The 57,671-nt window shown below is 50.1% G+C and carries 44 protein-coding genes and 8 pseudogenes (2 of these 52 running past the window's edge); 19 read left to right on the plus strand and 33 right to left on the minus strand.

Features of this window, described 5'->3' with window-relative positions; translation table 11 throughout:
• From murJ to HPC37_RS01760, 6 genes are all read left to right on the plus strand, one after another.
• A protein-coding gene (gene murJ, locus HPC37_RS01735) for a murein biosynthesis integral membrane protein MurJ (protein ID WP_208121525.1) crosses the window boundary here: on the plus strand, nucleotides 1-1,493 show its 3' portion. It extends 79 nt beyond the left edge of the window; 1,493 of the gene's 1,572 nt are visible here — the last part of the coding sequence; its start codon lies beyond the left edge, outside the window; its stop codon occupies nucleotides 1,491-1,493.
• Nucleotides 1,494-1,565: 72 nt separating this feature from the next.
• Nucleotides 1,566-2,546, plus strand: a complete 981-nt coding sequence (gene ribF, locus HPC37_RS01740; RefSeq protein ID WP_208121526.1) for a bifunctional riboflavin kinase/FAD synthetase — start codon at nucleotides 1,566-1,568, stop codon at nucleotides 2,544-2,546.
• A gap of 50 nt (nucleotides 2,547-2,596) precedes the next feature.
• Complete coding sequence (gene ileS, locus HPC37_RS01745) at nucleotides 2,597-5,401, plus strand: isoleucine--tRNA ligase (RefSeq protein ID WP_208121527.1); 2,805 nt, start codon at nucleotides 2,597-2,599, stop codon at nucleotides 5,399-5,401.
• Nucleotides 5,402-5,444: 43 nt separating this feature from the next.
• Nucleotides 5,445-5,945: a signal peptidase II gene (gene lspA / locus HPC37_RS01750; protein ID WP_208121528.1), complete on the plus strand. Its 501-nt coding sequence runs from the start codon at nucleotides 5,445-5,447 to the stop codon at nucleotides 5,943-5,945.
• Nucleotides 5,942-6,886, plus strand: coding sequence for a 4-hydroxy-3-methylbut-2-enyl diphosphate reductase (gene ispH, locus HPC37_RS01755; RefSeq protein ID WP_208121529.1), 945 nt, complete (start codon nucleotides 5,942-5,944; stop codon nucleotides 6,884-6,886). The genes lspA and ispH overlap by 4 nt, the downstream gene beginning before the upstream one ends.
• 118 nt (nucleotides 6,887-7,004) lie before the next feature.
• Nucleotides 7,005-7,358, plus strand: a complete 354-nt coding sequence (locus HPC37_RS01760) for a ComEA family DNA-binding protein (RefSeq protein ID WP_208121530.1) — start codon at nucleotides 7,005-7,007, stop codon at nucleotides 7,356-7,358.
• A gap of 29 nt (nucleotides 7,359-7,387) precedes the next feature.
• Here the strand turns inward: HPC37_RS01760 and HPC37_RS01765 are convergent, their stop codons facing one another.
• The 7 genes and pseudogenes from HPC37_RS01765 to lsrA all read right to left on the minus strand — a co-directional run bounded on the left by HPC37_RS01765 (nucleotide 7,388) and on the right by lsrA (nucleotide 13,900).
• Nucleotides 7,388-8,089, minus strand: coding sequence for a beta/alpha barrel domain-containing protein (locus HPC37_RS01765; protein WP_208121531.1), 702 nt, complete (start codon nucleotides 8,087-8,089; stop codon nucleotides 7,388-7,390).
• Nucleotides 8,086-8,391, minus strand: coding sequence for a (4S)-4-hydroxy-5-phosphonooxypentane-2,3-dione isomerase (gene lsrG / locus HPC37_RS01770; RefSeq protein WP_208121532.1), 306 nt, complete (start codon nucleotides 8,389-8,391; stop codon nucleotides 8,086-8,088). The genes HPC37_RS01765 and lsrG overlap by 4 nt, the downstream gene beginning before the upstream one ends.
• A gap of 56 nt (nucleotides 8,392-8,447) precedes the next feature.
• Complete coding sequence (gene lsrF / locus HPC37_RS01775; RefSeq protein WP_208121533.1) at nucleotides 8,448-9,326, minus strand: 3-hydroxy-5-phosphonooxypentane-2,4-dione thiolase; 879 nt, start codon at nucleotides 9,324-9,326, stop codon at nucleotides 8,448-8,450.
• A gap of 18 nt (nucleotides 9,327-9,344) precedes the next feature.
• Nucleotides 9,345-10,370 carry an autoinducer 2 ABC transporter substrate-binding protein LsrB gene (lsrB, locus tag HPC37_RS01780; protein WP_208121534.1) on the minus strand — a complete coding sequence of 342 codons (1,026 nt, stop codon included), beginning with the start codon at nucleotides 10,368-10,370 and terminating at the stop codon, nucleotides 9,345-9,347.
• Nucleotides 10,371-10,395: 25 nt separating this feature from the next.
• Nucleotides 10,396-11,386, minus strand: a pseudogene (gene lsrD / locus HPC37_RS01785) (autoinducer 2 ABC transporter permease LsrD).
• 21 nt (nucleotides 11,387-11,407) lie between these two features.
• Nucleotides 11,408-12,388 (minus strand): autoinducer 2 ABC transporter permease LsrC, encoded by a 981-nt coding sequence (lsrC, locus tag HPC37_RS01790; protein WP_208121535.1) that lies wholly within the window; start codon nucleotides 12,386-12,388, stop codon nucleotides 11,408-11,410.
• A 5-nt stretch (nucleotides 12,389-12,393) separates the two neighbouring features.
• A pseudogene (lsrA, locus tag HPC37_RS01795) lies at nucleotides 12,394-13,900 on the minus strand (autoinducer 2 ABC transporter ATP-binding protein LsrA).
• 229 nt (nucleotides 13,901-14,129) lie between these two features.
• On the opposite strand from lsrA, the gene HPC37_RS01800 reads away from it, so the two are divergent.
• On the plus strand, nucleotides 14,130-15,089 hold the full coding sequence (locus HPC37_RS01800; protein ID WP_208121536.1) for a sugar-binding domain-containing protein: 960 nt from the start codon (nucleotides 14,130-14,132) through the stop codon (nucleotides 15,087-15,089).
• A gap of 29 nt (nucleotides 15,090-15,118) precedes the next feature.
• Nucleotides 15,119-16,692 (plus strand): annotated as a pseudogene (gene lsrK / locus HPC37_RS01805) (autoinducer-2 kinase).
• On the opposite strand, the pseudogene HPC37_RS01810 reads toward lsrK, so the two are convergent.
• The 11 genes and pseudogenes from HPC37_RS01810 to rppH all read right to left on the minus strand — a co-directional run bounded on the left by HPC37_RS01810 (nucleotide 16,687) and on the right by rppH (nucleotide 28,153).
• Nucleotides 16,687-17,897, minus strand: a pseudogene (locus tag HPC37_RS01810) (acetylornithine/succinyldiaminopimelate transaminase). The pseudogenes lsrK and HPC37_RS01810 overlap by 6 nt on opposite strands.
• An 87-nt stretch (nucleotides 17,898-17,984) precedes the next feature.
• Complete coding sequence (gene tldD / locus HPC37_RS01815) at nucleotides 17,985-19,430, minus strand: metalloprotease TldD (RefSeq protein ID WP_208121537.1); 1,446 nt, start codon at nucleotides 19,428-19,430, stop codon at nucleotides 17,985-17,987.
• Nucleotides 19,431-19,450: 20 nt separating this feature from the next.
• The gene (gene rng, locus HPC37_RS01820; protein ID WP_208121538.1) at nucleotides 19,451-20,929 is read right to left on the minus strand and encodes a ribonuclease G; all 1,479 of its coding nucleotides are present in this window, start codon (nucleotides 20,927-20,929) and stop codon (nucleotides 19,451-19,453) included.
• Nucleotides 20,930-21,034: 105 nt separating this feature from the next.
• A complete protein-coding gene (clpX, locus tag HPC37_RS01825; protein WP_208121539.1) occupies nucleotides 21,035-22,306 on the minus strand; it encodes an ATP-dependent protease ATP-binding subunit ClpX in 1,272 nt (423 codons plus the stop codon).
• Between the two features lie 2 nt (nucleotides 22,307-22,308).
• Nucleotides 22,309-22,908: an ATP-dependent Clp endopeptidase proteolytic subunit ClpP gene (gene clpP / locus HPC37_RS01830; protein ID WP_208121540.1), complete on the minus strand. Its 600-nt coding sequence runs from the start codon at nucleotides 22,906-22,908 to the stop codon at nucleotides 22,309-22,311.
• Between the two features lie 135 nt (nucleotides 22,909-23,043).
• Nucleotides 23,044-24,342: a trigger factor gene (gene tig, locus HPC37_RS01835; protein WP_208121541.1), complete on the minus strand. Its 1,299-nt coding sequence runs from the start codon at nucleotides 24,340-24,342 to the stop codon at nucleotides 23,044-23,046.
• Nucleotides 24,343-24,551: 209 nt separating this feature from the next.
• Entirely contained in the window at nucleotides 24,552-24,998 is a 447-nt protein-coding gene (gene lysM / locus HPC37_RS01840) for a peptidoglycan-binding protein LysM (protein WP_208121542.1), read from the minus strand.
• Between the two features lie 71 nt (nucleotides 24,999-25,069).
• The gene (locus HPC37_RS01845; protein WP_208121543.1) at nucleotides 25,070-25,921 is read right to left on the minus strand and encodes a thymidylate synthase; all 852 of its coding nucleotides are present in this window, start codon (nucleotides 25,919-25,921) and stop codon (nucleotides 25,070-25,072) included.
• Between the two features lie 8 nt (nucleotides 25,922-25,929).
• Nucleotides 25,930-26,732: pseudogene (gene lgt / locus HPC37_RS11210) on the minus strand (prolipoprotein diacylglyceryl transferase).
• Nucleotides 26,733-26,744: 12 nt separating this feature from the next.
• A complete protein-coding gene (locus tag HPC37_RS01855) occupies nucleotides 26,745-27,536 on the minus strand; it encodes a sulfite exporter TauE/SafE family protein (RefSeq protein WP_208121544.1) in 792 nt (263 codons plus the stop codon).
• Nucleotides 27,533-28,153, minus strand: a complete 621-nt coding sequence (rppH, locus tag HPC37_RS01860) for an RNA pyrophosphohydrolase (RefSeq protein WP_208121545.1) — start codon at nucleotides 28,151-28,153, stop codon at nucleotides 27,533-27,535. The genes HPC37_RS01855 and rppH overlap by 4 nt, the downstream gene beginning before the upstream one ends.
• Nucleotides 28,154-28,722: 569 nt before the next feature.
• Here rppH and mutH point away from each other — a divergent pair.
• The 3 genes from mutH to cpxA all read left to right on the plus strand — a co-directional run bounded on the left by mutH (nucleotide 28,723) and on the right by cpxA (nucleotide 31,628).
• Nucleotides 28,723-29,394, plus strand: a complete 672-nt coding sequence (gene mutH, locus HPC37_RS01865; RefSeq protein ID WP_208121546.1) for a DNA mismatch repair endonuclease MutH — start codon at nucleotides 28,723-28,725, stop codon at nucleotides 29,392-29,394.
• A gap of 62 nt (nucleotides 29,395-29,456) precedes the next feature.
• Entirely contained in the window at nucleotides 29,457-30,173 is a 717-nt protein-coding gene (locus HPC37_RS01870; RefSeq protein ID WP_208121547.1) for a response regulator, read from the plus strand.
• A 21-nt stretch (nucleotides 30,174-30,194) separates the two neighbouring features.
• Nucleotides 30,195-31,628, plus strand: a complete 1,434-nt coding sequence (gene cpxA / locus HPC37_RS01875) for an envelope stress sensor histidine kinase CpxA (protein ID WP_208121548.1) — start codon at nucleotides 30,195-30,197, stop codon at nucleotides 31,626-31,628.
• Between the two features lie 55 nt (nucleotides 31,629-31,683).
• Here cpxA and fbaA read toward each other — a convergent pair whose 3' ends face one another.
• The 3 genes from fbaA to HPC37_RS01890 form a co-directional block, all read right to left on the minus strand.
• Nucleotides 31,684-32,766 carry a class II fructose-bisphosphate aldolase gene (gene fbaA / locus HPC37_RS01880; RefSeq protein ID WP_208121549.1) on the minus strand — a complete coding sequence of 361 codons (1,083 nt, stop codon included), beginning with the start codon at nucleotides 32,764-32,766 and terminating at the stop codon, nucleotides 31,684-31,686.
• 47 nt (nucleotides 32,767-32,813) lie between these two features.
• Entirely contained in the window at nucleotides 32,814-33,983 is a 1,170-nt protein-coding gene (pgk, locus tag HPC37_RS01885; protein WP_208121550.1) for a phosphoglycerate kinase, read from the minus strand.
• A 143-nt stretch (nucleotides 33,984-34,126) separates the two neighbouring features.
• Nucleotides 34,127-34,864: a ribonuclease T2 family protein gene (locus tag HPC37_RS01890; RefSeq protein ID WP_208121551.1), complete on the minus strand. Its 738-nt coding sequence runs from the start codon at nucleotides 34,862-34,864 to the stop codon at nucleotides 34,127-34,129.
• A gap of 86 nt (nucleotides 34,865-34,950) precedes the next feature.
• Between HPC37_RS01890 and HPC37_RS01895 the strand changes: the two genes are divergently transcribed.
• Nucleotides 34,951-35,211: a YfhL family 4Fe-4S dicluster ferredoxin gene (locus tag HPC37_RS01895; protein ID WP_208121552.1), complete on the plus strand. Its 261-nt coding sequence runs from the start codon at nucleotides 34,951-34,953 to the stop codon at nucleotides 35,209-35,211.
• Here HPC37_RS01895 and HPC37_RS01900 read toward each other — a convergent pair whose 3' ends face one another.
• Nucleotides 35,212-36,213 (minus strand): TrmH family RNA methyltransferase, encoded by a 1,002-nt coding sequence (locus HPC37_RS01900; RefSeq protein WP_208121553.1) that lies wholly within the window; start codon nucleotides 36,211-36,213, stop codon nucleotides 35,212-35,214. It abuts the gene before it with no gap.
• A 135-nt stretch (nucleotides 36,214-36,348) separates the two neighbouring features.
• On the opposite strand from HPC37_RS01900, the gene pssA reads away from it, so the two are divergent.
• The gene (gene pssA / locus HPC37_RS01905) at nucleotides 36,349-37,716 is read left to right on the plus strand and encodes a CDP-diacylglycerol--serine O-phosphatidyltransferase (RefSeq protein WP_208121554.1); all 1,368 of its coding nucleotides are present in this window, start codon (nucleotides 36,349-36,351) and stop codon (nucleotides 37,714-37,716) included.
• Nucleotides 37,717-37,761: 45 nt separating this feature from the next.
• Here the strand turns inward: pssA and accC are convergent, their stop codons facing one another.
• The 8 genes from accC to HPC37_RS01945 form a co-directional block, all read right to left on the minus strand.
• Nucleotides 37,762-39,102 (minus strand): acetyl-CoA carboxylase biotin carboxylase subunit, encoded by a 1,341-nt coding sequence (gene accC / locus HPC37_RS01910; protein WP_208121555.1) that lies wholly within the window; start codon nucleotides 39,100-39,102, stop codon nucleotides 37,762-37,764.
• A gap of 53 nt (nucleotides 39,103-39,155) precedes the next feature.
• A complete protein-coding gene (gene accB / locus HPC37_RS01915; protein WP_208121556.1) occupies nucleotides 39,156-39,614 on the minus strand; it encodes an acetyl-CoA carboxylase biotin carboxyl carrier protein in 459 nt (152 codons plus the stop codon).
• A gap of 146 nt (nucleotides 39,615-39,760) precedes the next feature.
• A complete protein-coding gene (aroQ, locus tag HPC37_RS01920) occupies nucleotides 39,761-40,213 on the minus strand; it encodes a type II 3-dehydroquinate dehydratase (protein WP_208121557.1) in 453 nt (150 codons plus the stop codon).
• Between the two features lie 83 nt (nucleotides 40,214-40,296).
• Entirely contained in the window at nucleotides 40,297-41,286 is a 990-nt protein-coding gene (menC, locus tag HPC37_RS01925) for an o-succinylbenzoate synthase (protein ID WP_208121571.1), read from the minus strand.
• A gap of 60 nt (nucleotides 41,287-41,346) precedes the next feature.
• Nucleotides 41,347-42,204, minus strand: a complete 858-nt coding sequence (gene menB / locus HPC37_RS01930) for a 1,4-dihydroxy-2-naphthoyl-CoA synthase (RefSeq protein ID WP_208121558.1) — start codon at nucleotides 42,202-42,204, stop codon at nucleotides 41,347-41,349.
• A 9-nt stretch (nucleotides 42,205-42,213) separates the two neighbouring features.
• Entirely contained in the window at nucleotides 42,214-42,951 is a 738-nt protein-coding gene (gene menH, locus HPC37_RS01935) for a 2-succinyl-6-hydroxy-2,4-cyclohexadiene-1-carboxylate synthase (RefSeq protein WP_345789991.1), read from the minus strand.
• Nucleotides 42,944-44,647, minus strand: a complete 1,704-nt coding sequence (gene menD / locus HPC37_RS01940; RefSeq protein WP_208121559.1) for a 2-succinyl-5-enolpyruvyl-6-hydroxy-3-cyclohexene-1-carboxylic-acid synthase — start codon at nucleotides 44,645-44,647, stop codon at nucleotides 42,944-42,946. The genes menH and menD overlap by 8 nt, the downstream gene beginning before the upstream one ends.
• A 2-nt stretch (nucleotides 44,648-44,649) precedes the next feature.
• On the minus strand, nucleotides 44,650-45,936 hold the full coding sequence (locus HPC37_RS01945) for an isochorismate synthase (RefSeq protein ID WP_208121560.1): 1,287 nt from the start codon (nucleotides 45,934-45,936) through the stop codon (nucleotides 44,650-44,652).
• A gap of 135 nt (nucleotides 45,937-46,071) precedes the next feature.
• Here HPC37_RS01945 and HPC37_RS01950 point away from each other — a divergent pair, with 135 nt between their 5' ends.
• Nucleotides 46,072-47,286 (plus strand): pyridoxal phosphate-dependent aminotransferase, encoded by a 1,215-nt coding sequence (locus HPC37_RS01950; protein ID WP_208121561.1) that lies wholly within the window; start codon nucleotides 46,072-46,074, stop codon nucleotides 47,284-47,286.
• Nucleotides 47,287-47,350: 64 nt separating this feature from the next.
• On the opposite strand, the pseudogene lptD reads toward HPC37_RS01950, so the two are convergent.
• Nucleotides 47,351-49,709, minus strand: a pseudogene (gene lptD / locus HPC37_RS01955) (LPS assembly protein LptD).
• A 177-nt stretch (nucleotides 49,710-49,886) separates the two neighbouring features.
• On the opposite strand from lptD, the gene tal reads away from it, so the two are divergent.
• The gene (gene tal / locus HPC37_RS01960) at nucleotides 49,887-50,837 is read left to right on the plus strand and encodes a transaldolase (RefSeq protein WP_235961273.1); all 951 of its coding nucleotides are present in this window, start codon (nucleotides 49,887-49,889) and stop codon (nucleotides 50,835-50,837) included.
• 56 nt (nucleotides 50,838-50,893) lie between these two features.
• Here tal and HPC37_RS01965 read toward each other — a convergent pair whose 3' ends face one another.
• Both HPC37_RS01965 and HPC37_RS01970 read right to left on the minus strand, forming a co-directional pair.
• Nucleotides 50,894-51,160: a hypothetical protein gene (locus HPC37_RS01965; RefSeq protein ID WP_208121562.1), complete on the minus strand. Its 267-nt coding sequence runs from the start codon at nucleotides 51,158-51,160 to the stop codon at nucleotides 50,894-50,896.
• Entirely contained in the window at nucleotides 51,157-51,402 is a 246-nt protein-coding gene (locus HPC37_RS01970) for a hypothetical protein (RefSeq protein ID WP_208121563.1), read from the minus strand. The genes HPC37_RS01965 and HPC37_RS01970 overlap by 4 nt, the downstream gene beginning before the upstream one ends.
• A 255-nt stretch (nucleotides 51,403-51,657) precedes the next feature.
• Between HPC37_RS01970 and pyrG the strand changes: the two genes are divergently transcribed.
• The 4 genes and pseudogenes from pyrG to rnr all read left to right on the plus strand — a co-directional run.
• Entirely contained in the window at nucleotides 51,658-53,292 is a 1,635-nt protein-coding gene (pyrG, locus tag HPC37_RS01975; RefSeq protein ID WP_208121564.1) for a CTP synthase, read from the plus strand.
• A 68-nt stretch (nucleotides 53,293-53,360) separates the two neighbouring features.
• Nucleotides 53,361-54,095 (plus strand): copper homeostasis protein CutC, encoded by a 735-nt coding sequence (locus HPC37_RS01980; protein ID WP_208121565.1) that lies wholly within the window; start codon nucleotides 53,361-53,363, stop codon nucleotides 54,093-54,095.
• Nucleotides 54,096-54,226: 131 nt separating this feature from the next.
• Nucleotides 54,227-55,527 (plus strand): annotated as a pseudogene (eno, locus tag HPC37_RS01985) (phosphopyruvate hydratase).
• A gap of 110 nt (nucleotides 55,528-55,637) precedes the next feature.
• Nucleotides 55,638-57,671, plus strand: a pseudogene (gene rnr, locus HPC37_RS01990) (ribonuclease R); it runs 307 nt beyond the window's last position.

Genomic DNA, 57,671 nt, shown 5'->3' on the forward strand with positions numbered 1-57,671 from the left:
ATGTGGTGATCGCCAACATTATCGGCGCGGGCGCCACGGCGGATGTTTTCTTGTTTGCCAACCGAATCCCGAACTTTTTGCGCCGCTTGTTTGCTGAAGGCGCGTTTTCTCAGGCATTTATCCCCGTGCTGGCGGAATACCGCAAAGAGGGTGATTTAACCCAAACGCAAGAATTTATCGCCAAAGTCAACGGCACCCTCGGCGGGCTGGTGGCGGTGGTCACGGCGGTGGCCATGATTGGCTCGCCCGTGGTGGCGGCGATTTTCGGCACCGGCTGGTTTTTAGATTGGGTCAACGGCGGCGCGGATGGCGAAAAATATGTGCAAGCCTCGTTTTTGCTGCGCATCACCTTCCCGTATTTGTGGTTCATCACCTTGGTGGCGCTCTCGGGCGCGATTTTAAACACCATCGGCAAATTTGGCGTGATGGCCTTTTCACCCGTGCTGCTCAATATCGCGATGATCGCCAGTGCGCTTTTTCTCGCACCGCACTTTGACAGCCCCGACACGGCGCTGGCGATCGGGATCTTTTTAGGCGGCTTGCTGCAGTTTTTATTCCAAATCCCGTTTTTAAAGCAGGCCAATTTGCTCGTCAAACCAAAATGGGCGTGGAATGACCCCGGCGTGAAAAAAATCCGCACGCTGATGATCCCCGCGCTTTTTGGTGTATCGGTCAGCCAAATCAACTTGCTGCTCGATACCTTCATCGCTAGCTTCTTGATGACAGGTTCCATCAGCTGGCTGTATTACTCCGACCGTTTGCTTGAGTTCCCACTCGGGCTGTTTGGCATTGCCATCTCAACGGTGATTTTGCCCACGCTCTCGCGCCACCACGTTAACCGTGCCGACAACAGCGCACGCGCCGCGCAAGATTTTCGCGCCACCATGGATTGGGGCGTGCGCATGATTTTGCTGCTCGGGGTGCCGGCGATGGTCGGCATTGCCGTGCTTGCACAACCCATGCTGATGGTGCTGTTTATGCGCGGTGAATTTGCCCTAAGCGACGTGCAAGCAGCGTCTTATTCACTCTGGGCCTTCAACGCGGGGCTGTTGAGCTTTATGCTGATCAAAATCCTCGCCAATGGCTACTACGCACGGCAAGACACCAAAACCCCCGTGCGTTATGGGATCATCGCGATGGTCAGCAATATGGGCTTTAATTTGCTGGCGATTCCGTTCAGTTATGTGGGGCTGGCGATCGCCTCGGCGATGTCGGCCACGCTCAACGCCACACTGCTCTACCGCGGGCTGCATCAAGCCGATGTGTATCGCTTTTCACGCCAAAGTGCGGTGTTCTTGCTGAAAATCACCCTTGCGGCGCTGACCATGGGCGCCACGCTCTATTACTTCAGCCCCTCGCTGGCGCAGTGGTCGGCGATGAGCTTTTTCACCCGCGTGCATTGGCTGGCGTGGCTGATTGTGGTGGCGGTGCTGACCTATTTTGTGATGCTGGCAGTGTTGCAAATCAAGCGGCGTGATCTCAGCGGCGGCTAGCGGCGAAGTTTGCGTTCACCGCCTGGCAAGAATGGGTTATAATGGCGCTATTTGTAACTCATTAGGCGTTCCATGCAACTGATTCGTGGCTTATACAACCTACCGCACTTTTCACACGGCTGCGTGCTGACGATTGGCAACTTTGACGGCTGCCATCGCGGCCATCAAGCCATTTTGGCACAACTGTGTGCCAGCGCCCGCGCACGCTCACTGCCGGCGGTGGTGTTGTTATTTGAGCCGCAACCGAATGAATTTTTCGCCCCCCTTGAGCGCACGCCCGCACGACTCATGCGGCTGCGGGACAAAGTGCGGTTTTTGCAAACCACGGCGGTGGACTACCTCTTGTGCCTGCGCTTTGACCGCACTTTTGCCGCCCTCACACCCGATCAATTTATCCGCGAGATTTTGATCGACAGGCTTAATGTTAAGCAGCTTATCATCGGCGATGATTTCCGCTTTGGCGCCCAGCGCGCGGGGGATTTTGCCACACTGGCGCAAGCAGGCCTTGACTATGGCTTTGCGGTGCAAGACAACGAGAGCTTTTTGCAAGGCTGCGCGCGCATCAGCTCCACCCGCATCCGCCAAGCCCTTGCTGAAGATGACCTCACACTCGCCGCGCAAATGCTTGGGCGGCCTTATGCCATGCACGGGCGCGTGGTGCACGGCAAAAAGCTCGGGCGCACTATTGGCTTCCCGACCGCGAATGTATTTTTAAACCGCAAAGTCATCCCGATTCAAGGGGTCTATGCCGTTGAGGTGGCCACCCGCCAAGGGCGCTATTTTGGTGTGGCGAATGTGGGCAACCGCCCCACCGTTGATGGCCTCTCGCGCCCGCTCTTGGAGGTGCATTTATTTGATTTTTCAGGCGAACTTTACGGCCAAAGCATTGAGGTGATTTTTCATCACAAATTGCGCGATGAAGTCAAATTCGCCTCCCTCGAGCAACTCAAACAACAAATTTGGCAAGACGCCGAAAACGCCAGGGCGTTTTTTCATAAAAAAGGCGCCAAAGTGCGGTCAGATGTTTGCATAACGCCTAAAAAAACGCTATAACTAGCCGATTATCTTTTATTCTTTTAATTTTGTTTTAAGTGGACAACAACATGACAACGGACTACAAAAACACGCTCAATTTGCCGCATACTGACTTCCCGATGCGCGGCGATTTGGCCAAACGTGAGCCGAAGATGCTCCAAAACTGGTATGATAAAAATCTCTATCAAAAAATCCGCGCCAGCCGCAAAGGCAAAAAAAGCTTTATCCTGCACGACGGCCCGCCGTATGCCAACGGCACCATCCACATTGGCCACGCTGTAAACAAAATTTTAAAAGATATCATTATTAAATCCAAAACCGCACTCGGCTATGACAGCCCCTACGTGCCAGGCTGGGACTGCCACGGCTTGCCAATTGAGCTGAAAGTGGAAGGCTTGGTTGGCAAGCCGGGTGACAAAGTCAGCGCGGCGGAATTCCGCCAAGCGTGTCGCCAATACGCCAAAGAGCAAGTAGAAGGCCAAAAGAAAGACTTCATCCGCCTAGGCGTGCTCGGCGATTGGGAGCACCCGTATCTGACCATGAACTTTGACACCGAGGCAAACATTATCCGCACCTTAGGCAAAGCGGTGGCCAACGGGCATTTATACAAAGGCTCCAAACCCGTGCATTGGTGTTTGGACTGCGGCTCTGCGCTGGCGGAAGCCGAGGTGGAATATTACGACAAAAAATCCCCATCTATTTATGTTGCCTTCAACGCGGTGGACAAAAGTGCGGTGTTAAGCAAATTCAATGCGCAAGCCGATGGCAATGTGCAAGCCGTGATCTGGACCACCACACCGTGGACAATCCCGTCTAACCGCGCGATTGCCGTTCACCCCGAATTGGATTATCAATTAATTGAAAGTGCGGGTCGCTACTTTATTCTCACCACCAATTTGGTGGACAGCGTGATGAAGGCGATCAACGCCGCTGATTACCAAGTACTCGGCACCGTCAAAGGCCGTGATTTAGAACTGCTAGAATTTCAACACCCGTTTTATGACTACACCGTGCCGGTGATTTTGGGCGAGCACGTGGGCGATGACGCCGGTACTGGCTTGGTTCACACCGCGCCAGACCACGGTCAAGACGACTTTGTGGTGGCCAAACGCTACGATTTACCAATGTCGGGCTTAATCGGCAACGACGGCAAATTCAACGCCAAAGCCGAGTTTTTCGCCGGCCTCGATGTGTTTGCCGCCAATCCTAAAGTGGTGGAAAAACTCGACGAAGTGGGCGCGTTGCTGAAAGTGGAAAACATCAGCCACAGCTACCCGCACTGCTGGCGCCACAAAACGCCAATTATCTTCCGCGCCACGCCGCAATGGTTCATCGGCATGGAAACCCAAGGCCTGCGCGCCAAAGCGTTGGAAGAGATCAAGGGCGTGCGCTGGATCCCAGACTGGGGGCAAGCGCGCATTGAAATGATGGTGGCCAACCGCCCAGACTGGTGTATCTCGCGCCAGCGCACTTGGGGTGTGCCGATTCCGTTGTTTATCCACAACGAAACCGAGCAGCTCCACCCGCGCACAGACGAATTTATTGAAGCCGTGGCCAAGCGCGTTGAAAAAGACGGCATTCAAGCCTGGTGGGATCTCGACGCCAAAGACTTACTCGGCGACGACAGCGCCCATTACCACAAAGTGCAAGACACCTTAGACGTGTGGTTTGACTCCGGCTCAACCTACTCCTCCGTGGTGGCCAACCGCCCAGAGTTTGCCGGCCGCCCTGCGGATATGTACCTTGAAGGCTCTGACCAACATCGCGGCTGGTTTATGTCATCGTTGATGCTCTCTACCGCCACCGACAACAAAGCGCCTTACACCCAAGTGCTCACCCACGGCTTCACCGTGGACGGCCAAGGGCGCAAAATGTCGAAATCCATCGGCAACATCGTCACGCCACAAGAGGTGATGGACAAATTCGGCGGCGACATCCTGCGCTTGTGGGTGGCCTCCACCGATTACACCGGTGAAATGACCGTTTCTGACGAAATTTTAAAACGCGCCGCCGACAGCTACCGCCGCATTCGCAACACCATGCGCTTTTTGCTCGCCAACCTCAATGGCTTTGACCCAGCGCGCGACAGTGTGGCCAAAGAAGAGATGATCTCCCTTGACCGCTGGGCGGTGGACTGTGCATGGCAAGCGCAAGAAGAAATCAAAAACAGCTATGACAACTATCAGTTCCACCAGGTGGTGCAACGCTTGATGCGCTTTTTCTCGATCGAGATGGGTTCGTTTTATCTCGATATCATCAAAGACCGTCAATACACCACCAAGGCCGACAGCCTCGCGCGCCGCAGCTGCCAAACCGCACTTTATCATATCGCGGAAGCGGCTGTGCGCTGGATTGCACCGATTCTCTCGTTCACTGCGGATGAAGTGTGGCAGCACCTGCCTGGCGAGCGTGGCGAGTTTGTCTTCACTGAAGAGTTCTACGACGGCTTATTCGCTCTCGATGACGCGCAAACCATGAACGATGCCTACTGGCAGCAAATTTTGACCGTGCGCGCTGAAGTCAACCGCGTGCTCGAACAAGCGCGTAACGACAAAGCCATCGGCTCAGCCCTTGAGGCGGAGGTGACCGTGTACGCCAACGACGAGCTGCGCCCACTGCTTGAGCAACTCGGTGATGAGCTGCGCTTTGTGTTGATCACCTCCAAAGCGCAAGTCAAACCGCTTGTTGAGGCCGATGTTGATGAAGGTGAGCTGCGCGGTTTGGCGGTGAAAGTGACCCGCTCAAGTGCAGAAAAATGCCCACGCTGCTGGCACTATTCCGACACCATCGGGCAAAATGCCTTACACCCGCAGCTGTGCGCACGCTGTGTTGAAAACGTGGCAGGCGAAGGCGAAACACGCCAATTTGCCTAATGTTGCTTAACGATAAGGGGCGCACGCCCCTTTTGGGACGCTTATGACAAAAACCCAAAACGGACTTCGCTTTCTTTGGCTGAGCGCACTGATTATAGTGCTGGATCTTGGCTCAAAATTTCTCGTCACCCGCACGTTTGAGCTGCACGAAAGTGTGCAGCTGCTGCCGGTGTTTAACCTCACTTATGTGCGCAACTACGGCGCGGCGTTTAGCTTTTTATCCGACCACAGCGGCTGGCAGAAATACTTTTTCATCGCCATTGCGCTCATCATCTCAGCCATTTTGGTCTATTGGCTCGCCCGCACGCCAGCCAACCGCACTTTAGCTAATTGTGGCTATGCCAGCATTATTGGCGGTGCGCTGGGCAATATGATCGATCGCAGCTACCACGGCTTTGTGGTCGATTTTTTTGACGTGTATTGGGATATTTATCACTACCCTGTGTTCAACGTGGCGGATATTGCCGTCACCTTAGGCGCGGCAATGTTGATTTTAGATCACTTCAAACACCCCGAGCCGAAAAGCAAACAAGGAGCTGCATGAAAATTCTACTCGCCAACCCGCGCGGCTTTTGCGCCGGCGTTGACCGCGCCATCAGCATTGTGGAGCTCGCCCTTGAAATCCACAAACCGCCTATTTATGTCCGCCACGAGGTGGTGCACAACCGCTTTGTGGTTGAAGGCTTGAAACAACGCGGCGCCGTGTTTGTGGAAGAGCTCGACGAAGTGCCCGACGGTGCGATTGTGATTTTCTCCGCCCACGGCGTGTCGCAACAAGTGCGCCAAGAGGCGAAACAGCGCGATTTGAAAGTCTTCGACGCCACCTGCCCGCTGGTGACAAAAGTCCACATGCAAGTGGCGCGCGCCAGCCGCAAAGGCACCAAAGCCATCTTGATTGGCCACCAAGGCCACCCCGAGGTAGAGGGCACCATGGGGCAATACGACAACCCCGAAGGCGGCATCTACTTGGTGGAATCGATTGACGATGTGGCCAACTTGCCTGTCAGCGACGACGATAATTTGACCTTTATGACCCAAACCACGCTGTCGATCAACGACACCAGCGGCATTATCGACGAGCTCAAACAGCAATTCCCGAGCATTCAAGGCCCGCGCAAAAACGACATTTGCTACGCCACCACTAACCGCCAAAACGCCGTGGCAGAGCTGGCGAAGCAGTCTGACTTGGTGATTGTGGTCGGCTCTAAAAATTCGTCTAATTCCAACCGCTTAGCGGAGCTCGCCTCACGCATGGGCGTGCCGTCGAAATTAATTGATGACGCCGCCGACATTGACCCCGCTTGGCTTGAAGGCGTAGACACCATCGGCATCACCGCTGGCGCCTCCGCCCCTGAAGTGCTAGTGCAATCAGTCGTCAGCCGCTTGCAAGCACTCGGCGCCAGCGAGGTGGAAAACCTCGAAGGCTGCGAAGAAAACACCGTATTTGAGGTGCCAAAAGAGTTGCGCATCAAAGCAGTCGAGTAATTTTTCGATCGCGGTCGAAAAACGCTACCAAAGGCTTGGCAATTTTCCTTTCATTTTCACACACTAATGGCGTCGGGCAACCGGCGTCATTTTTTTGTTTAAAATAAAAGGAAGATTTATGTTGAAAAAACTATCCCCCGTTTTGACCGCACTTTGTGTTTTACTCTCAGGTGCATTCCTGCCAAATGCACACGCCAAAGACAGCACCAAAGAACCTACCGCGCAGCCAGCCCAAGTGCAAACACAAGCAAAAGCCACAACCGAGCAAGCCACCAGCCAAAAAGTGCACCTCAACAGCGCCAGCGCAACCGAGCTACAACAAGCGCTGTCAGGCATCGGTGCTAAAAAAGCGCAAGCCATTGTGGAATACCGCGAACAAAACGGCAACTTCATCAGCATCGACCAACTTGAAGACGTCAAAGGCATCGGCAAAGCCACCGTCGACAAAAACCGCCACGTCTTGGCGTTGTGATGCTATTCCCATAGCGGCAAATTTTTCCGCTATGGGATTTCACTCCAGTGTGTAAGGGTTTGTGAAAGATTCGCACCACCAAACAATGCGCTGCCACTGACAATCCAATCAATATCATACTGACAAAACACTTTTGCCATGTCTAATGTCATGGAGCCATCTATGCTAATAATTTTACGTTCACGCTCATCGCCAAGAAGTTTATGCAGCTGTTTAATTCGTTCAACTGTATAATCAATTGATGCTTTATCTCCTGTTCTAGGATCGAGCGTCAACAATTGAATAACATCAACATACTGCAAATAATCTTGTAACGTTTCAAGTGATGTTTCAGGACACAAACTGAGCCCTGATAAAACTTGTTGTTCAGGCAAATATTGCTGGGATAACCATTGTAGTGATTTCAATAAATTGTCAGATGCTTCTAATTGCAATGTAACAACATTTGCACCTGATTTAATACACTGGGTTATTAATTCAATGTCACACTGATTAGCTGTCAATAAGTGCACATCTTTAAAAAAGCCACCAGGAAACTTTGACACCGCCATAGGCCCTACTGTGAAGAGAGGTGAAAAACTGCCATCGGCTATATCAAAATGTAGAAGGTTTATATTAAACTGCTTTAATAATGACAAAGTAACTTCAAAACCCAGCCAATCTGAAGAAATTATTCCAGCACTGATTTTTTCAGCCTTTATATTTTGAATAAAATCAGATTTATCCATCATAATTCATCCAACTTAGGTAAAAGCCAATTAAAGATTTTTTTGCTTCTTGGCTTAGACATAAGTGGCTCGAGTTCCTTTACGCAACGTTTATAATGCTCTGTAGTGCGATGTTCCTCCAAAGCTTGCTCGTTTTGATATACTTCATAGGCATAGAAACGAGTTGGGACATCAGGATCTCGCAACACATCAAAACGTACATTACCCTTCTCATTACGTGTTCCATAATGATTTCGAGAAAAAACTTCTAAAAACTCCTCTTCTTTTCCCTCTTTAATATTAATTTCCACTAACATTGCAAACATAGATTTTATCTCCGTTAAAAAATGGAGATAATAGAAACTATTATCTCCATAGATAATTAATTAGATTTCAAATCTAAATAGAGTTGATAAGCTTTTTCTGCTGTTTCATTGTCATGTACAACGGCATTCACAGCTTTAAGCATAGCAATTGGTGCGTCTGATTGGAAAATATTACGTCCCATGTCAACACCCGCTGCACCTTGATCAATTGCTTTATAGCACATTTCTAAAGCTTCTTTTTCTGGAAGCTTTTTGCCACCCGCAATCACAATAGGTACAGGACATCCTGCCGTAATACGTTCAAACCCTTGCTCAACGAAATAGGTTTTAATAACATGCGCACCCATTTCAGCGGCAATACGAGTTGCAAGTGAAAAATAGCGTTGATCTCGCGCCATATCCTTACCAACACCTGTCACAGCCATTGTTGGCATACCAAAACGCATACCATCATCAATCAACTTAATAATATTTTTGATTGATTGGTGCTCGTATTCAGAACCAATATAAACCTGAGCAGCCATTGCAGATACATTCAATCTCAACGCATCTTCAACACCAACAGCAACTGCCTCATTGGACAACTCTGTTAAAATTGAATTTGCTCCAGATGCTCTTAGTACAACAGGTTTCCGTGTTTTAGGTGGCACAATACTACGCAGAATTCCTCTTGTACACATCAATACATCTGTGTATTCAAATAATGGGGCAATATTGAGATCAATTCGCTCGAGGCCAGTTGTTGGCCCTTGAAAATAACCATGATCAAAGGCCAACATTACTGTCTTGCCCGATTTCGGATTAAATATATTCGCTAAGCGTGATTGCATTCCCCAATCTAATGATCCCAAACCTTTCATGTAAAAAGTATCATTTTTTTGAGGTCTGTCTAATCCGAAGTCTTTGCCATCACGAATATCATCTAAATCAGCCATTTATACTCTCCATTTTGATTAAAAATTGTAATCATCAATATTATCTTTAGTGAAGACTACACGCTCTGGTAAAACAATAATACCATTATCATCAGCTTCATAATCATAACCTTGTACACTATTTGGTGAAATTTCAACTTCACCTACATTTGGCACATCTAGCTTGTCACCAATCTTAAATTTTTTGCCTTTAAGCATATCATTGGCGATAGCGATTGATAATTTACCTTGCTTAACAACATCCCATAGCCCGAATTGTTTCACGGTACCGCGTTTAACGTAAGGTCGCATAACATTTGGGGTACTAAATCCAACAATAACAACGCCTTGGCGTTTCAAGTTTTCTGCAGCTTGTGCTGCAGCTGGCAATGCATTGGCATCAGGCGCGATAATTGCATCGAGATCTGGATAGGCTTTTAAGATACCCTCAGCTGTTTGCAATGATTTGATTGCATCATTATAACCAAATTGGGTGGTCACAATCTCCCATTCTGGATGTTCTTTTTGAATCTTTTCTTTAGCAACGTTGACCCATTGGTTTTGGTCAGTTACTGTCGGACTAGAATAGAAGAAAGCAACTTTAGCTTTTGGCTTATCAATCTGTGATGATGCCATCTCAACAAGCATCGCTCCTAACTGTGTTGGTGTTCCCTGATTAATATAATAACTACGACATTCTGGATTAGTATCAGAATCCCAAGTGAGTACTTTAACGCCGCGTTTCATCGCACGTTTAAGAGTAGAACATAAACCATCAGGCGATACAGCAGCTACAACAATAGAGTTATATCCTTGGTTAACAAAGTTATTAATCAATTGTACTTGATTTGATACACTTGGTTCTGTCGGGCCATCATAGGTTACATCAACGCCAAGCTCTTTACCCATTGCTTCTGCACCCTGGCCACCGCTAGTGAAATAACCTACACCGACCAATTTAGGAATAAATGCAATTCTGTCCTTGGCTGATGCTACCGTGCTGAGAGTTACTCCCAAACCTAATGCGACAGCTAAAGCAGTAGTTTTAATAAGTGGCTTTTTCATGGTCTTTCTCCTTCTGTGTAAAATGCTAATGTGAACATTTACGACTAAACCAAGCAAATATTGAACTCGAATATAAACTCAATGATTTGCCAATTAATACAATGATCAAAAGTGCACCGGATAAAGCACTCGAAATTTCATTTGGTACACCAACCATTTGTAATCCTTGTTGCAAATAACCGATCAGAATAGCAGCAATTGCTGTCCCGATAACTGAACCTGCACCACCATAAATATTGGCACCACCTAACACAACTGCTGTGATGACAGGCATTAATAACGAACTACCTAAATCGGAACGTGCGGAACCAAAATATGAGACTAATAGAATACCCACAAAAGCGGCAACCACACCTAGAGAGCAATAAATGATAAACAATGTTTTGTTAACTGGGACTGCACTGTAGCGTGCGGTACGTTCACTCTGCCCGACTAAAAATGTATTACGGCCAATTGTTGTTTTGTGCATGAGTAACCAAAAGAGTATGGTCATTATCACAAAATAGATTATCGGCATTGGAATGATCCATAAAGTTTGATTAGCAAACTCAAGCAAATAATCAGGAAAGCCTCCTATACCCTCATAACCTGTCGCGCCTGCAAATCCAGACATCAACAAAGCGCCACCGCCATATAAATACATCGTACCAAGTGTGATAACTAATGGATTAACTTTGGTATAAATAATCAATAAGGCATTAAATAATCCGCAAAAAGCACCCAACAGAAACGTCAGTGGTATTGCGATAGACAATGAAATATCGAGTTTAAATAAAACGCCAAGAAATATTGCACACAGACCGACAGTAGAGCCAAATGAGATATCAATCCCCCCCGCTTACAATAATCAGTGTTAGTGGTAGTGCAAGCATGCCAATATAAATAAAATCACTTGTGCTATAAAGCAATACATTAATGTCAAGCATTCTTGGATTGAAGGCACCAAAACCTAATATCTCTACAATAAGCAAACACAGCAGAGTTATCTCCCAAGAATATTTCTTAATAATACTCATTTTTCACCTCTTGACCGCACTTTAATCTTTTAGGAATCGGAGATATTTTTGTGTTTTGATACTTTTTGCTATCATCACACGAATACGACCATCAAACACTAGGACAGCAAGTAACACAATACCTGCAATGAAGTTATTCCAATATGCTGGGACTTTTAAAAGCACTAATACTGTATCTATTTGTATTAAGAAATAAGCACCTAAAATCGCACCCAAAATGTTCCCTGAGCCACCGAGCAAGCTTATTCCACCTAAGACACAAGCTGCAATTGCTTTCATCTCAAGGCCATTTCCTGTTGAATTAGGTACAAAACCAATTTGCGATGCAAATACAATACCCGCCAAAGAAGCCATCAATCCATTAATCATAAATGCAGAAATACGAATATAATTAACATGAACACCTAGCTGCAACGCACCTTGTAAATTATCTCCAACCGCATAAAACTGGCGCCCCAGACGCATCTTGGATAAAAAGAAGTAACTAACACATATCAATAAAATAATAGACAACCCAATAATAGATATATTAATAAAGTGCGGTTCAGATAATGATTTTAACGACTGCGGCAAACCTTCAATCCATTTACCACCTGTAATAAGCAGCATAATTCCCCGATATAAACCGAGTGTTCCTAATGTTGCAACAATCGCTGGTATACGTAGATTTGTCACCAAAATGCCATTAATTAGCCCTGCTAATAGCCCTATGCCAACTGTACCGGCCAAAGACAGTGTGAAGCTGTATCCTGCATTTAACATACTGCCCATGATCACCGCACTTAAGCCCATAATAGAGCCAACAGAAACATCAATATTTCGCGTTAGGATGACAAAAGTTGCTCCAATCGCCAATAAAATGACAATTTGTGAAGAGCTAAAAATCATTGTGATTGTTTGTAGACTAAAACCATCCCCAGCCGATAGAAACAGAAAAATGAACATCAGCATAATGGCAAAAAGGATTGTTAGCTCTCGATTTCTTTGAATAAATTTCCACATAATGACTACTCTCCACTAAATGCCATTTGCATAATTCGATCGGTTGAAATTTGATCACCAATTAACGCTGGACTTGTTTGACCATCATGCATAACAATAACCCTATCAGACATAAGTTCAATTTCTTCTAAATCTGAAGAAATAAACAACACAGCAACATTTTGTTTTGCTATATTTTTGATCAATTGATAAATGTCAGCCCTTGCACCAACATCAACACCTCGCGTTGGTTCATCAACGATTAACAATGCGGGATTAGCTTCTAAACATTTCGCAATCAGAATTTTTTGTTGATTACCACCAGAAAGCGTCCGTACTGGTTGATCTGGGCTATTGAATTTAATCCCGATAGCACGCTGATAACGCTCAAAGATGGCATTTTCTTTCGCACTGTTGATAAATAATCCCATTTTGTTATAGGTCAAACCATTTGTATTCCATGACAAAGGAGCATCTAAATAAAGCCCTGATGCTTGTCTATCCTCGGGTAAATAAACAATGCCTTGATCTAAACGATCTCGAATAGATAACGTATTGATAACTTGATCGAGAATAAAATTTTACCTCCTTAGCATGACGAAGCCCATAAATTGTTTCTGCAAGTTCAGTTCGTCCTGCACCGACTACACCTGCCAACCCCAAAATCTCACCTGGAAAGATATCAAAACTAATTTCTTTGAAGCCTTCCCCTCGGAGATTATCAAGGGTCAAAACAGGTTTTGATTTATCTTTTATACGGTTATGCCCTGGCAGCTCTAGCCAAAGTTTTTGTGAATCACTGAGTTTTGTATTTTTGGAACCTGGAGTAATCGCTTCAATGACATCATTCTTATCTAACTCCTGTGTTTTACCATGTAAGGCAATATAGCCATCGCGCATTACACTAATTTCATCAGCAATTTTATAAACTTCTGGTAATTTGTGAGAAATGAAAACAATGCCAACACCTTTGGCTAGCAGCTTTTGAATCTGTTTGAATAGATTTTCTGTTTCAACGGGTGTTAACGAGGCTGTCGGCTCATCTAAAATCAGAATTTTTGCATCTCTCATCAAACCGCGCATAATCTCGACAAGTTGTTGGTCAGCGACTTCAAGTAAACCCGCTTGAGATTCAAGAGGGAGATGACAATTGAGCTCAGTCAATAAACTATCGAGCTTATTTAGATTATTTTTATGCTGTTCAAGCCCAAATAAAATGTTTTCTTGAACACTCAAGTTTGGAAATAACAATGGTTCTTGCGGGACGAGATAGATTCCCAAAGCGTGCGCTTTATGAGGTGTTAAATGACTTTGTATGGCATCATTAACTTTTATTTCACCATTATCAGGTACTTCGATGCCAGCAATAATTTTCATCAGTGTGGACTTACCCGCACCATTACCACCGAGTAAAGCATGCACTTTCCCAGCTAGAAGCGCAAAATCAATATCTTTTAATACACTTACGCCAGAAAATGATTTGCTCATACCTTTCACACTAAGCAGTGTCGTTGGTTCGAATGTATTAGTCATATATCACCACTGAACAAAAAATTTATTAAAATTCATATGTTCAAAAAGATATCATAAAAAAAGTATTATTCTGTGATAAAGATCACAAAATCTTCAAAACAAACTCTATAGATCACTTATAAATCATAATTTGCGAAGTAAATCACAAAAATCACTTTTTTTAAAAAGAACAATTGGTAAAATAATTATCACATGTTTATCCTAAACGCACATGGGTGAGGACGTTAAAATGAATGATCTGGATAGTAATAAGTTTACCTTTAGCTCAGATTGTGAAGAAGAGCTTTTAGCGAGAATTGGCTGGTTCTATTATCACGACAATCTTACACAAAACGAGATTGGAAAACTTCTCAATATCCCTAGACTAAAGGTGTCACGGCTACTCGAAAAAGCACGTCAAATCGGATTGATCAAAGTAGAAATTCGATCGCGCTACACAGGTTGTCTAGAATTAGAAGAAGCGCTTAAACAAACATTTCACCTCAAGCACATTAGAGTTATACCTGCGTTAGATGCTCACGAAGTCAACTCACGCCTTGGAATTGCCGCATCGCAATTACTTAGCACACTCATGATGCCAGATGAATTACTGGCGATTGGCTTTGGCGAAACAATTATGGAGACCATCAAGCATAGCAATGAGTTTATTACTCACAACAATATCAAGCTGATTACGCTTTCTGGCGGGGTCGGGCCTTATATGAAAGGAATTGGGCAACTGAGTAGCAATTGCAATGTAAGCATTATCCCAGCCCCTCTACGAGCTTCATCACGCGAGGCGGCTAATTTTTCAAAAAGAATCTTCAATCAAAATATTATGCTAGCTGCCAGCTCAGCCAATGTAGCGATCGTCGGAATTGGAGCTACATTACAAAAAGGGCAAGCGACTTTACTACGTTCAGGTTATATAACAGAACAAAGTCAACAGCAGCTACGAAAAGCCGGCGCAATTGGTGACATTCTTGGCTATTTTATGCAAGCAGATGGCCACCTTAAGGATAATGTTTCTTTGCATGATGAGCTTATCAGTGTATCACTTGATAAATTAAAACAAATTTCTACGGTCATTGGCATTGCAGGTGGTGAGAATAAAGTTGATGCCATATACAGTGCTCTTATGGGTAAATACATCAACTCACTTGTAACAGAGGAAAATACTGCGAAACTACTTCTTGCCAAACACATATAGATTAATTCAACTTGTTCGGGGGTATTCTTATGACTAGTCAAAATCAATACTTAATGGCAATAGATGCTGGCACTGGTAGTGTGCGTGCTGTCATATTTGATTTAAAAGGTAAGCAAATTGCAACGGCACAGCAAGAATGGACCCACCAAACCGATCCAGATATACCAGGATCAATGAATTTCAATCTTGAACAAAATTGGCAGCTCGCCACTTGGTGTATTACACAAGCTATAAAAAAAGCCAACATTGATCCGTCAGAAATTAAAGCCATTTCAACATGCTCTATGCGAGAGGCTATTGTTCTCTATGATGCAAACAAAAACCTATTTGGGCTTGTGGAAATGTTGATGCTCGTGCAATAGCGCAAGTTAAACAATTAAAAAGTAGTGATGAAAACCAGTATGAAAAAACAATGTATGCCCGCTCTGGACAAACATTATCCTTAAGTGCGGTTCCAAGACTATTATGGCTTAAAGAAAATCAACCCGATCTCTATCGGCAATGCCACTTTATGACTATGCTCAGTGATTGGCTTGGCTTCATGCTCACTGATGAGATTGGCGTTGAACCCTCTAATGCAGGCACCACAGGACTAATTAATCTCGAAACCAGACAATGGGATAGATCTTTACTTGATCAAGTTCAACTAAATTCAGACATACTCCCGCCAGTTAAAGAAACAGGAGAACTGCTTGGAAAGGTCACTTCTCAAGCAGCGCATCAAACAGGTCTCTCTGTTGATACTCCAGTAATTGTCGGCGGTGGCGATGTTCAACTCGGCTGTATTGGACTGGGTGTAACAGAACCTTCTCAAGGGGCTATCATTGGCGGCACCTTCTGGCAACAAGTTGTTAATTTAGCAAAAGCAAAAACCGATCCTGAAATGAATGTGAGAATAAATCCTCATGTTATTGCCCCAATGGTTCAAGCTGAATCAATTAGCTTTTTTACAGGGCTGACAATGCGTTGGTTTAGAGATGTATTTTGTCAGGAAGAAATACAACAAGCACAAAAAGAAGGTGTTGACGCATATAGCTTACTGGAATCGCAAGCAAAAAATATTCCTGTAGGCTCAAATAATGTCATTCCTATTTTTTCTGATGCCATGCATTATGCTAATTGGTACCACGCAGCGCCGTCCTTTATTAATCTATCAATATCGCCTGAAAAATGTAATAAAGCCGTACTTTTCAGAGCACTGGAAGAAAATGCAGCTATTGTCTCAGCCTATAATCTAAAACAAGTAGAACGTTTTTCTGGTGTTAAGCTTTCTTCAATTATTTTCGCTGGTGGTGGCTCAAAAGGAAAACTTTGGTCACAGATTTTATCTGATGTTACTGGGCTTACCATCCATGTCCCTGTCGTAAAAGAGGCGACGGCACTGGGATGTGCAATCGCTGCGGGTGTCGGGGTTGGGCTCTATTCGTCAATGAAAGAGGCGGGAGAAAAACTCGTTAAAATTGAACACACATACCACCCAAATGTAGAAAATCATCAGTTATACCAAGCCCATATGGAGCGATGGCAAAAAGTTTATGCAGCTCAACGCGCCCTTGTTGACGCGGAGCTGACTGAATCGTTGTGGAAAGCGCCAGGCCTATGAGTTTACTGCCACAAACGCCATCAACGTTTTTTCCAAGCAGGCTAGGCCTTCTGTCAATTCATCGTCGGTGATGTTGAGGGCGGGGGCGAGGCGCAGGACGTTGGGGCCGGCGAGCAGAAGCATGAGGCCATGTTGGTTGGCCAGTGCAACGATGTCAGCGGCTTTGCCGTGGTGCGCTTTGGCCAGCTCGCAGCCGATGAGTAGGCCTTGGCCGCGGATATCGCTGAACAACCGCACTTTTTGATTGAGCACCTTGAGGGCTTCAAAAAGTTGTTGTGAGCGTGCATTCACTTGGGCTAAAAAGTGCGGTTGACTGATGATCTCAAGCACTTTGCTCGCCACAGCGCAGGCTAGCGGGTTGCCGCCAAAGGTGGTGCCGTGAACACCTGGCGCGAAGCTTTTGGCGATGTGTTCACGCGCGAGCATCGCACCAATCGGGAAGCCGTTGCCAAGTGCTTTGGCAGTGGTGAGGATGTCGGGCTCAACGCCTGTGTGCATGTAGGCATAAAGCGCGCCTGTGCGCCCAAGGCCAGTTTGCACTTCATCAAAAATCAGCAATGCGTTGTGCGCATCGCACAATGCCCGCAAGCCACGCAAAAAGTGCGGTTCGGCGGGCAGCACACCGCCTTCGCCTAAAATAGGCTCAACGATAACCGCGCAGGTGTGGTCGTCCATCACCGCCTTCACGGCGTCGAGATCATTGAACGGCACATGCACGATGTCGGCGGGTTTCGGCCCAAAGCCGTCGGAATATTTCGCCTGCCCGCCCACGCTCACGGTGAACAAGGTGCGCCCATGAAAGCTCTGCTTAAAGGCGATGATTTTACTTTTTGACAGCCGTAGTGATCCACAGCAAAGCGCCGTGCAAGCTTGAGTGCGGCCTCGTTGGCCTCGGCACCCGAGTTGCAGAAAAAAGTGCGGTCGGCAAAGGTGAGTTGCGCCAATTTGCTGGCCAGCGCGAGCACCGGCTCGTTAGTGAACCAGTTGCTGGAATGCCAAAGCGTTTCACTTTGCGCTTGCAACACCGCTACCACCTCGGGGTGGCAATGGCCAAGGGCGTTGACGGCAATGCCGCTGGTGAAATCGATGTAAGATTTGCCAGCTTGATCCCACACGCGGCTGCCTGCCCCGCGCACGGGGATGAAATCAGCGGGTGCATAATTTTGCATTAAAACAGTGTCGAATGTGGCGCGGGTGAGTTGCATAGGCTGTCCTTGTCAAATGATAAACAAAGTGCGGTCACAACCGCACTTTTGAATAATTATGCAAATAATTGAATTTAATGTCAACTATTATGAGGTGCCGCCAACGGTGATTTGGTCAATTTTCAACGCTGGCTGGCCAACGCCGACGGGCACGCTTTGCCCCTCTTTGCCGCATACGCCAATGCCAGGATCAAGCTCGCTTTTATCCCCCACCATGGAGATTTGCTGCATCGCCTCAATGCCTGAGCCAATCAAGGTGGCGCCGATAATCGGCTTGCCGAGCTTGCCTTTTTCAATCAAATAGGCCTCAGACGCCGAGAAGACAAATTTGCCCGAGGTGATGTCCACCTGCCCGCCACCAAAGTGCGGTGCGTAGATGCCATAATCCACGCTGGCGATCATCTCATCGAGTTTGCTCTCGCCTGCGAGCATATAGGTGTTGGTCATGCGAGGCATCGGCAAATGGGCGTAGGACTCGCGCCGTGCGTTGCCAGTGGGCTGCATGCCCATGAGGCGCGCGTTCATTTTATCTTGCATATAGCCTTGTAGCACGCCGTCTTTGATCAGCACGTTGTGCTGGCTTGGCACGCCCTCATCATCAATGGTGAGCGAGCCGCGGCGGTCGGCCAAAGTGCCGTCGTCAACAATGGTGCAAAGAGGTGATGTCACCAGCTCGCCGATGCGATCGGTAAAGAGCGAAGATTTTTTGCGGTTGAAGTCGCCCTCCAGCCCGTGGCCGACTGCCTCATGCAGCAACACGCCTGGCCAGCCAGCGCCCAAAATCACTGGCATCAAGCCCGCAGGCGCACTTACGGCGCTGAGTTTGACCAGCGCTTGGCGCACCGCCTCTTGGGTGAACCACACCGCGCGGCTCACGCCTTGGTAGTCTTGCATAAACCATTGCAGCGAAAAGCGCCCGCCTGCGCCAGCACTGCCGCTTTCACGCTTGCCGTCTTGCTCCACCAGCACCGAGATAGACAACCGCACCAATGGGCGGATGTCGGCCGCCAGTGTGCCGTCGGTGGCGGCCACCAGCACCTCTTCATAAAGGGCATTAATACTGGCGGAAACGCGCACCACGCGTGGGTCTTGCGCGCGCGCCGTTTGGTCGATAAGATGCAGCAGCGCGATTTTTTCCTCGCGTTTTAGGCTCTCAAGCGGGTCAATGTGACTATAACGCTGCGGGGCATAAACGCCTTTGAGCGGCAAACCGCACTTGATATCACCCTGCGCCTGCGCGATGCCTTTGGTGGCCTGCACGCATTGGTTGAGCTGCGCGAGGTTGATTTGATCGGCATAGGCAAAGGCGGTTTTTTCCCCGCTGATGGCGCGCACGCCTACGCCGCGGTCGATATAAAATCCGCCCTCTTTGATGATGCTGTCTTCGAGCACCCAGTTTTCGTTTTTGCTGCTTTGGAAAAAGAGATCGGCATAGTCAATGCGGCGATCGCTGTATTGGTCTAGCAGGTTGCCCAAATCGTCAAAGGTGAGATTTTCAGGCCCTAATAATGCGTTACTCACTTGTGGTAACATAAACATTCCTTAAAGTGCGGTTAGATCATAACCACATCAAATTGTTCTTGATGATAAAACACTTCCGTTTTTATCTGCACTTGTTTGCCGATGAACACTTCCAGTTCGGCCAAAATGCCGTGCGCTTCTTCGTTGATTAAATATTCCGCCACCGCGCGCGAGGCATACACTAAAAACTGCTCGCAGTCGTATTGGTGGTGAATGCGCACAATTTCGCGCACAATTTCGTAGCTGACGGTTTCCACCGTTTTCGCCATGCCGCGCCCGTGGCAGGCAGGGCACTCTTGGCACAGCACGTGCTCAAGGCTCTCACGCGTACGCTTGCGGGTCATTTCCACCAACCCAAGTTGAGTGAAGCCGTTGACGGTAGTCTTCACGCGGTCTTTAGACAGCGCTTCACTCAAGGATTGCAGCACGCGCGCACGGTGCTCTTCGGTTTGCATGTCGATGAAATCGATGATGATAATGCCACCGAGGTTGCGCAATTGCAGCTGCTGGGCGATGGTTTGCGTGGCCTCAATATTGGTGTTGAAAATCGTCTCTTCCAAATTGCGGTGGCCAACAAACGCGCCGGTGTTGATGTCGATGGTGGTCATCGCCTCAGTTTGCTCGATGATCAAATACCCGCCCGATTTCAAATTCACCCGTTTATCCAGCGCGCGGCCAATCGCCTCTTCCACGCCGTAAAGGTCAAACAGCGGTGGGCTTCCGGTGTAGAGGCTGACGCGCTCGGTGAGCTCTGGCATAAACTCTTCGGTGAAGGTCTTCACATCTTGATGGGTCAATTTGGAGTCAATGCGAATCAAATCCAGCGGCGTGCCGACAAAATCACGCAGTACTCGTTGCGCCAGCGCCAACTCGCCATAAAGCATTGAGCGACTTGGGTAGCGCCCTTTGCGCTCCATCACTTTGCGCCACAGCCGTTTGAGAAATTGCGCATCTTGCTGAATTTCTTCCTCGCTGCAGCCTTCTGCTGCGGTGCGCACAATGTAGCCGCCGAGCTCGTCGCAATACTCGCTGACCAGATCTTTGAGCCGCTGGCGCTCGTCCTCGCTTTCAATGCGTTGCGACACGCCCACGTGGCTATTTTCAGGCATAAACACCAAATAACGCGACGGCAGCGTGATGTCGGTGGTCAGCCGCGCGCCCTTGGTGCCGAGCGGGTCTTTCACCACTTGCACCACAATGTCTTGCCCCTCGCGCACCAATTCACTGATGTCTTTCACCACAAATTGCTGCTTTTCGCACTCATCGACACACTCGGTGTGGGAGACAATATCCGAGGCGTGCAAAAAGGCCGCTTTGTCCAGCCCGATGTCGACAAACGCCGACTGCATGCCTGGCAGCACGCGCATCACGCGGCCTTTGTAGATATTGCCGACAATGCCCCGCTTGGCCTCGCGCTCAATATGTACCTCTTTGAGCACGCCAGTGTCCAACAGCGCAATGCGCGTTTCATTTGGGGTGACGTTGACTAACAATTCAACACTTGAGCTCATAGTATTTCCTAATTATTTCAATGAGATTATTTTAACTCAAAGTGCGGTTTTGCAAAATCGACTTTTGCAAATAAAAAAACTAAGCCGAAGCTTAGTTTTTCTCGCCTAGCTGGCGTTGGCCTGTTTGTAATGCAACTTCGGCGGCTCGTTGTCTTCAATCACGCCTTTGTCGATCACCACTTTTTCTAAGTTTTCGATCGACGGCAGGTCGTACATCGTATCCAACAGCACAGCCTCTAAAATCGAGCGCAGGCCGCGGGCGCCGGTTTTGCGCGCAAGCGCCTTTTTCGCCATCGCACGCAGGGCGTCATCGCTGAATTCCAGCTCCACATTCTCGAGATCGAAGAGCGCTTGATATTGCTTGGTCAGCGCATTTTTCGGCTCAGTGAGGATTTTCACTAGCGCGTCTTCATCAAGCTCGGTCAGCGAGGCCACCACCGGCAAGCGCCCGATAAACTCTGGGATCAAGCCAAATTTGGTGAGATCTTCAGGCTCAACTTTTTGCAGCAGTTTGCTGACATCTTCTTTCTCTTTTTTGCCTTTCACCTCAGCACCAAAGCCGATGCCAGTGTGGACGTTTTCACGCTGGGCAACGATTTTATCCAAGCCCACAAAGGCACCGCCGCAGATGAATAGGATTTTCGAGGTATCCACCTGCAAAAACTCTTGCTGCGGGTGCTTGCGTCCACCTTGTGGCGGCACAGAGGCCACGGTGCCTTCAATCAGCTTGAGCAGCGCTTGTTGCACGCCTTCGCCAGACACATCACGGGTGATGGACGGGTTTTCAGACTTGCGGGTAATTTTGTCGATTTCATCGATGTAAATAATGCCACGCTCGGCCTGTTCAGGCTTGTAATCACAGCGTTGCAGCAGTTTTTGAATGATGTTTTCGACATCTTCACCGACATAGCCCGCTTCGGTCAGCGTGGTGGCATCAGCCATGGCAAAAGGCACATTGAGCATGCGCGCCATCGTTTCTGCCAACAAGGTTTTGCCGCTGCCGGTTGGGCCGATGAGCAATATATTACTTTTGCCCAGCTCCACATCGCCTTTCACTTCATTGCGCAGGCGTTTGTAGTGGTTATACACCGCCACCGCCAGCACTTTTTTGGCGTGCTCTTGGCCGATGACATAATCATCGAGGTGTTGGCGAATTTCATGTGGGGTTGGCAATTTTTGCGTGGCGAAATCGTCTTTGGCGGGCTTTTCAACCGCACTTTCACTGTCGCCCTCGCCCGACATCAAATCGTGGCACAGTTCAATACATTCGTCACAAATATAGCCGTCAACGCCAGAAATCAGGCGGTCAACTTCGTGCTCGTCTTTGCCGCAAAACGAGCAGCGGCGCACTTGGGGTTTATCTTTGTCATCTGCCATAATTATTCACTCACTGCTTCGTTGCGAGACATCAACACATCATCAATCAAGCCGTAGTCTTTGGCTTGTTGCGCCGACATAAAGTTGTCGCGGTCGGTGTCTTTTTCCACTTGTTCTAACGGCTTGCCACTGTGGTGGGCAATGCGCTCGTTTAAGGTTTTGCGAATTTTCAAAATTTCTTGCGCGTGAATTTGAATATCACTCGCCTGCCCGCGGTAGCCACCCAGTGGCTGGTGAATCATCACCCGCGCGTGTGGCAGCGCAAAACGTTTGCCAGCTGCACCGCCGGCGAGCAAAAAGGCGCCCATGGAGCAGGCCTGACCGACGCACAAGGTGCTGACATCCGGCTTGATAAATTGCATGGTGTCATAAATCGCCAAGCCCGCGGTCACCACGCCGCCTGGTGAGTTGATGTAGAGGTGGATGTCTTTTTCAGGGTCAACCGACTCCAAATACAACAATTGCGCGACAATCAAATTCGCCATGTTGTCTTCTACTTCACCGCTTAAAAACACGATGCGCTCTTTGAGCAAGCGGGAGTAGATGTCGTAGGAGCGTTCGCCACGGGAGGTTTGGTCCACAACCATTGGAACTAATGCCATAAAATCCTCTTTTTGTATCTTGATAATTGAGGCCTATTCTAGCCTAAATTGCACTAAAAATCCCAAAAACCGCACTTTTTTGCGCCACAAACAAAAAGTGCGGTCACAGACCGCACTTTAATGCCCTTTTAAGCTTTAAGCTTGTGGGTTCATGATCTCATCAAAGGTGGCGGCTTTGTCGCTCACTTGTGCTTGCTCCAGCACTTTTTCAACGGCTTGCTCTTCAAGCACCACGTTGCGGATGTTGTTAAGCAGCTCTTTGTTGGAGTTGTAGTATTCCACCACTTCTTTTGGTTGCTCGTAGGCGGCGGCGATGTCTTGAATCATCGCTTTCACACGCTCTTCATCGGCTTTCAATTCGTTGCTTGAAATCACCGCACCGAGCAACAAGCCCACTTGCACGCGGCGTTTGGCTTGTTCTTCAAAAATTTCGCGTGGCAATTGGAAATCTTTCGGTGCTTGACCGCCAAAGCGTTCCATCGCTTGTTTGGCTAACACGTCAATTTCTTGCTCAACGGCAGATTTTGGCACGTCGATTTCATTTTGCGCTAACAAACCGTCGATCACTTGGTTTTTCACCTGAGTCATCACCGCATTTTTCAGCTCACGTTCCATGTTTTTCTTGATTTCAGCGCGCAAGTCAGCCACGGTTTTGGTGTTCGGGCCAAATTTTTGCACAAATTCATCGGTCACTTCTGGCAATTCCATTTCTTCAACTTTTTTCAAGTTGATTTCAAATTTCGCGGCTTTGCCTTTGAGGTTTTCAGCGTGATATTCTTCAGGGAAGGTCACATCAATGGTGAATTTTTCACCTGCTTTGTGGCCAACGATGCCGTCTTCAAAGCCTGGGATCATGCGGCCTTGGCCCATCAGCAATGCGTAATCTTGTGCTTTGCCACCTTCAAACGCTTCGCCGTCGACGCTGCCGTCAAAGTCGATAGTCACACGGTCGTCCGCTTTGGCTGCGCCGTCAATGGTTTTCCAAGTGGCTTGTTGTTTGCGCAACACGTTGACCATGTTGTCGATGTCAGCCTCAGTCACTTCAACCACAGGTTTTTCTACTTTGATTTCGCTCAAGCCTTTCACTTCCACTTCTGGGTAAACTTCAACGCGGGCTTTGAACACGAAATCTTTGCCTAATTCGTACTGTTCAGGCTCAAACGTTGGGCGGCCAGCAAAGTTGATTTTGTCTTGCATCACTGCATCAAAGAAGCTTTTTTGCATCAAATCGCTCAACACATCTTGACGCACAGAGGCACCAAAGCGTTGTTCTAAAATCGCAGGTGGGATTTTGCCTTTACGGAAGCCGTCAATGCGGGCGTTTTTCGCCACGCGTTTCATTTCTTCACGCACTGCCGCTTCAATGTCGGCTGCAGGCACAGTAATTGTGATAAGGCGCTCAAGACCTTGTGTTGATTCTACAGAAGATTGCATTTTTTACCTCAAAATTCAGATGATCTCGGCGTCACAAAACTTATCGACAAACACCGAATAAATAAAATAGACGCTAGATTATACCGATTGAAACGAATTTCGTCGAGATGTAAACGGTTAAAAGCGCATATTTGTTGATAATTTAAACAAAAAGTGCGGTTTGACAGAACAAAAAAGCCTAGCACAAGGCTAGGCTGTCATCTGTATGATTACAGGCCTTTTGGCAGGCGGATTTTTTGACCTGGGAAGATTTTATCCGCGTCTTTGATCACCTCTTTGTTAGCATCCACAATCGCGGTGTATTTCGCGCCGTTGCCGTAGGTGCGCTCAGCGATTTTCCATAAGGTGTCGCCTTTTTGGATGATGTAAAACGCATCGTCTGCGTCTTCCACTTTCTCGCCGCTTTCCACGGTCACGCCGTCGGCTTCCACTTTGGTGATACCCGCAATGTTGCCCGCCATTAAAATGGCTTTTTCCAACGCAGTGGCGTCTTTGGCTTGGCCTTCGATTTTCGCCACACCATTTTCAACGGTCACGTTGACGTTTTCCACCCCTGGGTTGTCTTCGCTGATGTGCTCAGTCACCGCTTTGGAGGCGTCTTCTTCTTTGCTGAAGAGTTTTTTACCGATGTCACTGACAAAATCAAATAGTCCCATTTTTTCATCCTTAGCTAAAAGCGTTAAAAGTTCGTGTTATTAATACCGCACTTTGGGGTTTAAATCAATCACTACACCGAAAATGGATACGCGATCGGCCCATGGGATTGGTAGCCCTCGACCTTGAAATCCGCCATCGTCACCCAAGTTTCCAAATCGTTGAGTGTTTTGATTTCAGGGTTAATGATGAGTTTTGGCAACGGCAGCGGCTCGCGCTTGAGTTGCACATCGCGCATCAGCTCAAGTTGGTCTTCATAAATATGCGCGTTGATGATTTTGTGAAACGCCTTGCCAGGCTTGTGGCCGGTGATTTGCGCCATCAGCGCCAAAAAAACGTAAACCTGAATTTGGTTGAAGTTCAGCCCCAAAGGTACATCGCACGAGCGCTGATAGCTGGTGAGATACAGCGTGTCGCCCAGCAGCGAAAAGGTGTGAGTGTGCATGCACGGGCGCAGGCAGCCAAGTTCGGTTTCGCCCGGGTTGTAAAAGGTGATGATCTCCCCGCGGTCATCAATGCCTTGGCGCAGGTGCTCAACCACCTTGGCCAGCTGGTCAACGCACTCGCCGTTGGGCTTGCGCCAGCGTCGGCCTTGCACGCCATAAACGCGCCCCATGTCGTCTTCGCCTTTGCGGTGCGGGTTGTTGAGCCAATCGGGGTTGAGGTTGGCATTGGCATCCCAGGTTTTGGTGCCCAGCGCGCGGAAATCCGCCGCGTTATCAAACCCACGGATATAGCCTAAGAACTCAGCAATGGCCGCCTTCCAGTAACTTTTTCGCGTGGTGATGAGCGGGAACTGCCCGCCGCCGACATCGTATTCCAAATCGGCGTTAATCACCGTCAAGCAACGCTTGCCTGTGCGTTTATTTTCCACCCACTGCCCGTGGTCGATAATCCGTTGGCATAAGTCAAGATATTGCTGCATTGCACCTCCTAAACCGCACTTTGACGGCGTTTATACGCCACCAGCATGATGATGGCGCCGATGATGATCATTGGCAGGGATAAAATTTGCCCCATGGAGACACTTTGCCCGAAGAACAACCCCAGCTGCGCGTCGGGCTCGCGGAAAAACTCCACCACAAAGCGGAAGAGGCCGTAGCAGAGCAAAAAGAGGCCTGCCACCGCGCCGTGTGGGCGTGGCTTTTGGATAAACAAATTTAAAATAACAAACAGCACCACGCCTTCTAAAAAGGCTTCATAAAGCTGTGATGGGTGGCGTGGCAAGTAGCCGCCAGATGGGAACAACACCGCCCAAGGCACGTCGGTCACGCGCCCCCCAGAGTTCGTCATTGATGAAATTGCCAATCCGCCCCGCGCCAAGGCCGAAGGGGATCCAGAGGCGCGACAAAATCTGCCGTGGCCCAAAACTGGCGTTTTTGCCATTTAGCGGTGAGCCACATGGCGATAATCACGCCGAGCAGGCCGCCGTGGAACGACATGCCGCCCTCCCACACGCGGAATAGGTAGAGCGGGTCTTGCAAGAAAAAGTCGAAGTGATAAAACAGCACATAGCCGATGCGCCCGCCTAAAAACACGCCTAAAAAGCCGTTGAACAATAAGTTATCGACTTGGTCAACCGTCCAGCCGCTGTTGGGCTTTTTAGCGCGGTGCACGGCCAGTGTGCGGGCAAAAATAAACCCGATGAGATACATCAAGCCATACCAACGCAGCCCAATTGGCCCAAACTCAAAAATCACAGGGTCAAAGTTGGGGAAGGCGATATACGAATCCATAAAAATCCTTTTTTATTGTGTCAAAATTTTGGCCACCAACAGCAGCAACAACACCGCGAAGGCCTTTTTCAGCGTGGCCACCGGCAAGGTGCTGGCCAAGTTGGCGCCAATTTTGGTGGTCATAAATGATGTGATCGTGAGCAAAATCACCGCCGGCAGATAAACATAGCCGATGGAGTACTCTGGCATCATCGGCTGATGCCAGCCGCTGACCATAAAACTGAGCATCGCCGACATGCTTAAAAAGATCCCGCAGGTTGACGAGGTGCCGATGGCACGCTTCATCTCAAGCCCGCGCGCATTTAAAAACGGCACAATAAAGCTGCCGCCAGCAATGCCCGCAAAGCTGGAAAGCACGCCAATCACGCTGCCGCCAACCAGGCACGATGTTGGTGTGAGTGGTTTGTTGTCCGGCACACGTTTGATCGACAAGATCATTTTGATCGCTAAATAAAGCACCATCAGCGCAAACAGTTTGCTCGAGATGGCTTTCGGCAGATAGGCGACAAATTGGCCGGCGATAAAAATGGACACCACCAGCGCTGGCGTCATGTATTTGGCGGCGGTAATGTCGACATTGCCCAAGCGGTAATGGCGCAAGGCCGAGGCGAATGAGGTCATCATCACCGAGGCAAAGGTGGTGCCAAGCGCCACGTTCATCAATTGTGCATCAGGCACACCAATTTGCGGCATGATATAAAGCATAACAGGCACAATGATCATGCCGCCACCAATGCCGAACAAGCCCGAGAAAAAGCCCGCCACGGCGCCGGTGAGCAGGCAGGCGATGATTACCGTTATCATTCATTCCCCCTTGGGTTGCGTTGAGTTGTGCCATCAGCCGCGCTGGTGCCTTTGCCCTCGTTGCGCCAGCGGCGTGGGCGCTTTTTGTGATTTTTCGTTTTGCGAACCGCACTTTGCACAGGCACGCTGTTTTGGTTTAACGCATAGGCGATCATCACGGGGGCAAACTCTTTCATCACCTTGCGATACACATCACGCTTGAACGCGATCACCTGCCGCACAGGGTACCAATAGCTAACCCAGCGCCAGCCGTCAAACTCGGGGTGCTTAGTGGCGCTGAGATTAATCGCGCTTTCCGCACAGGTTAAGCGCAGCAAAAACCAGCGCTGCTTTTGCCCGATGCACACAGGGTTGGTATCAGGGCGAATCAGCCGCTTGGGCAGCTTGTAGCGCAGCCAGCCTTTGGATACAGCTAAAATTTGCACATCATTGGGGGAGAGCCCCACCTCTTCGAAAAGCTCGCGAAACATCGCTTGTTCGGGCGTTTCGCCCTCGTTGATGCCACCTTGCGGGAATTGCCACGAGTTTTGCCCAAAGCGTTTGGCCCACAACGCCTGCCCTTGAGCATTACAGATAATAATGCCTACGTTCGGTCGATATCCGTCGAAATCGATCACGGTTGTCCCTTTTTTCAATTCGTTTATAGCGCGATTGTTTCATATTCTGCTTGTGCTGACAACCAATTCGACGCCTGTGACAAAACGAAAGTGCGGTTTTGCGCGCCTGTCCACAATTTTTGTGGATAACTGTGTGCGCAATCGGTTTAACAACTGTGAACCTTTGCCAACGCCTTAGGTCTAAGCTCAATAGCGGTGGGCTTTTCTCACCCGTTGGCAGTTGTGCTTTTCGTGCGGGTAAATTTTAACCAGCGATGAAAACGCGCACAATTTTAGGCGCGTTTTGACACAAAAATGAAGCAAGTTGATCCTCGCACGCCTGCGCGCAAGAGCCGAGCGGGATTATCCCCTTTTTTTGTGGATAAGTGTGTGCGTGAGTGGTTTATCACTTGTTCACAGCGCCAATGTGTGCCGACCGCACTTTAACTTTTGATTTAAAATCAAAGGGTTAAAATTTTTGTCAAGGGCAAAAGGCAAAGTGCGGTTGGGGTGATGAATAATCGTGCATTTTACCTTCGCGAGCTTGGTTGGTATAATGTCAATAAATGTAACACAGCGTAATAATTTTTATGGTAACAAAAACGCCTGAAAGCCAAGCCGCGTTGCTTGCACGCGCACAAGGCCTTGCGGGGCTGAGCTTAAGTGAGATTGCGGCCATACACCACATCGCTGTGCCCGCGGACTTGCGCCGGCACAAGGGCTGGGTGGGTATGTTGTTGGAAACCGCACTGGGCGCCAGCGCAGGCTCAAAGGCTGAGCCCGATTTTGCCGCCCTTGGGATTGAGCTGAAAACCATCCCGGTGGATAGTCAAAACCGGCCGCTGGAGACCACCTTTGTGAGCCTTGCGCCGCTGACCGACAACACAGGCGTGCTGTGGCAAACCAGCCATGTGCGCCAAAAGCTGCAAAAGGTGTTGTGGATCCCCGTTGAGGGTGAGCGCCACATCCCGCTTGGTGAGCGCCGTGTGGGCATGCCGATTTTGTGGCAGCCGAGTGCCGAGCAAGAGCAGCAATTGGCGCGGGATTGGGAAGAATTGATGGAGATGATTGTGTTGGGTGATTATGGCAAAATTAATGCCCGAATCGGAGAAGTGCTCCAGCTGCGCCCTAAGGGCGCGAACAGCCGTGAGCGCACGCGTGGATTTGATGTAAAAGGAAATTCAATTCAAACCCTGCCGCTGGGCTTTTATTTACGTAAAATTTTCACTCAAAAAATCTTACAGGATTTTCTCAACCGTTAAAGTGTAGTAAGATTACTGCTTAGTGTGCGACGCTAATGCATTAACAAATAAGGAAATTAGCAATGGCAAAGAAAATTTTACTGGTCGATGATGATATCGAATTGACAGAACTTCTCGCCGAAGTGCTGCAACTTGAAGGCTTCGAAGTAGAAACCGTGTACAACGGTTTGCAAGCGCTTGACGCGCTCAACGCCACCCATGATTTGATTTTGTTGGATATTATGATGCCAGAGCTCAACGGCATTGAAACACTCAAACGTATCCGCCAAACTTACAGCACGCCGATCATTATGCTCACCGCTCGTGGTGACGACATTGACCGTGTGCTCGGCCTTGAGTTGGGCTCTGATGACTACATTGCTAAGCCATTTAATGACCGCGAGCTGGTGGCGCGCATTAAGGCGATTTTGCGTCGCACCGCAAATGCTAATGATGATGCCAGTGAAAAATCCCATATCGATATCGACGAGCACACCCAAGTGGAATTTGCAGGCGTCACACTCTACCCTGGCCGCCAACAAGCGATGTTTGGCAACCAAGATTTGGATTTGACCGGCACTGAATTTGCCTTGCTCTACACTTTAATCAAACATCAGGGCAAAATTTTGTCCCGCGAGTTGCTCAGCCTTGAGATTTTAGGCAAGCGCCTTGCGCCGTTTGACCGCTCGATTGATATGCACGTGTCGAACCTGCGCAAAAAATTGCCTGAACGCTCCGATGAGCTGCCATGGGTGAAAACCCTGCGCGGACGAGGCTACCTGCTGGTGACCGAAAGCTAATTTCACACACAAGAGGCTGTTATGGGGTGGCGATTTTATCCAACGATAAACTCTATCAATGTTAAAATCTTCGCCCTGTTTTGGCTGATTTGGTTCTCTTTCTTTGCGTTGATGGGCATCGCGTTTTTTATCCCGACTATGGATGCCCGCAACCTCAACGCGCTGTCTGAAGAAGACATTCACTTTTTTCAAACCAAGGTGATTCGCGTTTCCACCGACAACACCTTGCATGATTTGCAATATTTTGACTCCAACACGCCAGAATCCAGCTCGGCGAAAGACAAAGAAGACAAAAAGCAAGCCTACCGCGTGGCGTTGGTCAACCCGAATAATTACGATGATGTGCTCGGCGCGCCTAATCCTGAGCAAGCCGCCGCGCTATTTCAGTTTGTGCGTGAATCAGCCGACCCATTAGTGCCGAAAAAACGCCGCTTTTCTAATCTTGATGTGGTTGGGCCTTTTGTCTCGTCTTATCCGTTCACCGATGCTGAGCCGTATCTGCTCTATTTTATTGAAACCGTCAACCCGCAGCGGGAGTTTGTTAACTTTATCTTTGACCACCCGCTGGTGATGCTCTCATTGCTGATGGTCACCTCAACACCGCTGTTGATTTTGCTGATTTTCAGCCTCACCCGCCCGATCAAGCGCTTGCGCAATGCTGCCAATGATATCAGTAACGGGCATTTGCAAGTGATGCCAGAGCTGGAAAAATCCGGTCCGCAAGAGCTGCGCGAGGTGGGCAAAAGCTTTAATCAGATGATAAGCTCGGTCGATAACGTGATTCACTCACAACAACGGCTATTGTCCGATATTTCCCACGAGTTACGCACGCCACTGACCCGCTTGCAGCTGGCGACCTCATTGCTGCGCCGTCGCAACGGCGAAACCACCGAGGTGACACGGATTGAGACCGAAATTGAACGGATGGATAAAATGATCGCGCAATTGCTGCAGATGTCGCGCCATTATTTCAAAATTGAAATCAACCGCACCACCTTCCCGATTATCGACATTTGGGAAAACGTGGTGGAAGACGCCTATTTTGAGAGCCAAGAGCGCAACATTATTTTTGTCTTCTCGCAATTTGTCCAGCGCCCTGAAAAACTCTTTATGCTCGGCAACAGTGAAGTGCTCGCCCGCGCGCTGGAAAACGTGATCCGCAATGCGTTCAAATACGCCAGCGGCGAGGTGCATTTGACCACCACCCAACTGCATGGCTCGAAGCTCGAAATCTTAGTCGATGACAACGGCAAAGGCGTGCCAGACACTGAATATGAGCGCATCTTTAAGCCGTTTTATCGCACTGATGAGGCGCGCGCCCGCACCACTGGTGGCACAGGGCTGGGCTTGTCGATTGTGGCCAATGCCATTGAGCAGCATGGCGGCAGCGTCAAAGCCAGCAAAAGCCCGCTTGGGGGCTTGCGCATTCGTATTATTCTGCCAATCAAAAGCTAAATTTAACGCATAAAAAAACCGCACTTTAACAGTGCGGTTCTCATTATATTACGCCTTAGAGCACGTCGCGGCAGTTGAGGTCGTCAAACGATTGTTCCAAACGTTTAGACATTGACTCTTCCATTTTGCGCAACCATACGCGTGGGTCGTAGTATTTTTTGTTTGGTGCATCTTCACCTGTTGGGTTGCCCAATTGGCCTTGCAAATACGCTTCATTAGCTTTGTAGTATTCCAAGATGCCGTGCCAAGAGGCCCATTGCGTGTCGGTGTCGATGTTCATTTTCACCACGCCGTAGCCCACTGCTTCTTGAATTTCTTCGTGAGTTGAGCCAGAACCACCGTGGAACACGTAAGACACTGGTTTTTCATCGCTTAAGCCGTGTTTTTCACGGATGTAATCTTGGCCCGCTTTCAAAATTTTCGGGGTCAGTTTCACGTTACCCGGTTTGTACACACCGTGTACGTTACCAAAGGCCGCTGCCACAGTGAAACGCGGGCTGATTTTTGACAACTCAGTGTAAACGTAGTCAATTTCTTCTGGTTTGGAGTAAAGATCCATTGGGTCGCGGTCTGAGTTATCCACGCCGTCTTCTTCACCACCGGTGATACCGAGTTCAATTTCCAAGGTCATGCCGATTTTTGACATACGTTCGAGGTATTTTTTGCAGATTTCCATGTTTTCTTCCAGCGGCTCTTCGGAAAGATCGATCATATGGGAAGAAAAGAGCGGTTTGCCCGTTTCGGCAAAGTGTTTTTCACCCGCGTCAAGCATGCCGTCAATCCATGGCAGCAATTTTTTAGCACAGTGGTCAGTGTGCAAAATCACTGGCACACCATAGTGTTCCGCCATTTGGTGAACGTGTTTGGCACCTGCAATCGCACCAAGCACGTCGGCACGTTGGCCTTCAGGCAATTTGATGCCTTTACCGGCATAAAACGCAGCACCACCATTGGAGAATTGCACAATCACAGGTGCTTTCACGCGAGCAGCAGTTTCCAACACGGCATTGATGGAGTCAGAGCCCACGCAGTTCACGGCTGGCAAGGCAAAGTTGTTTTCTTTGGCTACTTTGAATACTTTTTGTACATCATCACCTGTCAACACACCAGGTTTTACGAAATCGAAAATTTTAGACATAGTCATTTCCTTCTATAAAGGGAGGCGAGCACGCTCGCCTGAGATTATTAAGCTTGTTCTTTTGCGCGTTCTTCTAGCATAGCAACGGCTGGCAACACTTTGCCTTCAACAAATTCTAAGAAGGCGCCACCACCGGTTGAGATATAAGAGATTTTATCGCTGATGCCAAAGAGGTCGATAGCCGCTAAGGTGTCACCGCCGCCGGCGATTGAAAATGCGTCGCTGTCCGCAATCGCGCGGGCAACAATTTCAGTCCCTTTGCGGAAGTTCGGGAATTCAAACACGCCAACAGGGCCGTTCCACAAAATAGTTTTCGCACCACGGATGATTTCAGCCAATTTTTCAGCGGATTCATCACCCAAGTCCATGATTTCTTCATCATCTTGCACATCGGTGGCTGGTTTCACGGTTGCCGGTGCAGTTTCAGAGAATTCTTTACCCACACGCACATCGGTTGGCATCGGGATGTCGGACTCACCGAGCAAGCGTTTGGCTTCAGGGATTAAATCTGGCTCATGCAAAGATTTGCCCACATTCAAGCCTTGTGCTGCGACAAAGGTGTTTGAAATGCCACCGCCGACGATCAATTGGTCAGCAATTTTGGCCAATGAATCCAACACGGTCAATTTGGTTGACACTTTTGAGCCACCGACGATAGCCACCATTGGGCGCGCTGGGTTTTTCAGCGCTTTGCCCAGGGCGTCTAATTCATTGGCTAACAAAGGGCCTGCGCACGCAATTGGTGCAAATTTGCCCACACCGTGGGTGGAGGCTTGCGCGCGGTGTGCGGTGCCGAAGGCGTCCATTACAAACACATCGCACAGTGCAGCGTATTGTTTGGCCAGTTCATCGGCGTCTTTTTTCTCACCTTTGTTAAAGCGCACGTTTTCCAACACAACCACTTCGTTAGGTTTCACATCCACGCCGTTGAGGTAATCTTTTTCTAAACGCACTGGCACGTCGAGGGCGTTGTTGAGGTAATCCACCACAGGTTGCAAAGAGAACTCGGCGTTGTATTCGCCTTCCGTTGGGCGCCCGAAGTGGGAGGTCACCATCACGCTGGCGCCTTGTTCTAACGCGCGTTTGATGGTTGGGATTGATGCTTTAATGCGCGCATCGGATGTCACTTTTCCATCTTTGACAGGCACGTTTAAATCTGAACGAATCAACACACGTTTGCCGCTCAGGTCTAAATCGGTCATTTTAATTACTGACATAATAAGTCCTCTTTTGGTTAAAAATAAAAATCAATACTGCTAAATTATAACAACTTCATCTTTCATCTCAATGTAAAATGCATGCCACAAGCAATTATTTTAAGCATTTAAATAAATCTTTGATTAACGTCAAAACCGCACGGCTATTTTGTTGGGCAGTCCATCGGCTGCCAGCTGAGATCGTAGCAAATCTTCAACTCATTGCGTGTCGCTTGCATATATTTGCCCGCCAACTGCCCATTGTGTTGACGCATAAAACGGAACAAATCGCCTTTGCGTAAATTCTCTTGCGGTAGCGTTAAGCTATCAAACAAGCGCTTGGATTGGGCAAAGTAGGCTTGTGGCGTGTCAAACGCGCAGGCGCCGTGTTTTTCCCACTCGCCTTGCAGCAGCTGCAAGCCAGGTGAGATGGCAAGGTAGGGTTTAAGCAAAGTGCGGTCAACGGCGGGCAAATCCCCTTGGCAAAAGCGCGGATGATCGACAATATCGCGCGCTTTGGCGCTTTGTGGCCACAGCCCGTGCACCACCCAGCCAAAATGCTGTTTGCTGTTGCATTGAAACTGCACCGCGCGCGGCAGATTTTTGCCATATTGCTCGCGCTGCTCAGCGCAAAAGCCTGGCGACCACGAGAGCACCAGCATGTAATAATCCACCTTCGCCCGCGCATTTTGGCCAAGTTTGTCTTGCGCGAGCGAAACGTCATAATCACGGTTGGCATCCTCCCCGATCGCACTTTGGTGTTGGCTTTGCGAAGGGCTGCCAGCGGGCTCGGCAGGCGGGGTGCTTTGTTGGCGAGAATAGAAAAGTGCGGTCACCACCACAGAGATGATAATCACAATGATACGCACAGCTTGGCGTAATTGAGCGGGGGTTAACTTCATCGTGTTCCCTTAAATTGGTTTTTCATCGGCTTTTAGATTATAATCTACGCCCTTTTTATCACCAACAAGAAATTATTGACTTTGCCATGGCATTATTAATCACAGAAAAATGCACCAATTGCGATATGTGCGAGCCGGAGTGCCCTAACGAGGCCATCAGCTTTGGCGCAGAGATCTATGTGATCAACCCTGCCTTGTGCACCGAGTGTGTCGGCCATTACGACACGCCCACCTGCCAAAAAGTCTGCCCGATCAACAACTGCATCATCACCGACCCACAACACGTGGAATCGCAAGAAACGCTGTGGGAGCGCTTTGCCCTGCTCCACCACAGCGACGAGCTGTAATTAACGGAAATACCAGCGCGACAACACCACACCTGTGCTCACCGCGGCATTCACGCCATTGGCCAAGGGGCTGTCGAATGACAACACCACACGCGCGTCAACATTCGGCAAAAGTGCGGTTGGGTTTTCACTGACCAACAAGGCGATTTTATCCCCAAAATGAACTTTGTTCAGCGCGGTGGCTTGCTTGTCGCCGCTGATGGCGATCACTTGGTAGCCTGCGCGCTGCAATCTGGCCATGCTGGCCTCAAGGGAGAGGCTATCAACTAGGCTGACGTACTCGAGCGCGCCCTCAGCCACTCGCGCGGCGGCGGGGCTGGCTAGGGTTTGTGCTTGCTCGCCAATCACGGCACCGGCGCCATAAAACGCCGCCGTGCGCAAAATCGCGCCGAGGGTGTGGGCGTTTTGCACGTCGTCAAGCAGCACCACGCAATCTTGCAATTTGCTTTGCGCAAGGTATTGCTCAAGGCTGACAGGTTGTGTTTTTTTCACCAACAGGCAAATGCCGCCGTGGTGCTCACTGCCGCTGACCAGCGCGAGTTCATCGCTTCCAACCACATGATAGGCCTTTTTTTGGCTGGCGAGAAAGCTCAGCTGCTCGCCGAGTTTGTGGCTCATGTCCACCGTCGCCCACAGCCGCACAATGCTCTCTGGGCGTTGTTTAAAGCGCGCAAGGCAGGCTTCAAGGCCGTAGATTTTCATCTCTTCATCACGGTTTTTGCGGATTTTTTCAGGCGCACGTGGCGACAGAGGGCCCGTTTTTTTGCTGCCGATGTCACCTTTAATCGTCACCTTCACCTCACCTTTGGCGTGGCGGCCGGCTTTTTTCGCCGCCAGTTCACTTTGCCCCCAAGCAAAGCCCTCACGCGCCGGTTTTGCGCTTTCGCCACGGCGAGGTTTGTCGTCTTTTTTGCGTTCAAACCGCGGGGATTTTTTATCGCTAAAACGCGTTTTGCTTTTCGGTTGTTGGAATGTTGGTTTGCCTTTAAATTGCTCGCTCATTGCTGCCTTGCCTTGCTGGGGTAAAGTGTCAGTATAACAAATTTTTAGCGCAAAGTGCGGTTTTTGATTTTTCTGTTAAATTGCGCCATTTCAGAGTAAACTAGTCGTTTATGAATTTGGCTTTATTCAGATATTATGCAAAATACTAACTATTATCATGCACTTGAACAGCTTAATCGTTTAGCGTTTTTGCCACAAAAAGCCAGTGATGTGGCCTTTATCAACTCCCCTGCGGCGTTCAAAAGCGCGCTGTTGGCTTTGATTGCATCGGCGCGCCATCGCATTGTGATGACCGCACTTTATTGGCAAAACGACGACGCCGGCCAAGAGATTCTTGACGCGCTCTATCGCGCCAAAAAAGCTCACCCTGAGCTGGAGGTGAGCGTGCTGGTCGACACCCACCGCGCACAACGCGGGCGTTTGGGTGAAGAAGAAAGCCAAACCAACGCCCAGTGGTATGCCGAGCAGCGCCTCGCCCACAATTTGCCCGCCGAGCAAGAAATTCGTTTTTATGGCGTGCCAATCAACACCCGCGAGCTTTTTGGCGTGCTGCATTTGAAAGGTTTTGTCTTTGACGACACCGTGCTTTTCAGCGGTGCGAGCATCAATGATGTTTATCTCCACCAGCACGAGCGCTATCGCTACGACCGTTATCAACAAATCACCAACGCACCTTTGGCGGATGCAATGGTGGAGTTTGTCCAGCGTGTTGTGCTCAACGACAGCGTGGTCAAGCGCCTGGATTATGGTGAAAAGCTCGACCGCACTTTGCGCCCACAAGTGCGCCAATACCGCAAAACACTGGCCAGCGAAGGGCAATATAGCGTGCCTAACGGCCAGCCGTTGAGCGAAACACAGCTGCAAATCGCGCCGATTTTCGGCCTAGGTGGGCACAATTTGCTCAACGCCACCATTGAAAATCTCTTCGCGCTGGTGCAGCAAAAGCTCACCATTTGCACACCGTATTTCAACTTCCCGCGCCATTTGCAACACCAAATCAAGCAATTGTTGACCGACGGCAAGCAGGTGGAAATCATCGTGGGCGACAAAACCGCCAGCGATTTTTACACCCCGCCCGATGCGCCGTTTCACATGGCCTCGGCGTTGCCGTATTTGTATGAAACTAACTTGCGCAATTTCTGCAAAAAATTCCGCTACGCCATTGACGACAAGCGCCTGACCGTGCGTATTTGGCAAGATGGGGAAAATTCTTATCACCTCAAAGGCGTGTGGGTTGATGATGAGTTTATCCTGCTCACGGGCAACAATCTCAACCCCCGCGCTTGGCGGTTGGATGCTGAAAACGGCTTGCTGATTCATGACCCTGAGCACGAGCTGCTTGAGCAGGCGCGACAAGAATTAGACGCCATTCGCGCCCACACGGCCATTTTGCACAACTATCAATTTTTAGACAAATTGCAAGACTACCCGGCGCAAGTCAAAAAGCTGCTCAAGCGTTTCAAACGCATTAATGCAGACAAAATCGTGAAAATGATCCTATAAAAAACGGCGCTGAGTGCGCCGTTTTGTTTTATATGCAAAGTGCGGTTATAGCCCGAGCTTTTTCTCCAAATAGTGGATATTGCTGCCGCCGCGATTGAAGGATTCATCGTCCATGATCATCTCATGCAATGGGATGTTGGTTTTCAACCCTTCAATGATCACCTCAGATAACGCATTGCGCATCCGCGTGATGGCCTCTTCGCGAGTTTCACCGTAGCTGATGAGTTTGGCGATCATCGAATCATAGTGCGGTGGCACGGTGTAGCCGTCATAGATGTGGGAATCCCAACGGATACCAAAGCCGCCTGGGGTGTGCAAGCGGGTGACTTTGCCAGGCGATGGCAAAAAGTTGCGCGGGTCTTCAGCGTTAATCCGGCACTCAATCGCATGACCGCGCACTTTAATGTCTTCTTGCTTGAACGACAACGGCATGCCGGAGGCGATGCGCAGCTGCTCTTTCACCAAATCCACGCCGGTGATCATCTCCGTGACGGGGTGCTCCACTTGGATACGGGTGTTCATTTCAATAAAGTAGAACTCACCGTTTTCATACAAAAATTCAAAGGTGCCCGCACCGCGGTAGCCAATCTCCACACATGCATTGGCGCAGCGTTGGCCAATGTCTTTGCGCAGTTGCGCGTCGATGCCTGGTGCTGGCGCTTCTTCCACCACTTTTTGGTGACGACGCTGCATTGAGCAATCCCGCTCAGCGAGATACACCGCATGGCCATGGGTGTCAGCCAACACTTGAATTTCCACGTGGCGTGGGTTTTCAAGGTATTTTTCCATGTACACCACGTCGTTGTTAAACGCCGCTTTCGCCTCGGATTTGGTCATCGCAATGGCTTGTTCAAGCTCATCGGCACCGCGCACCACGCGCATGCCGCGGCCACCGCCACCGCCAGAGGCTTTGATGATAACCGGATAGCCAATTTTCTCCGCCATCGCGAGGTTTTTCTTAATATCACTGCCTAATGGGCCATCGGAGCCTGGCACGCACGGCACGCCGGCCGCTTTCATCGCGTTAATGGCGGAGACTTTATCGCCCATCAAGCGGATAACATCGGCGGTCGGGCCGATAAAAATAAAGCCTGAGCGTTCAACTTGTTCGGCAAAATCGGCATTTTCTGACAAAAAGCCGTAGCCTGGGTGGATGGCATCGGCGCCAGTGACTTCGGCGGCGGCAATCAAGGCAGGAATGTTGAGATAGCTTTTGCTAGACGGCGCAGGCCCAATGCAAATGCTCTCATCGGCGAGCAACACGTGTTTTAAATCTCTATCCGCTGTGGAGTGCACTGCCACTGTTTTGATGCCAAGCTCTTTACAAGCTCGCAAAATGCGCAATGCAATTTCACCGCGGTTAGCGATCACAACTTTTTTTAACATACACTCAATCCAAGATAGTCAAACCGCACTTTGGGTGCAAAGTGCGGTCAAAATTATTCAATAATGATCAATGGTTGGTCAAACTCAACCGCATCACCGTCGTCTACGATGATGGCTTTCACCACGCCCGCTTTGTCGGATTCAATGCGGTTCATCATTTTCATTGCCTCAACAATGCACAATGGGTCGCCGACTTTCACTTGGCTGCCCACTTCAACAAACGGGGAGGCTTCAGGGCTTGGTGAGCGGTAGAAGGTGCCCACCATTGGGCTACGCACTTCATGGCCGGTTGGCATGGCTGGGGCGGCAGGCGCGGCGCTGGCATTTTCAGCGGGGGCTGATGGTGCGGCAGCTGGCATTGGTGCGGCTGGCGGGAGGGTATATTGCACCGCTTGTGGTGCGCTACTGCCGCGGCTGATGCGTACAGACTCTTCCCCTTCGGAAATCTCAATTTCCATAATGCCCGACTCTTCGACTAACTCGATTAACTTTTTAATTTTACGAATATCCATTACGTTCGCTCACTTTTCGTTTATCAATTTCAAGCCAAAATAATTTCAGCTTTTAAAAATAACTTCGCGGTACTTTTGTCTAGACTACCTTAATTTCGGGAAAATTGCGATAAATTTCGTTGAAATTAGCCAAGATGGCGCACAATTTACCCTTTTTGCTGCAAATAATCAACGGCAAAGCGCAGCGCATAATGATAACCCCGCGCGCCCAAGCCACAAATCACGCCCACGGCTTTGTCGCTCAAATAGGAATGATGACGAAACGGCTCGCGCGCGTGCACGTTGGACAAATGCACCTCCACAAATGGGATCGCCACACTCAGCAGCGCATCGCGCAGTGCCACACTGGTGTGAGTGAAGGCCGCCGGATTGATAATGATGAAATCCACCTGCTGAAAGCTTTGGTGAATTTTGTCAATCAACCCCACCTCACTGTTGCTTTGAAAACACTCCAACACCGCGCCTAAACGCTGCGCCTCTTGCGCCACATCTTGCTCGATTTGTGGCAGGGTCAAGCGCCCGTAGTGCTCAGGCTCACGTTTGCCCAGCATGTTCAAATTCGGGCCGTTGAGTAATAAAATCTTCATGCTTGTCCTCATTAAATTTATGCCATTATACGCAACTTTCGCCAAATAACCGCACTTTTCTCATCATTTTCAGCGATTTTGTGACAAACTCGACATTAAATCGCCTGCACCACCGCACTTTGCAACCCCGCCAACGGCAAGTTTGAGCCAGGCCACGCGCGCACCAGCTGAGTGTGCATCAAATCCAGCGTATCAAGCCCTGGCGTGGTTTCAGGCGTGTATTGCGCGGCGATGCGCGCCAATTGAGTCAGCCCAAAGCTCGATTCAATCGAAGAGCTTATCACCGCCAGCATTCCCTGTGCGTGCGCCTGTTCAATCAACGCCACACAGCGATCCAGGCTACCGACCAACGTGGGTTTAATCACAATTGCGCGCACATTGTCAGACGCTGCCACCGCAAAGTGCGGTTCACGCACGCTTTCATCCCACGCCAAAGCAATGCCCGTTTCGCGCGCAAACTCAAGGCTCATCGCCGGCGTTTTGCACGGCTCTTCAATAAATTGAATGCGCGCACGGTGTTCAGGTTTAACATATTTCGCAAATTGGCGCGCCTTTTCCAGCGTCCACGCGCGGTTAGCATCAAGGCGCAGTTGCAAATCAGGAATGGCTTCTAAAAACATATCGGCAATCAGCCCGTCGCGATTGGCCTCATACAGCCCGACTTTGATTTTGGCGACTTTCTCGCCTTCAATGTTGTCCAATTTGGCATACAGCTCATCAGGGTCGCCATAGCACAACGGCGCAAACGCCGTGTTCATCACCTCACCCAACTCCCCGCCAAGCTCCGCCATCGCGCAACTCAGCCCAAACGCCACCGACGGATAAAGCCCCGTGAGCGGCGTTTTTTCACACGGGCAACGCAACGCCGACCAGCCTTCCAGCCACTCTCGCGCCTGCGCCAAAGCCTGCTCGAGCGTTTCCTCGCTGTATTCCGGCAGCGGTGCAATCTCGCCCCAGCCTTCATGCTCACCGCACTTCACCTGCACCAGCAAGCCGTCGCGCTGCTTCAAAAACCGATTACGCAACACCACCTGTGAGTCCATTGGGATGGTGTAGTGATAGAGTTGATACGATCGCATGGTTATCCTTATTGTTGTTAATGCCAAACACGGTTATGCCTAAAGTGCGGTCAACCGCACTTTTGCTTACGGGTTGCGTTTAAATTTGCTGAAGTCGGGTTCGCGTTTTTGGTTAAAGGCGTTGCGGCCTTCTTGGCCTTCTTCTGTCATGTAAAAGAGCATGGTGGCGTTGCCAGCCAGTTCTTGTAATCCAGCTTGGCCGTCGCAGTCGGCGTTGAGTGCGGCTTTCAAGCAGCGCAGGGCGATTGGGCTGTTTTGCAGCATTTCACGGCACCAGCGCACGGTTTCGCGCTCGAGTTCGGCATAAGGCACCACGGTGTTGACCAAGCCCATGTCGAGCGCTTCTTGAGCGTTGTATTGGCGGCATAAAAACCAGATTTCGCGCGCCTTTTTCTGCCCAACGATGCGCGCCATGTAGCTCGCGCCCCAGCCGCCGTCAAACGAGCCTACTTTTGGCCCAGTTTGCCCGAACACGGCGTTGTCAGCCGCGATAGTTAAATCACACATCATGTGCAGCACATGGCCGCCGCCGATGGCGAAGCCTGCCACCATCGCCACCACCGGTTTCGGGCAGGTGCGGATGTCGCGCTGAAAATCCAACACGTTGAGATGATGCACGCCGCTGTCGTCTTTATAGCCGCCGTAATCACCGCGCACTTTTTGGTCGCCGCCCGCACAGAAGGCTTTTTCGCCTTGGCCGGTGAGCACAATCACGCCGATGTTTTCATCAAACCGCGCATCAGAGAAGGCATGAATCATCTCTTTGACAGTTTGCGGGCGAAAGGCGTTGCGCACTTGTGGGCGGTTGATGGTGATTTTCGCGATGCCGTCACGGGATTTGTGATACAAAATATCGCTATAATCGTTGCTGCAATCAAGCCACTCAACAGGGGCGTAGAGCATTTCTTCACTTGGGTATAACATGATGCTTCCTTATAAAAATGGTTGAAAAAGTGCGGTCAAAACACGGGCGAAGGCTTTCGGGTTGTCGCGATGGGCATTGTGGCCAGCGTTGTCAATGGTGTGCGTGATGAGCGCGTGCTCTTGCGCCAACTGGCAGAATTTTTGGTCATGCTCACCACAGAGGTAATGCACCGAAAAGGGGCTGTTTTTGACCGAATCAATAAAACAAGGCTGCTTGGCTAAACTGGTGGCCAGCAGCATTTGGCTGACAGCCTCTGGCGCGTTGTCGGCGCGCTCTGCGATCAAGGCACTGCGTTGAGCTGCAGTGAGGTGGGCAAACACGTCTTGTTGATACCACGCGCTGAGGGTTTGCTCAATCGGGTGGTGAGCAAAGTGCTCTGCCCACAAGTTGTCATGCTCCCAGCGCAGCTGGCGCGCCGTTGGGTCTTTCAGCCCAAGGTTGGCGCCTTCGAGCACCAATAAGTGCGGTTGGCGCCCTTTGGGCAAAAAGGCATAGCTGTAATAAAGCGCAATGCGCGCGCCGAGCGAGTAGCCAATCAAAATCAGCGGGCGTTTGCGGTAGGGTTCGAGCTCGCCATCAAGCCAGCAGGCCACGTCAAAAAAGCTCTCCACGCTCACGTCACGGTTTTCGCCGTGAAAAGGCAAATCCAAGCTTAACGTTTCCAGCTCAAGCTGCTCTTCAACGGCTTGCCAGTCGTGTTTGTCGCCTAACAGGCCGTGTAAAAATACTGCAATTGGCTTAGCCACCGATCACCGCCTTAGCAATTTGTTCGAGTAAATTACGATAAATGTCACTGCCCTCACTCGGGGCGGATTTAATTTCAATTAATGTGGTTTCTTTGCGGGCGTAGGCTTGCTTGAGCACGGTGTTGAGATCCGCCCAGGTGTATGGCCGCTGGTAATTCAAACCAAACATCGCCGCCGCTTGGGCAAACTCCAAGCCGTGCGGCAGACGATAAAATGGCTCTTTCACACTTTGCTCCACGCCAAGCAGGTTGAAAATCGACCCGCCGTTGTTGTTGATCACAAACAAAATGGTCGGCTGCGGCACTTGGCGCAGCAAGGCCAGCGAGTTGAGATCATAAAGCGCACTGACATCACCGAGCATCGCCACCAGCGGCTGATTTTTGGCACGCCCAATGCCGGCAGCCGTGGCAATCAAGCCATCAATGCCGCTGGCGCCACGGTTGGTAAACACGGGGTAATCCTCGGGCAAAAAGCCCAACGCGTCCACCAAGCGCACAAACAAACTGTTGCCCAAAAAGAGCGCGCCGTTGCGGGGCAAAATGCGCTCAACATAGTGCGCTAGGGCCGCCTCATTAAGCTTGCCGCCGACTTGTTGGCTGATGAACTCACGGCAAAATTTTGACAACGCCAACGGCTCAAGCAGCCACTCACGCTGGCGCAACGGCGGGTGCGCACGCAGCCAGTGATGCACAGGCGCAACAAAGCGCGTGGCGCGGTGATGGTGCGGGTCAAGCGCTGCGTCACTGGCATCCACTTGCCAAAACTCGCCTTGAAATTCGGATAAAAACTGCTGCACCCGTTTGCTGATGATCTGCCGGCCGAATTGAATCACAATATCAGCCTGCAATAACTTTTCGCGCACGGCGTCATTGGCCAGCCAAATATCAGCGTGCGGCAGCGGCGCGGAAATGCCCGATTGAATATCGCTTATCATCACCCAGCCAAGCGTTTGCGCCCATTGCGCCAAGCCCATGCGCTCGCGCGCGTTAAGCTTGCCGGCCACAATTACGCCGCGTTTGGTGCGCCACTCATCCCAGTGCTCGTGCACCAACACCTCACTTTGCCCGTGGGGATACATGCGCCAATGCTGGCTGCTTTTAAGCCAGGGCTGAATAGGCTCAAGCCACGGATGGGCGCTGACCGCACTTTCATCAGCGCCATAAAGCGGCTCGGCAAAAGGCACGTTGATGTGCACCACGCCGCCGCGTTGTTGTTGGTATAACGCATCACTGAGCACGCTCAACAGCCACTGGGCGCTGAGCGCTTGGCTTGGGCGCGGCAAATTCAGCGCCGCGACGGGATACTGGGCAAAAATGCCTTGCTGGTCAATCGCTTGGTTGGCGCCGCAGTGCAATAATTCCACGGGGCGGTCGGCTGAGAGCACAATTAACTTTGCACCTGTCAGGCTGGCTTCAATCACGGCGGGGTAAAGGTTGGCCACCGCGGTGCCCGAGGTGGTGATGACCGCCACGCTTTGGTTATTCGCCTGTGCCAAGCCAAGGGCTAAAAAGCCCAAGCCGCGCTCGTCAAAATGGGTGTGAACGCGAACACGTTGCTCACGCTCAAGGCGCGCGGCTTCCAGCGTTAAGGGGGTTGAGCGCGAGCCCGGTGCGATGCAGATGTGCTGCACCCCTTGGCGGGCCAGTGCGGTTAAAATAACGCGCGCCCAAACACGATTAAACAGTGCAACCGACATGATTATCTCCCGTTATAATGCAAAACAGACAAAATCCCTGCCATTTTGCGTTCAATTTCTTGCCATTCTAACAAGGGATCGGAACCTGTCACAATCCCTGCGCCAGCATAAAGGTGGATTTGCGAGCCTGATCGACGTGCGCTGCGAATCGCCACGCAAAACTCGCTGCTTTCACGGCTCATCAGCCCAAAGGTGCCGGCATACCAGCCGCGGGCAATGTTGTGTTGCGCTAAAAATACCATCGCGGGCGCTTTCGGCAGCCCGCCGACTGCAGCACTGGGGTGAATGGCCTGGGTACATTGGCTGTCGCCGACCGCACTTTTTAATTTGGCGGCAATTGGGCGGGCGAGGTGCTGCACATAGCCCAGCCTGCGCCCCTCTAATTCGCCAACGTGGATGGCCTCAGCCAGTGGTGTGAGTTTTTGCACAATGTCGTCAACCACAAGATGGTTTTCATGGCTGTTTTTGCTATCTTGCATCAGCCACGCCAAGGCGCGTTGGTCGGCCTGCTCGCTCTCACCGCACTTGACGGTGCCAGCGAGTGCTTCGGTGTCAAGCCGCTCGCCATGGCGGCGATAAAAGCGCTCTGGGCTGATGCCAAAAAAGGCCTCATCGGCACGTTCTGCCCACAAAAAAGCATAACACGCGCGCTGCTCGGCGCTGGCGTGGGCGATGAAATCGACCACATTCAAGTCATTTTTCAGCGTATAACACTTCGCTTGCGCGGGTACTACTTTGGCAAACTCGCCTTTGGCAATGCGTGACAGCGCCAAGCGCACCAGCTCGCACCACTGCGCTTGGTCATAGGCCTGCGAGGTAAAGGCCAGCTCTGTGGCCACGGGTGCAATCGCTTCAGGCGAATTTAACCCCGCCAGCCACTGGCTGACCGCACTTTTACTTTCGCCCGCGCAATAGCACAATGTAGCGCTCACGGCGGAATCGGTGCAATGCAACAACAGCCGTGGCAGCAAAAATTGCCCTTGGCCGTCAAAGGTCACACCGCCGATCACTTGCAATGGCGCGTGTTTTGTAACAAACGCTTGCGCGTCGGCGACGCTGTCAAAGCGCGCCACCTGCCCCAGCGCCAGGGTCAACCCATGGCGCTCACGCGGCTGCCAAACACACTGCGGGTAGTGCCGCTGGCCTTTGAGCCACGCCAAAGCGCTAGCATCGTGTTGGCCCAGTGGCTGGGTGTGGCTCAGGGCGTAATACGCTTGTTGATTATTGTCTTCGGCACTGAGCAAAGCGGTGTGGAGCGCGTGTTGTAATGATGCCCAACAATTCGGCACAAAAAACTCCAAACTCATTAATAAAACTAAAGGAGGAATTTTACCGCACTTTTGCAAAAATTGCGGATAAAATCTTTAATTTTTTGCGCCAAAAGCGTAAAGTAAAGGCAATGATCGCTTCGTTTAAGGACAATTATGAACACCTTCCCCAAATCCGATAAACTTGAACACGTCTGTTACGACATCCGCGGTGTGGTGCACAAAGAGGCGCTGCGCCTAGAAGAAGAAGGGCACAAAATCCTCAAACTCAACATTGGCAACCCTGCCCCGTTTGGCTTTGAAGCGCCTGATGAAATTTTAGTCGACGTGATGCGAAACCTCCCTACCGCGCAAGGCTATTGCGACTCCAAGGGGCTCTATTCCGCGCGCAAAGCGGTGGTGCAATATTACCAATCCAAAGGGCTGCGCAGCCCGTCGGTGAATGACGTGTATATCGGCAACGGTGTCTCTGAGCTGATTGTGATGTCAATGCAAGCGCTGCTCAACGACGGCGACGAAGTGCTCGTGCCAATGCCAGATTATCCGCTGTGGACGGCGGCAGTCACTTTATCAGGTGGCAAAGCGGTACACTATATGTGTGATGAAAGCGCCGATTGGTTCCCAGATATTGATGATATTAAAAGCAAAATCAGCGATCGCACCAAAGGGATTGTGATCATCAACCCAAACAACCCAACTGGCGCGGTATACAGCCGAGAATTGCTGCTGCAAATCGCCGAAGTGGCGCGGCAAAATAAATTGATCATCTTTGCCGATGAAATTTATGACAAAATTCTCTACGACGGCGCGGTGCATCATCACATTGCTGAGCTCGCCCCTGATTTATTGACCGTCACCTTCAGTGGCCTTTCCAAAGCTTATCGTGTGGCTGGTTTCCGACAAGGCTGGATGTTGCTGCACGGGCCAAAACACGCCGCCGCCGGCTACATTGAAGGCTTGGATATGCTCGCCTCAATGCGTTTGTGCGCCAATGTGCCGATGCAACACGCCATCCAAACCGCACTGGGCGGCTACCAAAGCATTAACGAGTACATTCTCCCGGGCGGGCGGCTTTTGGAGCAGCGCAACAAAGCCTATGAGATGCTCAACAGCATCCCTGGCATCAGCTGCGTCAAGCCAATGGGCGCGATGTATATGTTCCCGAAAATCGACACCAATATGTACAACATCTATGACGATGAAAAATTTGTACTCGATCTCCTCATGCAAGAAAAAGTCCTGCTCGTCCACGGCCGCGGCTTCAACTGGCACCAGCCTGACCACTTCCGCGTGGTCACACTCCCGCACGTGCAGCAGCTTGAAACCGCACTGAAGCAATTAGAAAAATTCTTAAGCAGCTACCGTCAATAACACAAAACCCCACCGCTCGGTGGGGTTTTTAAGCTCAACGCAAAATGCGCTGACCGCACTTTGATTACAAACTAAACGGTTTGACGTAAGGCAGCATGCCTTTGCTGAGCATTTTGCGCAGGTCGCTGTTGTAGTTTGTGCCAAGCCCTTGGATCTGGAAGTTGATGCCAAAGGCGTTGTCGTAAAACACCTCTTTGTCGCTGTTGCGGGTGGTGTGCGTGCTGGAGGTGAGATAACGCCGTGCGCTGAAAGTCACGTTCCAACAGCAGGTGTTGTATTGAATGCCGGCGTATTGCTCCACGGGTTTGCCCAGCGCTACGTCGTGGTAATAACGCCCGACCACCGCCCAGTTGTCGCTGACATCCCATGCGAAGGTGGCGCCCACTTGCTTGATGTCTTGATTATAGCGGTTGATGCCGTTGAGCAAGTTTTGGTCAATGTAGTTTTTCGAGGCGTAGCGGTAGCTCAGCTGCACCAAATTGTTGCCCGATGGATTGTATTCCAACGCCATGTTCGCCAGCGAGGTTTCGCTCAAGGTGGTGTCATACTGATAGCTGCCGCGCCAATCCCAATGCGGGTTGATTTTCCAGTTGGATTCCAGCGCCCAAGAAGAGGACGAATGCCCACTGGTGCTGTTGACCGCACTTTCATCCACTTTGGAGTCCCGCAAGTAATAAATTTGCCCTAATGATAGGTTAAACCGCTCTTGCGCTTGCTTGTCGAACAACCGCGTGGTGCCCCCCGAGGGTGACTTGATTGGCAGAGGCTATGCGGTCAAGCCCGCTGTAGCGGCGATCGCGGAACATTGAGAAGTAATCTTGCTGCAGCAAGGCGCTGTCGTAGCCAAGCCCCAAGAAGCTGGAGTTGAGCCCTTTGGCACCAATGTTGCTTTGGTTTTTATACGGGCGGTAGAGGTACTGCACGCGCGGCTCGATGGTTTGTGAATAATCTTTAAACAGCGTTTTATTGGTTAACAATACGGTCTCAAGGTCCGCTTTAAATTGCGGCAGCACGCGGGTGACCGCACTTTGCACTTCAAAGGCGTTAGCGCCCTTGCCTTGTTTTTGCGCATAATGGGTCGCGTAAACCTTGCCTTGCAAATTAAGGCTGGCGTATTGATTGCTCAGCGGCAAATTCAGCTCCGGCTCCAGGTGGAAGCGCCAGGCGCTTGGCATGCGTTTTGAATCGTTGTCAAAATGCACCGCTTGAGCAAAGAGCGCGTAGTTCACGCCCCACGGGTTTAGGTCATCGGAATAGTAGTGAAAATCCACCTGCGGCAGCGCGCGATACGGCCCGATTTGAGCAATATCAAACACTTGGAATTGGCGGCCAGAAATGGTGAGATTATAATTCGGCTGATAATAGCTGAGCTTAAATTGCTGCGTGGCGTAACCGTCGGTGCTGCTGCCGTATTGCGAGGTGAAATCACTGAAATAGCGTTTATCACTCACGCGAGTGAAATCCACAGCCAAGCGCCAGTCATAAGGCAATTGCGCGCTGTGTTGCCAGTAGAACAAGTGGCGGGATTTGTTCTCACCGATGTAGTCTTTCAAGCGGTCTTTAGCGAGGTATTCGCCCGCGATTTTGCCCAGCCCTAAGGTGGTTAAATAACGAAATTCGCCCAGCAGTTGCAGCCCACGCTTGCTCATGTATTTTGGCGTGATGGTGGCGTCATAATTCGGCGCAATATTCCAATAAATCGGCTGCCCCCAGCTCAAACCATCACGGCTTGAAGAGCCAAAATCCGGCATCAACAAACCGCTGCGGCGGCGATCACCCAGCGGGAACTGCCAATACGGCGTGTACAACACTGGCACGCCCAGAATGCGAAAGCGCGCCCCCCACATCTCCGCCACTTCTTCTTGCAAATCTTGGCGGATTTCATTGGCTTCAATCGACCAGGCGTTGTCATCAGGCAAGCAAGAAGTAAAGGTGGCGTTGCGTAAAGTGCGGTAGCGCCCTTGCATTTCAGCCTGTTCCGCGCTGCCGCGGCCTTGGCGGTCAACAAATTGATAGTCAAGGTTGCGAATGTCACTGTCTTTACTGTTGAGATCGATTTTCGCATCGCGGCCTTTGAGGGCAATCATGTCATCTTGATAGCGCAGCGCGCCGTTAACAAAAGCGTAGCGCTGGGCTTTGTCGCCACGTTTTTCGGTGGTGATTTGCGCGTGTTCAGAATGCAAAGTGCGGTTGCCTTGCTGAATTTGCACATCGCCGCTGTAGGTGGCTTGCGTGGCGTTTTTCATCTCGCCGCGGTCGGCTTCAATATAAACAGGCATGTCGTTAACATTGCCAGTGACTTTTTCGCCTTCAAAGTGCGGTACGCCCAACAGGCACTGCTGCTTGAGGTCGGCGGCGGCGTGGTTGGCATAAAGTGCGGTGCACACCAGCACCGTTAAAAGGGTAATATGATTGCGCTTCATTGCATTACCATCGGTTGAAATAGACTTAGCGTGATTGTACAAGAATTTGGCGCGCAACGCATATTTTTCTTAAAGTGCGGTTGAAATGAAACTTTTACCTATCAGACAAATTATTGGCACATTTGCGTTCGAGAGGTTAGAATGGTGGGAAGTTTTTACTGAAAAGAAGGAATCATTATGTCACAATTACAAGCCCTACGCGAAATGACCGTAGTTGTTGCCGACACCGGCGACATTGACGCCATCAAAACCTATCAACCACAAGATGCTACCACCAACCCATCATTGATTTTGAGCGCCTCATCACTGCCGCAATATGCGCAGCTGATCGACGAAGCGGTGGAGTACGCCAAAGCCCAAAGCCAAGACAAAGCGCAACAACTCATTGATGCGGAAGATAAATTGGCTGTCAATATCGGCTTAGAGATTTTGAAAATCGTCCCAGGGCGCATCTCAACGGAAGTGGACGCGCGCCTTTCCTACGACACTGACGCCACAGTGGAAAAAGCCCGCCGCTTGATCAAACTCTACAACGACGCTGGCATTCAAAATGACCGCATTTTGATCAAAATCGCCTCGACTTGGCAAGGCATCCGCGCGGCGGAAATTTTGGAAAAAGAAGGCATCAACTGTAACCTCACCTTATTGTTCTCGCAAGCGCAAGCACGTGCCTGTGCTGAAGCGGGTGTTTACCTCATCTCCCCGTTCGTTGGCCGCATTCTAGACTGGCACAAAGCTAACGGCGAGAAAAAAGAATTTGCACCAGCTGAAGACCCAGGCGTGATTTCGGTGACCGATATTTACAACTACTACAAAAAACACGGCTATGAAACTGTCGTGATGGGCGCAAGCTTCCGCAACGTGGGTGAAATCACCGAACTGGCCGGCTGCGACCGCTTAACCATCGCACCAGCGCTGCTCAAAGAACTGCAAGACAGCGACGCCAAACTCGAGCGCAAATTAGAATACAAAGGTGAAATTGCCCCTCGCCCAGAAAAAATGACCGAAGCGCAATTCTACTGGGAGCACAACCTCGACCCAATGGCGGTTGAAAAATTGGCCGAAGGCATCCGCAAATTTGCCGCTGACCAAGAAAAACTCGAAGCCATGCTCGAGAAAAAACTCTAAGGGCACTTTGTGTTTTAAAAACAAACCCCACCAGCCGGTGGGGTTTTTGTTGGCGTTTAAAATTGTCGCTCTTCAAACAACCATTCGCCATCAGGTTGCTTGATCACATTATAAATACGGCTGGCGCCCTCTTCACTGGAAGGTGAGATATACCGCACTTTGAAATAAAGCGCATTGGCCGCACTCATTTTGATGCTGTGAATACTTTGGATATTCAAGCACCCTGAACGGTGGTAATTCATATTAAGTGTTGGCTGAACATACGTCCATGTTTTATCAAAATAAGGTTTGACTTGGCTGGTGGTGGCATCACAGGCAATCAACCCAAAACTTTTTTGATCCTTGGCGTGGCTTGTTTGAACGCACTTCTCGCATTTTTAGGCACAACGGCTTTTTTTAAGGCGGCATCAATTGATTGCTGCGTGTTGTCATCAACATAGATCAAGCCACCTGATAGTGCGGAATTGACTTGGCCTAATGTTGAATTGACCGTGCTGGCAATGTCACTCAGCGGTTGGCAGGCAGCAAGACAAGATGTTGTGATGATAAATAGCGTTTTTTTCATATTTCCCTCAATAACCACTTGACATGCAAATAAAAAAATCGCTTAATTTTACAGCACAGCACAGCACAAGCACTTTGCAACTTTTTTGTCGCCACGACCGCACTTTGCCTATTCAAAGTGCGGTTGGCGTTTTTGAGCCTCTCTCATGGTACAATGTGCAATAACAATTGAGATTACGGGCGCTTTGCTATACACTATGATCCCGTCTTAGATAAGCCAACTTATCATCAATCAAATTCAACTATTAGGTTTCAAATGGCTACCAATTATATTTTTGTAACAGGCGGTGTTGTATCTTCTTTAGGCAAAGGCATTGCTGCCGCCTCCCTTGCCGCAATCCTTGAAGCGCGTGGGCTGAATGTCACCATGATGAAGCTCGACCCATACATCAACGTTGACCCAGGCACCATGAGCCCAACGCAACACGGCGAGGTGTTTGTCACCCAAGATGGCGCGGAAACCGACCTCGACCTTGGGCATTATGAGCGTTTTATCCGCACCAAAATGACCAAACGTAACAATTTCACCACTGGCAAAATCTATTCTGAAGTGCTGCGTAAAGAGCGCCGCGGTGATTATTTGGGCGCGACCATTCAGGTTATCCCACACATCACCAACGAAATTAAGGCGCGCGTGATCGACGGCGCAGCCGACCACGATGTGGCGATTGTAGAAGTCGGTGGCACCGTGGGCGATATTGAATCGCTGCCCTTTTTAGAAGCACTGCGCCAACTGGCGGTGCAGGTCGGGCGTGAGCGCACGCTCTTTATGCACCTGACCTTGGTGCCATACATTGCCGCCGCCGGCGAGCTGAAAACCAAGCCAACTCAGCACTCAGTGAAAGAGTTGCTCTCTATCGGGATTCAGCCTGATATTTTGATTTGCCGCTCTGATCGCGCCATTCCAGCCAACGAACGCGCCAAAATTGCGCTGTTTTGTAATGTGTCTGAAAAGGCAGTAATTTCGCTGAAAGACGTCAGCTCCATTTACCAAATCCCCGCGTTGTTGAAATCACAAGGCTTGGATGACTTTATCTGCAAACGCTTCCACCTCGAGTGCCCTGAAGCGGATTTGAGCGAGTGGGAGCAAGTGCTTTATCGCGAAAGCAACCCAAGCAATGGCGATGTCACCATCGGCATGGTGGGCAAATATACCGAGCTGCCAGATGCCTATAAATCCGTCAACGAGGCATTGAAACACGCAGGCCTGGCCAATCGCGTGAACGTGCACATCAAATATGTTGACTCACAAGATGTGGAAACCAAAGGCACTGAGATTCTCAAAGGCTTGGATGGCATTTTGATCCCAGGTGGCTTTGGCTACCGCGGTGTGGAAGGCAAAATCGCCACCGCACAATATGCCCGCGAAAATAACGTGCCGTATTTGGGCATTTGTTTGGGCATGCAAGTGGCGCTGATCGAATACGCACGCCACAAAGCGGGCATGGCGAACGCAAACTCCACCGAGTTTGACAAAAACACGCCATACCCAGTGGTGGGGCTGATCACCGAATGGCAAGACGCCGACGGCAATGTGGAAAAACGCTCTGATAACTCCGATCTCGGCGGCACCATGCGCTTGGGCGCACAGCAATGCCATCTCGCGCAAGGCTCAAAAGCGCGTGATATTTATGGCGCAGACACCATTGAAGAGCGCCACCGTCACCGTTATGAAGTGAACAACAACTTGCTGCCACAAATCGAGCAAGCCGGCCTTAAAGTCAGCGGCTTGTCGGCAGACAAAAAATTGGTGGAAATCATCGAGCTGCCAAACCACCCATGGTTTGTCGCCGCCCAATTCCACCCTGAGTTCACCTCCACCCCGCGCGACGGCCACCCGCTGTTTGAAAGCTTTGTCAAAGCCGCGCACACGCATCAGGAAGCGAAGTAAACGAACTCAAACGCCTTTATCGGCCTGACTGATAAAGGCGTTTTTTATCAAAGTGCGGTTTAGACAAAATGAATATCGAAGTCTGTGTTGAAAATAGTGAATCCATCGAGGTTGTCAATGGCTCTGGGGCGGGGCGGATTGAGTTGTGTAGCGCGCTCGGTGTGGGGGGATTGACGCCGTGTTATGGATTGCTAAAAAGTGCGGTTAAAATAGCGAAACTGCCCATTGCGATGATGGTCCGCCCGCGCGCGGGGGATTTTTTATTCAGCCGTGATGAGGTGGCGATGATGCTTGACGACATCCAAATGGCGCACGAGCTCGGTGTGCGTTGCGTGGTGATTGGCGCGTTGACCGCGCGCGGCGAGATTGATGTCGCCACCACGCAGCGCCTGGTTGAGGCGGCAGGGCCTATGGAGGTGACATTCCACCGCGCGTTTGACGTGTGTGCTAACCCACACACCGCACTTGAAACGCTTATCGATCTCGGCTGCACGCGGTTGCTGACCTCTGGCCAAGCGCCTTCAGCGTGGCTGGGGCGTGCGCTTATCGCCAAATTAGTTGAGCAAGCACGCGGGCGCATCAGCATTATGGCGGGGGCGGGCGTGAATGCACAAAACGCCAAAGCGTTGTTGGCCGCCAGCGGTGCCGACGAGCTGCATTTGTCGGCCAAGCGCTTTCGCCCTAGCGCCATGGAAAACCAAAGTGCGGTCGCGATGGGGCAAAACGCCGATGACGACCAGCGCATTATGGTCACCGATGGTGAGGAACTCGCGCGGCTGCGCCGTTCACTGGGCTTGCAATAAAGCAACAAGCGTGCGCTAAACTAGACTTAAATCAATCAATTTGTAATTTTTACAAGACAAACGGCGCAAATAGCTTTAAAATCGGGAAAGATTTTTTTGAATTAAACCTTAGCACAAATGAGGAAAAAAAAATGGCTAAAATTGTAAAAGTACTTGGTCGTGAAATCATCGATTCACGTGGTAACCCAACCGTTGAAGCAGAAGTTCACCTTGAAGGTGGCTATGTTGGCATGGCGGCTGCGCCATCTGGTGCATCAACCGGTTCACGTGAAGCGCTTGAATTGCGCGATGGTGACAAATCACGCTTTTTAGGTAAAGGTGTGATCAAAGCAGTTGCAAACGTGAACGACGTTATTGCGCCGGCGCTTATCGGCAAAGATGCGACCAAACAAGCTGAAATCGACCAAATCATGCTTGATTTAGACGGCACAGAAAACAAACCAAATTGGGTGCTAACGCAATTTTGGCGGTTTCACTGGCTAATGCTAAAGCAGCAGCCGCAGCAAAAGGCATGCCACTGTTTGCATGGATTGCTGAACTCAACGGCACACCAGGCCAATATTCAATGCCATTGCCAATGATGAACATCATCAACGGTGGTGAGCACGCTGACAACAACGTAGACATCCAAGAATTCATGATTCAACCAGTGGGTGCGAAAACTTTGCGTGAAGCCCTTCGCATCGGTGCTGAAGTGTTCCACAACCTTGCTAAAGTGTTGAAAGGCAAAGGCTTGAGCACAGCGGTTGGTGATGAAGGTGGTTTTGCACCAAACTTAGAATCTAACGCCGCTGCGTTGGCGTGCATCAAAGAGGCCGTTGAAAAAGCCGGCTACGTATTAGGCAAAGACGTGACTTTGGCGATGGACTGCGCCTCATCTGAGTTCTACAACAAAGACAACGGCATGTACGAAATGAAAGGCGAAGGCAAATCATTCACCTCGCAAGAATTCACTCACTACTTGGAAGAGTTGTGCAAAGAATACCCTATCGTGTCTATCGAAGATGGCCAAGACGAATCAGACTGGGAAGGCTTTGCTTACCAAACTAAAGTGTTGGGTGACAAAGTGCAATTGGTCGGTGATGACTTGTTTGTAACCAACACCAAAATCTTGAAAGAAGGTATCGAAAAAGGTATCGCTAACTCTATCTTGATCAAATTCAACCAAATCGGTTCATTGACCGAAACCTTGAACGCGATCAAAATGGCGAAAGATGCAGGCTACACCGCTGTGATCTCTCACCGCAGTGGCGAAACTGAAGATGCCACCATCGCAGACCTTGCAGTAGGTACTGCAGCCGGCCAAATCAAAACCGGTTCAATGAGCCGCTCAGACCGTATTGCGAAATACAACCAATTGATCCGCATCGAAGAAGCCTTGGGCGACAAAGCGCCATTCTTAGGCTTGAAAGCGGTGAAAGGCCAAGCTTAATTTTTGCTTGATGAAAAAGGCTACCTGCGGGTAGCCTTTTTGTTTGACCGCACTTTGCCTTTTGCTCTTGCATTCACCGCTAGGCAATGTCAAACTGAGAGAATAACCCAATGCAAGGAGTGCCTATGCCACAGGAACCGAATTTCGCCCAAGAAGCCGAAAAATACGACAATCCCATCGCCAGCCGCGAGTTTATTTTACAAACCATCCGTGATCACAATGCGCCAATGAGCCGCAGCGATTTACAAACCGCACTGTCGATCACCGATGAGGCGCAGCAAGAAGGCCTGCGCCGGCGCCTGCGCGCGATGGAAAACGACGGCCAGCTGGTGTTCACCAAGCGCAAATGCTATGCCCTGCCTGAAAAGCTCTCGCTGCTTAAAGGCACTGTGCTCGGGCACCGCGATGGCTTTGGCTTTTTGCAGGTGGAAAACGGCCAAGACTGGTACATTCCTAATAATCAAATGCAGCGGGTGATGCACGGCGATTATGTGCTGGCGCAACCCAACGGGTTTGACCGCCGCGGGCGGCAAGAAGTGCGGATTGTGCGCATTTTAGAAAGCCGTAAAAAGCAAATTGTCGGGCGCTTTTTCCTGGAAAGTGGCATTGGTTATGTGGTGCCTGATGACAGCCGCATCACGCAAGATATTTTAATCCCAGACGAGCATCGCTTAGGCGCGCGCATGGGGCAAGTTGTGGTGGTGGAGTTGCAGCAACGCACGCGCAAAAATCAGCCGGTGGGCAAGATTGTCGAGATCCTTGGGGATAACATGGCGCCGGGCATGGAGGTGGAAATTGCGCTGCGCAACCACGACATCCCGCACGTGTTCCCTGAAAGTGTTGAAAAGCAGATCGCCAATTTAAAAGAAGAGGTGCCAGAGGAGGCGAAAAAAGGCCGCGTGGATTTGCGCGAGCTGCCGCTGGTGACGATTGATGGCGAAGACGCACGCGACTTTGACGACGCCGTTTATTGCCGGCAAAACGACAATGGCAGCTGGACGCTGTGGGTGGCAATTGCCGATGTGAGCTATTATGTCCGCCAAAAAACCGCACTGGACACTGAAGCCCGCGCACGCGGCAATTCGGTTTACTTCCCAAATCGGGTGGTGCCAATGCTACCCGAGGTGCTCTCCAACGGATTATGCTCACTCAACCCGCAAGTTGACCGCCTGTGCATGGTGTGTGAAATCACACTCAACAAGCGCGGCAAAATGACCAACTACCAATTCTACGAAGCGGTGATGAACTCCCACGCGCGGTTGACCTACACCAAAGTGTGGAAGATTTTGCAAGGCGATGACGCCCTGCGCGAGCGCTACGCACCGTTGGTGGGGGATTTAGAAGCGTTATATGCGCTATATAAAGTGCTGATCAGCGCGCGCAAAAAACGCGGCGCGATTGATTTTGACACCATTGAAAGCAAGTTTATTTTCAACGCCCAAGGGCGCATTGAGCGCATTGAGCCGCTGGTGCGCAACGACGCGCACAAAATCATTGAAGAGTGCATGATTCTCGCCAATATCGCCGCCGCCAGCTTTATGGAAAAAACCAAAGAGCCTGCGCTTTATCGTGTGCACGCCACCCCAAGTGAGGAAAAACTCACCGCATTTCGTGGCTTTTTGAAAGAGTGCGGCTTAACCTTAAGCGGTGGACTGAAACCAACCCCTGCCGATTATGCCGAGCTGATGGAAAAAGTGCGGTCACGCGCCGATCACGAATTGATTGAAACCATGCTGCTGCGCTCCATGAGCCAGGCGGTCTATTCTGGTGACAACATTGGCCACTTTGGCTTGGCGCTGGCGGAATACGCACATTTTACCTCGCCGATTCGCCGCTACCCTGACCTGAGCCTGCACCGCGGGATCAAATATCAACTGGCCAAAGCCCAAGGCTCCAGCAAGCGCACCACCGCCACCGGCGGCTATCACTACACCTTAGATGAAATCGACCAACTTGGCGAGCACTGCTCCATGACCGAGCGCCGCGCCGACGACGCCACCCGCGATGTGGCCGACTGGCTGAAATGTGAATTTATGCAAGACCACGTTGGCGAAGAGTTTGACGGCATCATCTCCTCTGTCACCGGCTTTGGCTTTTTTGTGCGCTTAAAAGACCTCTTTATCGACGGCTTAGTGCACATCTCC

This window comes from Spirabiliibacterium mucosae, from assembly GCF_014884965.1.
In the GTDB taxonomy this organism is placed as follows: Bacteria; Pseudomonadota; Gammaproteobacteria; order Enterobacterales; family Pasteurellaceae; genus Spirabiliibacterium; species Spirabiliibacterium mucosae.

What these genes read in the sequence shown, in the direction of transcription:
- HPC37_RS01765 (WP_208121531.1), bottom strand. Translation starts at nt 8,089, where the DNA reads ATGATGGATAAATCTGATTTTATTCAAAATATAAAGGCTGAAAAAATC.
- lysM (WP_208121542.1), bottom strand. Translation starts at nt 24,998, where the DNA reads ATGGGACTATTTGATTTTGTCAGTGACATCGGTAAAAAACTCTTCAGC.
- lsrF (WP_208121533.1), bottom strand. Translation starts at nt 9,326, where the DNA reads ATGGCTGATTTAGATGATATTCGTGATGGCAAAGACTTCGGATTAGAC.
- HPC37_RS01845 (WP_208121543.1), bottom strand. Translation starts at nt 25,921, where the DNA reads ATGCAGCAATATCTTGACTTATGCCAACGGATTATCGACCACGGGCAG.
- pgk (WP_208121550.1), bottom strand. Translation starts at nt 33,983, where the DNA reads ATGTCAGTAATTAAAATGACCGATTTAGACCTGAGCGGCAAACGTGTG.
- HPC37_RS01855 (WP_208121544.1), bottom strand. Translation starts at nt 27,536, where the DNA reads ATGATAACGGTAATCATCGCCTGCCTGCTCACCGGCGCCGTGGCGGGC.
- HPC37_RS01800 (WP_208121536.1), top strand. Translation starts at nt 14,130, where the DNA reads ATGAATGATCTGGATAGTAATAAGTTTACCTTTAGCTCAGATTGTGAA.
- rng (WP_208121538.1), bottom strand. Translation starts at nt 20,929, where the DNA reads ATGAGCTCAAGTGTTGAATTGTTAGTCAACGTCACCCCAAATGAAACG.
- HPC37_RS01950 (WP_208121561.1), top strand. Translation starts at nt 46,072, where the DNA reads ATGAACACCTTCCCCAAATCCGATAAACTTGAACACGTCTGTTACGAC.
- ispH (WP_208121529.1), top strand. Translation starts at nt 5,942, where the DNA reads ATGAAAATTCTACTCGCCAACCCGCGCGGCTTTTGCGCCGGCGTTGAC.
- lsrG (WP_208121532.1), bottom strand. Translation starts at nt 8,391, where the DNA reads ATGTTTGCAATGTTAGTGGAAATTAATATTAAAGAGGGAAAAGAAGAG.
- HPC37_RS01870 (WP_208121547.1), top strand. Translation starts at nt 29,457, where the DNA reads ATGGCAAAGAAAATTTTACTGGTCGATGATGATATCGAATTGACAGAA.
- tldD (WP_208121537.1), bottom strand. Translation starts at nt 19,430, where the DNA reads ATGTTACCACAAGTGAGTAACGCATTATTAGGGCCTGAAAATCTCACC.
- pyrG (WP_208121564.1), top strand. Translation starts at nt 51,658, where the DNA reads ATGGCTACCAATTATATTTTTGTAACAGGCGGTGTTGTATCTTCTTTA.
- lspA (WP_208121528.1), top strand. Translation starts at nt 5,445, where the DNA reads ATGACAAAAACCCAAAACGGACTTCGCTTTCTTTGGCTGAGCGCACTG.
- menD (WP_208121559.1), bottom strand. Translation starts at nt 44,647, where the DNA reads ATGTCGGTTGCACTGTTTAATCGTGTTTGGGCGCGCGTTATTTTAACC.
- lsrB (WP_208121534.1), bottom strand. Translation starts at nt 10,370, where the DNA reads ATGAAAAAGCCACTTATTAAAACTACTGCTTTAGCTGTCGCATTAGGT.
- clpP (WP_208121540.1), bottom strand. Translation starts at nt 22,908, where the DNA reads ATGGCATTAGTTCCAATGGTTGTGGACCAAACCTCCCGTGGCGAACGC.
- tal (WP_235961273.1), top strand. Translation starts at nt 49,887, where the DNA reads ATGTCACAATTACAAGCCCTACGCGAAATGACCGTAGTTGTTGCCGAC.
- aroQ (WP_208121557.1), bottom strand. Translation starts at nt 40,213, where the DNA reads ATGAGGACAAGCATGAAGATTTTATTACTCAACGGCCCGAATTTGAAC.
- HPC37_RS01980 (WP_208121565.1), top strand. Translation starts at nt 53,361, where the DNA reads ATGAATATCGAAGTCTGTGTTGAAAATAGTGAATCCATCGAGGTTGTC.
- mutH (WP_208121546.1), top strand. Translation starts at nt 28,723, where the DNA reads ATGGTAACAAAAACGCCTGAAAGCCAAGCCGCGTTGCTTGCACGCGCA.
- HPC37_RS01900 (WP_208121553.1), bottom strand. Translation starts at nt 36,213, where the DNA reads ATGAGCGAGCAATTTAAAGGCAAACCAACATTCCAACAACCGAAAAGC.
- HPC37_RS01890 (WP_208121551.1), bottom strand. Translation starts at nt 34,864, where the DNA reads ATGAAGTTAACCCCCGCTCAATTACGCCAAGCTGTGCGTATCATTGTG.
- lsrC (WP_208121535.1), bottom strand. Translation starts at nt 12,388, where the DNA reads ATGTGGAAATTTATTCAAAGAAATCGAGAGCTAACAATCCTTTTTGCC.
- clpX (WP_208121539.1), bottom strand. Translation starts at nt 22,306, where the DNA reads ATGGCAGATGACAAAGATAAACCCCAAGTGCGCCGCTGCTCGTTTTGC.
- accB (WP_208121556.1), bottom strand. Translation starts at nt 39,614, where the DNA reads ATGGATATTCGTAAAATTAAAAAGTTAATCGAGTTAGTCGAAGAGTCG.
- tig (WP_208121541.1), bottom strand. Translation starts at nt 24,342, where the DNA reads ATGCAATCTTCTGTAGAATCAACACAAGGTCTTGAGCGCCTTATCACA.
- HPC37_RS01760 (WP_208121530.1), top strand. Translation starts at nt 7,005, where the DNA reads ATGTTGAAAAAACTATCCCCCGTTTTGACCGCACTTTGTGTTTTACTC.
- fbaA (WP_208121549.1), bottom strand. Translation starts at nt 32,766, where the DNA reads ATGTCTAAAATTTTCGATTTCGTAAAACCTGGTGTGTTGACAGGTGAT.
- HPC37_RS01970 (WP_208121563.1), bottom strand. Translation starts at nt 51,402, where the DNA reads ATGAAAAAAACGCTATTTATCATCACAACATCTTGTCTTGCTGCCTGC.
- ileS (WP_208121527.1), top strand. Translation starts at nt 2,597, where the DNA reads ATGACAACGGACTACAAAAACACGCTCAATTTGCCGCATACTGACTTC.
- accC (WP_208121555.1), bottom strand. Translation starts at nt 39,102, where the DNA reads ATGTTAAAAAAAGTTGTGATCGCTAACCGCGGTGAAATTGCATTGCGC.
- ribF (WP_208121526.1), top strand. Translation starts at nt 1,566, where the DNA reads ATGCAACTGATTCGTGGCTTATACAACCTACCGCACTTTTCACACGGC.
- menB (WP_208121558.1), bottom strand. Translation starts at nt 42,204, where the DNA reads ATGTTATACCCAAGTGAAGAAATGCTCTACGCCCCTGTTGAGTGGCTT.
- HPC37_RS01895 (WP_208121552.1), top strand. Translation starts at nt 34,951, where the DNA reads ATGGCATTATTAATCACAGAAAAATGCACCAATTGCGATATGTGCGAG.
- pssA (WP_208121554.1), top strand. Translation starts at nt 36,349, where the DNA reads ATGCAAAATACTAACTATTATCATGCACTTGAACAGCTTAATCGTTTA.
- cpxA (WP_208121548.1), top strand. Translation starts at nt 30,195, where the DNA reads ATGGGGTGGCGATTTTATCCAACGATAAACTCTATCAATGTTAAAATC.